The organism is Bacillus sp. ISL-46 (assembly GCF_018613205.1).
This window is the reverse complement of the sequence record NZ_JAGGQR010000001.1, coordinates 1-57671: the sequence shown is the minus strand read 5'-3', so window position 1 is coordinate 57671 and position 57671 is coordinate 1. Positions and strand designations below refer to the sequence as shown.

Genomic DNA, 57671 nt, shown 5'->3' with positions numbered 1-57671 from the left:
AATTCCCCGTGCTTCCGATCGTCCCTAATTCCCCTTCTATCGATACCCCAACTGCATGTGCGATTTCGGTTGCTTTCTTCGTTAGTGCAACGTTTTCTTCATATGGGAGCAGGGATCCATCAATCATTACCGACGTAAAGCCGCAGCGAATTGCTCTCAGGATTTCTTCAATTGAACCGCCATGATCCAAATGGATGACAAATGGTACTCTACTTTCATAAACCCGATGCTTCACATAAGAGAAAAATTCGTCTGTCAAAAACTCTAATTCCGATGGATGGATGGCAATGATAGCTGGAGAATTCACTTTTTCCGCCTCTTCGACTACTGCACGTAAAAATGAACTATCACAAACATTAAACGCTCCCACCGCAAATTTATTTTCTTTAGCCACAGTAAGTAATTCTTTCATTGTTATCAACATATAAGAACACATCTCCTTTTTATTTAAAAGCATAAGTTTTAAACCAAAAAATGTAGACGCTTACTTTTAGTAGAAAATTTGTGCAGACATATTTTTACATCTATGAATCTGGTAAAAAATTTTTTCCTCTAGTTGATTAATAATTCCCTCCCTTTCGTCAACCGGTTAATGATTTTCTTACTTTTTTTGAAAAGCAGGGTTTTCTAAACTTTTACAGAATTAATAATAAAAAATAGTTTCTTCAAATCATGAAATAAAATTTCCTGTAATTTATTTTGAAGAAATTAAATTTCTTAAATTCAATATAAAGCCCTGCGTTTAATAAATCAAGTATTTTTTAAATTTTTCAATTATTTTTATTTGACTGAAAATTGTTTCCGGAAAATTTCAAGGGATAATTAGGTAAATTTCTTTCTCAAAAAGCCCATTAATGGGGAGCTAGAAGTAGAATTCACGCTGTGGTAATAAACATGCGGACCATCAGAAGTAAAAAAAGTAACCGCCCAATCCAGATGGATGGGCGGTTACTTTATTGCTTTTTATCGTTGAAATTGATTGTTGTGGTTGTCGTTAGTTCCCCTATGGTAAGGTAGGATCAATTACTTTCCAGAACTGGTCGGCAACAACTTGATAGCCTGCTAGACTTAGATGAATGTCAAATGGATTTGGAAGATACAATGGATAGTTTGATGCAATCACATTGTAAGTCGGCACATACGTATCGTGATTGGCTTTGGATAGCGTGTCGATTTTACTATTAAACGCAAACAACAATGGCAGCAGCCCGGCCTGTTGCTCCGCAGGCAAATAAGGGAAGGTATTGTAATAACCCATGACATAGTTATACTAAATAATCAATCAGTTTTACTTTAGGCTGGCCAAAGATTTCCGCTTCTAGTCTACGTCCGGTCGGGGTAGCCGCTAGTCCGCCTTCGGCTGTTTCCCTTAAAGAAGCCGGCATTGACTGTCCAATTGCATACATGGCTCCAATGACTTCGTCACATGGAATCCTGCTGGTTATTCCGGCAAGGGCCATATCGGCTGCTGTCAAAGCATTCGATGCGCCCATTGCATTCCGTTTCACGCAAGGCACCTCAACGAGGCCGGCAACCGGGTCGCAAACAAGACCCAGCATATTTTTTAAGGTGATGGCCATCGCTTCTGCTGATTGCTTAGGCGTACCGCCGGCCATTTCAACGATTGCGGCTGCTGCCATACCTGAAGCCGAACCTACCTCTGCCTGGCAACCGCCTGCAGCCCCTGAGATGGACGCATTGTTTGCAACGACAAATCCAAACGCCGCTGCCGTAAATAAAAATTCAATCATTTCCTGCCTAGTTGGATTGAGTTTATTCTTAACCGCAAATAATGTACCCGGGACAACCCCGGCCGAACCAGCAGTTGGCGTGGCACAAATGATGCCCATTGCTGCATTGACTTCATTCGTGGCAACCGCCTTGCTCACCGCATCCAACAGCAATGTGCCCGAAAGGGACTTTCCGCTCTGAATATAGTTTTGCAGCAATACTGCATCTCCGCCTGTGAGTCCTGTGCGTGATTTTACTCCATTTAAGCCCCGTTCGATAGCCCGTTCCATTACCGTCAGGTTCTGATCCATTTTGGCAATCACATCTTCACGGGAAAGGCCAGTAACTTCTATTTCCTGCCTAATCATAATTTCGGCTATTTTAACCTGTCGTTGTTCCGCCAGCGAAACAAGTTCAGCTACATTACGAAACATAGGATTTCCCCCTGCTGTCTTCTATTAATTTATGTTCGTGCCCGAAAACACCTACCTATACAACCATACGGATTACACTTATAACATTATCCAGCTTTTGCACCCCGTTGATCACCTGGTCATCTATCTTTTCATCGAACTCAATTACCATGATTGCCATGTCGCCTTTATCTCTCCTAGACACTTCCATATGACTGATGTTTATTTTATTTTGCGAAAGAATGGATGTTACAGAGCTGATTACTCCAAAACGGTCATTATGAATGACCAGTATTGCAGGGTCACCCGATAATTTTAGTTTGAACGAATTGATTTCAGTTATTTCAATGGTTCCTCCGCCAATGGAGATGCCGATAATCTCCAACTCTTTATCTTCATCAAAAAGATTAATCTTTACTGTGTTTGGATGTTCTGTAATGGCCTCTTCCTCTTGAAAGATGACCTCCATACCCAATTGTTCCGCTATATCCAATGTGTCGGGTATCCGCTCGTCGAACGTATCAAATTCCAATAAGCCCGCCACAAGAGCCAAGTCTGTTCCATGTCCTTTATACGTTTTTGCAAATGAGCCGTATAGCGAGAGAACAGCCTTTTTCGGCTGGCCCTCGAATAGGGTTCGGGCAACGCGGCCAATCCGGACTGCACCAGCTGTATGTGAACTGGAAGGCCCAATCATAATCGGACCAATGATTTCAAATGCTGATCGATACTTCATTGTTTTCACCTGAGTTCTATAATTAAGATTCTCTACATAGATGTTCCGTTGGTTTTCTTAGCATGCAGCCAACAATAAATAGGGGCAATTTATGAAAACTGTCCCTATTTATTGCTTCTTATATTAACAGCTTCCTTATACCCTTCCGTTTCTCCCACAATCAAACAGTCAGGAGTTTAGATCGCTTTCCTATTTGTCAGATCCTCTTCTTGAAGATCCGCAGGTACACGCTTGTTTATTCCGAAAGCATAAAAGCTGATTACCACAATAGCCAGGAACACAATACCCGCAATCAGCGATACACGAGTGTCCTCATTGAACCACATACCAATAAGCACCGCTACCAGATAGCCAATTGTCAGATAGTTAGTGACAGGCGCAAAAGGCATTTTGAATGGATGGGCGGCCATTTTTGCAGCATGGACTTTCCTGAACTTGATTTGGCTGATCAGAATGACAAACCAAGGAACCATCCCAGGAAGAACACTTGAAGCATAGACGTACACAAACAGTTTTTCCGGTGCAATATAACTTAAAACAACGCCAAAGCCAAGGCCGATCAGTACGCCAATTGTACCGAATAAAGGCACCCCGTTACTTGAAACCTTCGCAAATGCTTTTGGAGCTTGTCCATTGACTCCAAGAGTATAAAGCATGCGCCCTGCGCTGTAGATACCGCTGTTGCAGCCAGACAATGCAGCAGTGATAACCACAAAGTTAATGATTCCAGCTGCAGCTGTAATACCGATTTTTGCAAAAGTTGCTACGAACGGGCTTCCGATAGAAGTCAATTGATCCCAAGGATAAACTGTGACAATAACAAAAATTGCGCCAATATAGAAAACGAGGATACGCCAAATTGTACTTTGAATCGCGTTCCTTATTGTTTTCTGAGGATCTTTCGCTTCACCAGCTGTAATACCGATAAGCTCTACACCTTGATAAGCACCCACAACGAGTGATAGGGCAAAGAGGAACCCTTTAACTCCGCCAGTAAAGAAGCCGCCATTTTTCCAGAGGTTTGATAGGCCGATCGATTCTCCTCCGTTGCCAATGCCGAAGAAAATCAGGCCGAAACCTGCAATAATCATCAATACAATCGTAACTACTTTAATCAAAGCAAACCAAAATTCGAATTCACCAAATGATTTAACAGAAATAAAGTTTGCTGCCCCAAGGATAACCATTGCGATAAGGCCTGGAATCCACCCAGGAAGATCTGGATACCAATAATGCATATATGTGCCGATCGCGATAACTTCCGCCATGCCGACAACTACCCACTGGAACCAGTTACTCCAGGCAGTCATATATCCCGCTATTGGATGGATATACTTATAGCCAAATGTTGCGAATGAACCTGTACTTGGTTCCAAATAGAGCATTTCGCCCATGGCGCGCATAATCAAATATAGAAATATTCCTGTAATTGCATAAGCAAGCATTACGGATGGCCCCGTCCAGCCTATCGTGCTGGAAGACCCCATAAATAGACCTACACCAATCGTTCCGCCCAACGCAATCATCTGAATATGGCGTGAACTTAAACCCCTATTCAATTCCTTGTTTGCCATTTAAATTTCCCCCTCTTTATTGTCAAATTTCAAATATACTTGAAATAGTCCATCTGGAAAATACATTTGTCTTTTTTTCACAGATGAATTATAATAGTTTTTATAGAAGAGAGCGCTTTCCTTTACCCCAGATTTCATAAAATAGTTTTGGGAAAGGAAGGTAATAATTAATAGGCTAGTGCAAGCTCCCTAAAGGGAATGCCTAATTTCTCTGATAGGTTTTCCAACATATCTTTTGTCATACGGTCCAGGTTATAGTGAGGATTGAAATCCCATTCCTCGCGTGCAGCAGATACATCAAGGCTATTTGGCCATGAGTCTGCAATGCCTTGGCGTACAGGGTCAACATTGTATGAGATTTCGAATTCAGGAATGAATTTTCTAATGGATGCAGCAATTTGTTCCGGCTCAAAGCTCATGGCTGTGATGTTAAATGCATTGCGGTGCTTCAATCTTGAAGGATCAGCCTCCATCAATTGAATGATAGCATCGATAGCATCAGGCATATACATCATATCCATATAGGTTCCTTTGCCAATGAATGATACATATTTCTTATTCTTAAGTGCTTCATAGTAAATATCTACTGCGTAGTCGGTTGTTCCCCCGCCTGGAAGAGTCTTGTATGAAATCAGTCCAGGGAACCTTACTCCGCGTACGTCTACACCGTATTTAGTAAAATAGTAGTCGCAAAGCAATTCTCCGGATACCTTTGTGACGCCATACATAGTAGCTGGCCTTTGTACCGTATCCTGTGGTGTCATTTCTGCCGGTGTTCCTGGTCCGAAAGCAGCGATGGAGCTCGGTATAAAGAGTTTCAGGTTTAGCTCACGTGAAACTTCAAGGGCGTTCATCAGGCCTCCCATATTCAGGTCCCATGCGAATTTTGGTTTTGCTTCTCCTACTGCCGACAAAAGGGCTGCAAGATGCATGAGGGTATCAACTTCATATTTTTTGCAAAGGCCTAGCATTGCTTCGTAATCCATAACATCAAGTATTTCAAATGTACCATCCTCGATGACTGGATTGCCTTCGATATGGCGAATATCTGTTGCAACAACGTTTTCTGTTCCGTACATTACTCTGAGACGGTGTGTCAATTCCGAACCGATTTGGCCGAGACAGCCAGTAATAAGAATTTTTTTCATTTGACGGGACCTCCTGAGGTTTCTTTTACCATTATTTAACTGAAGCAAGAACACTGTTATCCTTGGTGAAATTGTAAACGTTTAAATAATAGACAATTCTTTACCTATTTTTCCATAGACTTCTAGAACCTCATCAAGCATTTCCTTGGTATGCGCAGCAGTAGGCATATTCCTAACCCTGCCTGTACCTCTAGGAACTGTTGGGAAGGTGATTGATTTTGCATAAACGCCTTCCTCCATCAGCCTGCGCGAAAATAATTGGGTCAGATCTTCTTTTCCTATGATGCATGGGGTAATTGGTGTTTCGGAATGTCCAATTTCGAAACCAAGGTTCTTTAAGCCTTCTTTTAGGTATCTTCCGTTTTCCCAAAGCTTTTCAACTTTTTCTGTCGATTCGGTCATGATATTGATAGCTTCGATACAGGCGGCAGCATCTCCCGGAGTCAATGAGGTTGAAAATAGGAATGGACGTGCACGGACTTTCAGCCAGTCAATCAGCTGCTTTGTACCTGCTACATATCCGCCTACGACGCCAATCGCTTTTGAAAGGGTCCCAATCTGTAAGTCAATTCGGTCTGAGAGGCCAAAATGCTTAACCGTACCAGCACCGTTACCCATTACACCAGAACCATGGGCATCATCTACATACGTGATTAACCCAAACTCATCAGCAATTTCGACGATTTCCGGAAGCTTTGCTACATCACCGTCCATTGAAAAAACTCCGTCTGTGATGTACATGACTTTTTCGTATAAACCGCTTTCAATTGTCTCTTTCGCTACTCGACGCAAATCGTCCATGTCCTGGTGCTTGACGCGAATAATTTTCGCTCCTGACAATCTGCACCCATCAATAATCGATGCATGGTTTAATTCATCCGAGAGAATTGCATCCTTCTTTGTCATCAGGGCTGAAATAGCACCCATGTTGCAATTGAACCCAGATTGGAAGGCAATGGCAGCTTCAGTATGCTTGAACTTGGCAATTGTTTTCTCTAATTCATTATGAATGGTCAATGTGCCATTGATTGTACGGACCGCACCAGCCCCTAACCCATACTCTTCGATTGCTTCATGCGCTTTTTGCTTCATTCTTTCATTATTGGCAAGGCCAAGATAGTTATTGGATGACATATTGATTAATGATTTGCCATTGATGCTAACTATAGGGCCGTTTGGTCCTTCTACAGTATCAATGACATTGTAGAGGCCGTTTTCCCGCAATTCGTTCAGTTGGGGTGTTAAGAAATCCGCTAAAACCTTTTTTGCCAAAATAATTCCTCCTTTTAAATTACCCTTCAGTTTTTTCACATAACACCTATTCGTTTTGTTTCATCGTGAATTTATTATTAAAAATTTGGAAACGGTTTCAAATGAGTGCAAAAAAACAATTACATCACGAAAATTACTCCCGAAATTTTTCAATCCTACTTTTGAACGCAAGATGTTATGCTATGGAATGGGAAGTGTAATAATAAGCTGGTTTAGTTGATCCCTCGATCAACCGTATTAGAAAAGCCTAGATTCATATATTTCAGTGTAATTCTATAATTATGTTGAAAAACTGTCAATACTATTACAAAAAACTAATCATTCAGACTATATGTCCTGCTATTAAAGAGACCTAGATGAATAAAGGGTTTTATTTATTAGGTTAGAAATTACTGCTTTTATTTTCCAAAAGAATGTTTCCATGCTTTAATAATAGTCGAGTTATTCTAATCCATTTTTATCGATTTTTGTTCTGAAACTTAATCCAATTTATCGTCAATGCGATTTACTTGTTCATTTCGTTTCTTTGAGGATCATACAAAAACTACTATAGAATAATAATAATTGGATTTCACTTGTCCCCACTAATATTCGATGATTAGCTTTTTTACGAAAAAACCTAACTGTGCCCATAAATTTATATAGACAATTAACCCAATCCTTCTAACCCACATAAGTTACATTATTGAAGTGAAACAGGAGGAGAGGCAGATGGTGATACATGTGGTCCGGAGCGGTGAAACGCTTTGGCAAATTGCTGCTCGCTACAAAGTAAATATGAATGGAATTGTTCAATCAAATGGGCTCCAAAACCCGAACCAGCTGTTAGTTGGCCAATCGCTTGTAATCCCAGTCCCCGGGACATCACACATCATTAGATCCGGTGATACATTGTGGTCAATTTCACAACAGTATGGGGTGGAAATTAACTCGATCATCCAGGCAAATCAACTCACAAATCCGTCTCTTTTATATCCAGGGACAAAACTAATTATCCCTCCACGGATACACGTGACTCAATCTGGGGAAACATTATGGCAAATCGCAAATCGTTACGGGGTGACAGTCCAAGCGATTATCGATGAAAATCAGATTCAAAATCCAAACCTCATTTATTCCGGTACAAGGTTAAGAATACCAATCAAGAAACCAACCATCGAAGTCAATGCCTATACCTATCAACCCGATCAAGCAGCGGCTGAAACGGTTAAGGAACTTAGCCATTTGCTCACGTATATCAGTCCATTTGCTTACCTAATCAATGAAAATGGGGATCTCACTCCAGTTCATGATGAGTTAACCCTACAAGCTGCAAAAACAAGTAATGTCACACCGATGATGTCGATTACAAACTTTACTTCAACTGCAGCTGGCTCAAACGTGGCTCATACCCTTTTATCCAGTCCAGAATTACGTGAAAAGGTACTGACAAATATGCTTCGGATTATGGATGAAAAGGGATATAAAGGAGTAAACATCGATTTTGAAAATGTGTTACCGGCCGATCGCGAAAATTACAATCTATTCCTCCAACTAACCGTGGACCGTCTTCATCCGCGAGGATATTTTGTCTCAACGGCGGTTGCACCCAAGCAAAGTGCGACACAAGCGGGTCTGCTATATGAAGCACATGATTATGAAGCACATGGTAGGATTGTAGACTTTGTCGTACTGATGACCTATGAATGGGGATACAGGCTTGGACCGCCACAGGCGATCTCTCCTATCAACCAAATGAGACGTGTCGTGGAATACGCGCGGACCGTTATGCCGGCAGAAAAAATATTCTTAGGGTTCCAAATTTATGCCCGTGATTGGCTCCTTCCACATGTTAAAGGACAAGAAGCAGAAACATTTAGTACACAAGAAGCGATTGCGCGTGCGGTAAAATACGGGGCATCGATTCAATATGATGACACCACCCAATCACCATTTTTCCGTTACGTCGATGAAAAGGGCCGTGGCCATGAAGTTTGGTTTGAAGATGCCCGCAGCGCCCAAGCCAAGTTCGACTTGGCTAAGGAATTTAATCTCCGCGGAATTAGTTACTGGGCATTAGGCTATCCATATCCGTCGAACTGGACATTGTTAGCTGATAATTTCAATATAAAAAAATGAGTTTTTTGAACAATCAGTTCTAGCAGGGACTGATTGTTCGTAAGTGAATATTTCCGAGTTAGGGCCGATTACTGAAATATTCTCCAAAAAAAAAACCACCGTAACTCCTGTTCGTTCCATTCTTTTCACAACTAAAAAAAAGAAACTAATTCAACACTCCACATAAAAAGGATGAAGTTTTTCGTTTAAACAATACTCGATTCTTTGCCTGAAATTATTCCAAGTGACCATTTCCAATGCTTCTTCAACTGAAAAGAAACCTACTTCCAAACTTTCTGAGGAAGTGGTCAGCTCTCCCCCAGTTGGTATCCCCAAAAATAATGTACTACATATCGATTGGCTCACATTTTGATATACACCACAAAATTTAATCACATCAATATCTATTCCGCTTTCTTCTTTTGTTTCCCGGATTGCCGCCTCCTTCAATGATTCTCCTTCTTCAACCTGACCACCAGGCATTTCCCATCCCCTTCGTGGACCTTTAATTAATAAAATTTCCCCTTGCTCATTAAGTACAATAGTTGCAGCTGAAACAATATGTTTTGGAGTGGACATATCAGACCTCACATTAATATAGAATACCTAATTAATTCGCTGCCTTTTTCGTTTCCCCTTCTTTCACATAACCGATCCATGAAATGACACACCTCGCCTATTTTCCCCAAATTCCCCTTTCAACCAATCGTTTGATTAAAAGTGTCTTCAACCCTTGATAAATAAGTATTCATACCTTCAAATTTATAAATTAATTGTTGAAAAACGGCCTAAAATTAGGAGATAAATAGCCTTTGAACAATTATTGTCTCTAAACGACAGCCAATCGACGTGATTCCACATCTGCTATACTAATCAAACGTTTGGTTGAAACAGCTGTAAGTACGGTTCTATAGGTATTTTCCCTGTAAAAGGTGAGTGGATATTGTCGAGATTCGCAAAATCATTCCGCAGGAAATAACCCACCTTCCCACAAAATCTGATGGGTTTCTCTTAAACTTCCATCATTCTATTAATTTCCCGCCTTTTCTCTACTACACAAACGGTTAATTAAAAGTGGTGTCACCTCTCTCCAGTCCTGACCTTCCCCCTCAAAATACCTGAAAAGAATGTAGAAAAATGGCTTCAGCATTTACTCACTCTTTATTTCAAGGCGTCCAGCCATTCTTCGTTAAGACCGGGAATCTATGAAAAAAATAAAAAGCGTAAAAGGCGATGACCTATTACGCTTTTTTAGCATGGTTTAAGTTTACTGATCAAGTCCGGCTTCAAGTAACGCTCGATGGGCAAGCAGAAAGGACCCCGTGATCCCGGCATTATCCCCTAGACCAGGACTCACAATATAGGTAGAAAGCTCCGGTAAGGTGATATAATCGTTCAATAATTCCGGCAGGTACTTATAGATAGACGTGAATACCTGCTTTTGGTTCATGACGCCGCCGCCAAGAATAATTTTTTTAGGAGAGAGAACCAGTATATATTGCATAAGTGCCTGTGCAATATAGTACCCTTCCATTTCCCATACTTCGGAACGCTCCACCAGATGGATTCCTTTTGCACCCCATCGTTCTTCAATGGCAGGTCCTGCCGCCAGACCTTCCAGGCAATCAGCGTGGTATGGGCATTTGCCTTTGTATTCATCATTCGGATGACGCCTTACAAGAATGTGACCCATTTCAGGATGTGACCAACCCTGCAAGAGTTCCCCCTGTACAATCGCACCTGCTCCAATGCCAGTCCCAACAGTGATGTAAAGGCAGCTATCCAGACCTTTTGCAGCACCCAGAACAGACTCACCCAATGCAGCAGCATTTACATCCGTATTGAATCCGACTGGAACGGAAAAAGCCTCTTTGAACGTGTCAACAAATGGGAAGTCCCTCCATGCTGTTTTCGGTGTCGTGGTAATCATTCCATAAGTTGGACTTTCCTGGTTCACATCAATCGGCCCGAACGAGCCAATTCCGATGGCTTGGATAGGATATTTTTTAAAAAATTCGATCACCCTAGGAATGGTCTCCTCAGGTACGGTAGTAGGAACCTGAAAACGCTCCAGAATCTTACCCGATTCATCCCCTACTGCACAAACAAATTTTGTTCCTCCTGCTTCAATGGCACCTAACATGTAAACTTCCTCCAATTGGCATTATTTAAAATGTCTTTTTGATATATTTAAAAATAGCACAAAATCGAAGAATGGAGAAACCCGCTAGAACAAAATTTATTCACCGCATAAGCTCATTTTATCGGCGAAAAAGCTCAAAAAACTATATTACTAAAATGAAATGAGCACCACACTAGCTGATAGTGTTTAGAACCTCTCTCTCTATGTTACCGGACTCTCCTTTTTTCTTCCTTCACGGTCACATAGAACCTCTCTTAACGACCAACCTCTCTCTTTTTTCGCCTTCACGGTCGGTTACAGCCTCTTGAGTACTAGTTCTCGCTCTCCTTAAAACTCCTCTCCATTTCCGCCCGCCCGTTGATTATTTACTCCAAATCCATCCAATGAAATGACAAATCTCACCCATTTCCCCCAAGTTTCCCTTTCAATCAAACGTTTGATTAAAACTGTGACATCCCTTGATAAATATGCGTTTGTCTCTCCAAATACGTAAATTAATTGTTGAAAAATGGACTGGAAATAGGAAATAAATAGCACCATAGCCATTATTGCCATTAAACGACGGCCATTCGACTAAATACCATATATGCTATACTAATCAAACGTTTGGTTGAAACAGCTGCAAGTATTGACCTATAAGGATTTCCCCTGCTAATGCAGGCGGGAAATTGTCGGTTTACCCGGGATCATTCCGCAGGAAATAACCATTATTTCCACAATAACAGACGGGTTTTGCTTGAACTTACACCATTCTATTAATTCCGCCCCTTTTCCCTACTACATAAACGTTTGATTAAAAGAGGGCTCAGCACGTGCCATTCCTGGATTTATTCCTCTAAATGGCTGAAAAGTTTGTCGAGAACTGTCTTTAAAACACCTCTTTTCTGGAGCTTACTAATGGACATCTTGCACTCCACGTAATAAATAGCCGGTTTTATTTGTGGAAAAATTGATTCGCTGATAAAACGCTAGATTCGCTGATAAAATGGTCCAGTTTGCCGATATCCTTCAAAAATACGCTGATAAACTGCTCATCGAGACGAGTTTTCCAACTTTTTGCCTCCTCAAACGCTGCGTAATCGAAAAATGACATTGTTTATTTGCGGATTATCAGCTTTTATTTGCGCATTAACACCTTTTATTTGCGCATCCATAAAATCAGATAGATCCCTACCTCTTTAACGGAGATTGAGCCGAACTTTAATCTTTTATTCTATTAAGGTATCGTGGAACAATCCTATGAAACAAGATTAATCGAGTCAAGACATCAGAATATACACAAATTCGACACAAACAACACGCAATACTCCTTGCATTCGACGAATATCTTTGATTATATTATTGTGGGAATATTTTTTCTTCATGGAATTTTTGAACTCTTTCTATTTGTTATATATTCTGGCATAGGTAGGTATCAGCTGATGGTATTTGACGGCATCATTATTTCGTTTATCGTAGGTTTTCTTCGCAAAGGGAACTTAAGAGCACTGGCACAACTAAAGCTAAAGTGGGGATGGATCTTTCCGCTATTATTGGTCGTTGAATTAGCCGTTTTTATTCTCCAAAACGATAGCAAATTTCTCGGACAGGTAAGCGGATACATATACATTGTGGTATATGTACTCGGTTTACTATTTTTATTTATAAACCGCAAAAACGCAGGTTTTAATCTGATTTTACTAGGTGTATTTCTCAATTTCTTGGTTATGGTGACGAACGGCGGTAGAATGCCGGTATCATTAGATGCTGCATCTATTTTACCAGCTGGTTATCTCGATGTTTTTAAAGAGCAATTATATGCGAAGCATACAGCGCTAACAGAATCTACAAAACTAGGCATCTTAGGCGATATTATCCCAATTACAGACCCATATCCTAGAACACAAATTATTAGCATCGGTGATATAATTATGAATATCGGTGCCTTCCTCTTTATTCAATACTTAATGCTAAAACACCCTGCAGCAAAGAATAGGCATGAAAGGTCACTCTCCATTAAAGGAGGTGAAACCAAATGAAACCACAAAAGCCAGAAGGCCTTAAATTAACAAGTGTTATCGTAAATGCTATTATTCTTGCTTCAATGATTATTGCTTTAACATCTGGAATGAAACTAATATAATAAGAAGAATGGAGGAGTAAAATTATCTTACTTCTCCATTCTAATATTTTTAGATATGAGTGATTAAAAATGGACAGAATCAAACAACCGGCTAATCTCTATTTATTGATGGTTTCATTTCTCGGAAGTATAGGATTTTTACTGTTAAAACCCTTTAATTTCCTCGATACTTCAAAATTAGTAATTACCCTTACCTTAGTAGGAGCGATATTACTCCTAAATCATTACACGATCCCCATTCCACCTGACGGAAATTCCATTTCGATGGACTCTGCAATTTATCTAGCCAGCATTTTTTTATTTGGCTTAAATTTTACATTAGAAGTTTTACTAATCAATTCGGTGATCTATGCCATATATAAACGAAAGATTGTCTGGTGGAAACATCTATTCAATTTTTCAATCTATAGTATTATGATGATTCTTTCCTATTTTCTCTTTACTTCGACCAATGGAGTCGTAGGTGACATTAATACAGGCAACTTATTACCTTACATTCTTTCACTTAGTGCTTATTTTATTCTAAACACGATTTTAATCAGTTTATACTTCCTTCTGCTGCAAACAGAAAGCTCGATTAAATTAATGACCGGAATTGTAAGGGATAAAACCTTTCTAGTAAGCTACCTTTGTACATTATTACTCTCACTTGTACTTGGAATTCTTATTCAGGTAAATCCAATCTTGGGCCTCGTTATGTTTGTGTGCATTTCGATCCTTTTGTCGGTAGCATTTAATGAACATTTCCGCTTGTTTCAAGAAACCCTGGATAAAGCCAACAAAGACACCCTTACTGGTCTCAATAACCATGGTTACTTTAAAGAAATTTTGGAAAAAGAAGTAGCGATCGCAAAGGAAACGGATCAGCCATTAAGTGTGGTCATCCTTGATATAGATGATTTTAAAAAATTCAACGATCTGTACGGGCATATTCAAGGGGATCATCTGCTCCAAGAATTTGGTGCCATTTTAAAAACCGAGTCCGACGCTGCAAATTTTATCGTTGCACGCTATGGCGGCGAAGAATTTTCGATTATCATGCCTAACACCGATCGTAAAACAGCTTATTCGTTCATGAATGAATTACGGAAGAAAGTAAATGACACCTACTATAAAGGGGTGGAACGTCTCCCTTACGGCTGCTTGTCCTTTTCATCTGGGATTGCCGAATGTGAAAAAGAGACCTACAATATTTCTGAACTTCTGAACAAAGCGGATCAAGCGATGTATGCGGCGAAAAACCAAGGGAAAAATCTTGTTCAAATTTATAATGGGCATTCCGAATATTCCGTTCATCACTCGCTTTCACTTGAAAAGGAGCTGGAGGAAGCGGAGTTTCAATTAAAGATCTTCCTCTCAAAAGATGTCTATACCTATCGCCACAGTAAACGGGTCTACCAATATGCGGTTGATTTTTCACGAATGCTTAACTTAAGTATTCATGAACGCAAAACGCTGATTCTTGGAGCTCTTGTTCATGACATTGGAAAAATAGAAATCCCGCGGGAGATTTTAAATAAAAAAGGAAAGCTTGAGCCTCATGAATGGGAATTGATGAAGAAGCACGTAACCTACGGAAAAGAGATCATTTCAACGAATAAGAAATTAGAAGACTTGATTCCGCTAGTTGAACTCCACCATGAACGCTATGATGGGAACGGCTATCCATATGGCTTAGCAGGAAAATCGATTCCAAAGCTGGCGCGAATTCTCTGTGTGATCGATTCCTTTGACGCAATGACAACCGAGCGTCCTTATCAAAAAACAAAAACCTTCCATGAAGCGATCGCTGAATTGCGCGACTGCTCTGGAAAACAATTTGATCCTCAATTCATTGAACCGTTTATAGCGATGATCAAGGAGTTTGATAACTCCGGGGATGAACGAAAAGAAGAGCTTGCCGCAGTGAATGGCTAATACTTTCCGCACAGTTGGCAGAAGAAAAAAATCAATAGTAGAAAAAGAAAAACCTCATTTAGACCCGGTTCACCAGAACGTGTCTAAATGAGGTTTTCTTTTTCAAATGATAAATTTAAGCTCTTTGATCTGACCCCTGCATCAAAGTTATACAAAAAAGAGGAGAAGCAGAAAGGTTTCCTCATTTTTCTAGGGCAATATATTTTGATTGGATCTTAGGTAATTTACAAATCCTATCAAATGAAATCAATGCAAATCGGAACGAAATCATCGAAACAGGAACAAAAATGACAAAAATAGCTAATGGAGCATAAAAAAGTACAATGCCTGCTGCAATCCACATAAGTATAATGGCAAAGGTTGTCTTTACATCAATCAATGAAAATGTAAATGCTTGTTTGATAAGTCCAATTCCTTTTGTTTCATAATGAACCAGAATAGAAAACAATAGGGCACTAGTCAAAAGATAGATGATGAGAGCCGTTATGGTTATGACAATCAGCACTACTTTTACGTTGCTTGGAATTTGCAGGAAATAGACTACATCTAACACAAGTAAAAAACCAAGGAAGATCCAAAGAGTACCGACCATAGATCCTTGTTTGAAAAATAACCGATATTCATGAATAAAACTTCGAATAACACTAGGATCCTTATATAAATGCCACTTTCTTATTACCCCATACATCGCAGCAGTTGAGGGTCCAATCGTAAATACGGGCATAGAACAGATAACCCATAAGAGATTTAGGATCATGATGTTCGTTACAGTTCTCATGAATAATGCGGTTTTTCCATCCCAAGGATTCATGTCTATCGTCCTTTCTTATTTCCAAGTAGATTCAAGGCTGTGTATAGTTACATTGGATAAAACAACTTCCCCTTCGGTTGCCATAAACTCTAGCTTATAATCTGATTCACAAGGGTAGAATAACTCTGTCATGACACGACTACCCTGATTGACAAACAATTCAATCGAGGTTTTATCTAGAATGAAGGTAAAATCATTAACTTCAGCTAATGGCATCGTATCCACACTCGCAAAATGCTCTGAAAATGAAACTTGACCACTATTTCTTCGATCAATCCTCACTTCATGTTTTACACGATCAAAGATAATTTGCAGTTTCTCCTGCTCTCCGTAAAGCGTGATGGAAAAAGAAGAAGCCGTATTTTTTACCACATTTGCTTCTGCAATAAATTGGAGATTATCCAATACAATTGGACCAGATTGACTGGATTGTAAGGTTATAGTTTCTTTAGATAGAATCGGATTTTTATATAAAGATGATAGGTCAAATGGTGTTTGAACTAAGGTCAAATCACCTTTTTGCCTGCGCAGACTCAACTTCCTCGGAATAGACATCACGCTTCTAAAAGGATTTGTCGGGACTTGATTGGCATACTGCCAATTGCTCATCCATCCAATCCAAGTAGGTTCAGAGAGATTACTCCATGTAACGGCTGCATAAAAATCACGCCCAAAATCGGCCCATTTCACTACCTCTTTTTCATCATCACAGCAAAAAGTCGTCCCATCAAAATCACCAATGAAATACTGGACAACGGATCCTCCATTCGGACCGCCTGGGTTAATACTAACAATCAATACCCATTTCCTTTCGTTCTCACCTTTCACCGCCAATGGAATTAAGTCCGGGCACTCCCAAACGCCTCCATGTGCACCGTATTCACTGCCGAATGTGGACAGAAGATTCCAATCAATTAGATTTGGTGACCCATAAAAATGAATACAATCACCACATGCTAGAGACATCACCCATTTTTGTGACTCCTCATGCCAAAATACCTTTGGGTCTCGGAAATCTTTTATTCCCGGATTATCAATAACGGGATTCCCAGCATATTTAGTCCATGATCGCCCTCGATCATTGGAATAAGCAATGCTCTGCTTTTCATTATCCTTACCATGATGGGTAAAGATTGCTACCATCACATCTTCATCAGAAGATTTTAATCCACTGGTGTTTTGTTTATCAATAACCGCACTGCCTGAAAAAATCTGTCCCAATTCATCCGGGTAAAGAGCAATCGGCAATTCCTCCCAGTGTAACAGGTCTTTACTTACCGCGTGGCCCCAGTGCATAGGCCCCCATACGGTATCATGTGGATGATATTGATAAAAAAGATGGTACTCTTCCTTGTAATATACCAACCCATTTGGATCATTCAACCATTTTTCTTTTGGGCTAAAGTGAAGCTGCGGTCGAAATTGTTCATCGTACATGAGGAACACCTCCAGTTATAGTTTCCAAATGATCCAAGGCAGGTACGACGCTAAACCCGCCTTTTACTGTAGTAGTTTGTGCCGCCACACCATTTGCAAATTGAAGCATATCACTTAAGTCTGTTTTCGTTAATTCTTGAATCGGTTTGCTTTTAACTAAAAACTGATGAAGCACAGAGGCCATGAAGGCGTCCCCTGCTCCTGTTGTATCAACTGGCTGTACCTCAATCCCCTTTTCTTCAAGTAGGTGCCCGTTGCAAATGACCATGGCACCTTCTTTTCCTTTTGTCATAAACAACAATGGAATATGGTAATTTTCGGCAAGCAGTTGAGAGGCTTTTAGTGGATCAGCTTCATTCATAATAAACTGTACTTCCTCATCGGAAATTTTTACAATATCTGCCCATTTTAACCCGTCTATCATCATCCTTTTGGCATCTTCTTGATTTTCCCATAATAATGGACGATAATTCGGGTCGAAACTGATGATTTTATTTTCCTTTTCTGCATATTTCAATGCTTCTAGCGTTGATTCCCTCGAAGGATGATGGGTTAAGGAAAGAGAACCAAAGTGAAAAATCTTCGCCTCCCGAATCAGATGGTATTCAATCTCATCGTTCGTTAAAAGTTGGTCAGCACCAGGATTACGAATAAAATCGAAGGTCCGATTCCGATTTTCATCGAGAGAAACAATGGCCACAGTAGTAGGTGCCGCTTCTTCCATGAGCACGTAATCAACATTGATCCCTTCACTTTGGACACTTTTCTTCAAATAGGTTCCAAATGCATCGTTTCCTACCTTTGAAATATAAGCAGTGGAGTGTCCCCACTTCGCTAATCCAGACAACACATTGATTGGTGCCCCACCTACTTTTGCCTCATAGGAAGGGTTATCGGGTGTATAGTCATTATGGGGGATTAAATCAATCAATAATTCGCCTAAAGATACAATTTCGAACATATTGCTTTCTCCTTAATCAACCTTTTACGCCGCTTGAAGTGATCCCTTGGACATAATAGCGTTGGAAAAATATGAATATCAAGATAACAGGAATCGTTGTTAACGTAAGTGCAGCCATGATTTGACCATATTGAATGTTATTATCTGTAAAGAGATATTGAATCCCAATTTGTACAGTTTGAATAGACTGATCTGTTGCAACAATAAGTGGCCACATAAAATCACTCCAATGGGTGACAAATGTTAAAATGGCAGCTGTCGCAAACACAGGTTTTGAATTAGGAACAACAATCCGGACAAAGGTTTGCCATGGGGATGCTCCATCGATTTGTGCTGCTTCTTCCAATTCCTTTGGAAAACCCATGAAGAATTGTCTGAATAAGAAGATATTAAATGCACTAGCAATAAACGGAATAATGAGTGCCGGAAATTCATTAATCCACCCAAATTTATTGACAACAATATAAAGGGGAATTAATACACTTTCAAATGGAACAACATATAAAGCAATGATGATAATTAAAATGAGATCACTGCCGGGGAATTTCAATTTTACAAGTGCATAGGCACATATGGAGTTGACGACTGTACCTAAGATGACAATCATTCCAACTGTAAATAAACTGTTCCCCATATAATGAAAGAAGTTAATATTTTCGTTGAATAAAATTTTTGCATAGTTATCAAAGGTCGTTTCTTTCGGAATAAACGCTTCAAATCCCATATCTTTAAAAATCAATGTTTCAGGTTTGACGGATGCAATGATCATCCAAAGGAGTGGGGAGATAAACAAAAACCCAAGCACGAGGATGCTAATTGTAATACCCATTTTTCCTATACGTTTTTTTGTACGGTTTGTCATCATCAATCCACCCCTTTATTGTTTTAATAGTTTTTTAAGTAACAATGACGTAATGATAACTACTAGGAAAAAGACTACGGCGATCGCAGAAGAATAACCTACATCACGAAATTGGAAGCCATTTTCATAAAGCATAAAAACAAGCGTTTTTGTTGAATCACTCGGTCCACCATTCGTCATAACATAAGGCTGGATAAATAATCGAAAGGCTTGAATCGTTGTGATAATCAGGACAAAACCAGTCACATGTTGGATAGACGGCAGGGTTACATTCCTAAATTTCTGCCATACATTTGCACCGTCTATTTCAGCCGCTTCGTATAATTCCTCAGGGACATCCTTTAATCCTGCCAGGAAGATCATCATTTGAAATCCAGCAGCTTGCCAGATAGACATAAAGATGATGGAGTTCATCGCTTGGTCCGGACTTAACAAAAACGGCTGGTTTTCAAATCCAAAAAAGTTCAATGCATTATTGATCAATCCATTATCCACGTTGTATAAAAATGTCCAAAGAATAGCGACAACCACCATGGAGGTGACTACCGGGCTAAAGAAAAATACGCGTCCTAGGGAAGCCGCCTTCACCTTTTTATTCACAAGAATAGCTAACAAAAGCGCCACGCAACATTGAAGCGGGACAACAAGAACGGTAAAATACAATGTATTTTTTAATGCGGTAAAAAAGATTTTATCTTGAAAAAGTCTTATATAATTATCGAAGCCGGTAAACACTTTTGCATCTGGGTTTAACATATTGTAATTCATAAAGCTATAGAAGAACGCCAATATAACCGGCAAGATCAAAAATGTAAACAATAATGCTAAGGCTGGAAGAGAGAACAACACCCCTAGCACTTTTTGTTGACGTTTGTAGGTCATTGGACTTTCACGTTTGTATGCCAAGTGACTATCACCGCTTTTAACAATTTCCGCCATGTTTACACCTCCACATTGTAGTATCAAAAAAGGCAATCATACGATTGCCTTTATCTAGTTTTTATTTTTTACGTGCAATATCTTCATCAGTTTCTTTCGCTACTTTATCTAATTCTTCCTGAACGTCACCGCCAAGGAAAATATTTTGAACGGCCTGCCCGTACTTAGTAGACAATACAGGGTATGAAGTTGTAGCAGGTCTAGGATGAGCTGTATTTAACACTTGATCTTTTAAGATGTTAAGAGGTGCTTCATTCCATTCTGTCATTTCTTCAAATGAAGACATACGTGCTGCTGGCTTATTATCAGCTTTTGCTAATTTAATGATATTTTCTTTATTCATAATATAGTTCAGAAGAGTGGCTGATTCTTTTTTATGCTTTGTATCCGTAGAAATTCCCCAGTTCCAGTCACCTGATGGTGAAACTTGCTCTCCAGAATTGCTTCTTGGATAATAAGTAATCCCCCACTTAGTCTTAGGATAATCTTGTAACTTTCTCCATTCCCAAGAACCCATTAACATCATTGCAGCTTTTCCATCTTCAAATTCAGTTGGTTTAGGTTGTAGATTAACTAGACCTTCCTTTGTAAACTTTTGAAGGTATTTTAACGCTTCCACTGTTTTTGGACCATTTACAAAACCATCAGCTTTTGTACCATCTTCAGCAATAAAGCTTCCACCATTACTCCATACGGTAGGACCTGAGAAATAGATAATCCATTCACCGTAATCGAGGGTCCAGTTTACACCATAAATACCTTTCTTTTTATCTGTTAATTTTTTAGCAGCTTCATAGAATTGATCCCATGTCCATGCATCTTCTAGCTTTGTAGGAGGTGTGATACCCGCATCTTTTAACATTTTAACGTTATAAAACAAGGCAACTGTTGATTCTGTGGCTCCAACGGTATATAACTTACCATCAAACGTACCCTGTGTAATGATCGAATGTACAAAATCATCTTGATTTTCGACAAGACCGTCAATAGGCTGGATAATCCCAGAATCAGCGTAGTTGGCCACGTTCGGACCATCCATAGCTACCAAATCAGGAAGTGTATCGCTTGTTGCTGCAGCAGAAACTTTATCTTCATAGGCATATTTATTACCTCGAGGAATTAATGTAAGTTCTGCTTCAATTTTCCCTTTGTGTTCCTTGTTGAATTCTTTAATAATTTCTTTATACGCTTCTGATGTATCCCCTTTTGGATGCCATAATGTTAATTTAACGGCTCCACTTTCACTCTTTGATGCGCTATCACTACTACATGCGCTCAAGATTCCTAATAATAAGACAATAGACATACTAATTGCGAACAGTTTTTTCACTACTTTTCCCCCTCTGTCTTGTTTTTTCCATAAAGCGTTTTCACATATTAAGCATAAAATAATTGAAACGCTTTCAAAATGAGGTATTCCTCTTATGATTGTTTAAATTTTTACTATTTTCGAAATGGAAAAAGCCTCCCAAAAAAATATTGAGAGGCTTAAAGCTAATCTTTCTTAAATAGTTTTCGATATTCACTTGGTGTTTTCTTCATTTTCCTCTTAAAGACCTGGCTAAAGTATCGTTGATCCGTATAGCCCACTTTTTGAGCTATTTCATACGTCTTTAAATCTAGATTTTCTAAAAGCAGGCATGCGTAATTGACTCTCACATCCGTCAAATATTCAAGGAAGGTTACTCCAGTTTTTTGTTTAAAAAGATTACTAAAATAACTTACACTCAAACCAACCTGTTCTGCCACTTGCTCTATACCCAAATCTTGTTCAAAATGATTCTTTATAAAAGATATTGCATCATTCATCAAGTCTGCTGATGTTTGTTTTCGTTTATACTCCTCTTTGATCAGTCCGTCAGTAATAATAGCACTCTTTATAAAGGCATCAAACTTGATTAATTCCCTTGTATGATCTACTGATTTTCGTATATCCAATAAACATTCTACGGATGGACCAATGGATACTATACATTTTTGTGAAGCTTCCTGGACGATTTGTTGGGCAAAACCCTTCACACATCCATCAATTGGAACAGGTAAATTGTTAGAGAATTCTAGCACGACAATGACATCCACATCCGAGATTCGATAAATAAATAGCTTCGTATTCCCTTTCATACAGGAATCATGGATCTGGTGAATGATCGATTCTATATTTTGCTCAGGGGATTTCACTGCCATCGCAATATAGGGCTGATATTTATTGATCACTTCCGGTTTTATATTTTCCATTGTAATCAATTCATAAATCAGGAATTTTTCATACTCATGTTCCTTTATTTTTTGATTTTTCAATTCCCCAATAGCACGTTCAACGCATTCTTGTAATTCATCATAATCAATCGGTTTTAGGATATAATCAAGGGCATTATTTTTTAAACCTTCTCTAGCATATTCAAAATCATCATAACCGCTTATTAATAATGTAATCGGTTGATAAGGTAATTTTTGTATCTGCTTTAATAAGTCAATACCAGAAATCCCCGGCATCGATATATCCGTTAATAGGAGGTCAATTCGTTCCTTTTCTAGTATCTCTAATGCTTCCTGGCCATTTTGGGCGGTACCTATAATCAGACAATCTAATGCGTGCCAATCAATAATTTGTGTAAGATTCTTTAATATTAGTGGTTCATCATCTGCAATTAATACTTTAAAGCCCATGTTTTTCACCTTTTATTGGAAATGAAATTTTTATTATCGTTCCATTCTTTTCATCTGAACAAATGATTAACCCATAATTTTCACCATAATAAAGTCCTAATCGTTCCTGAACATTACGAATCCCATGACCTCTGCCGTTACATTTCTCTGGTTCCCAGCCATTTAATTTCAACAAGGCTTTTTTATCAATTCCCTTGCCATTATCCTCAACCCAAAATTGACCTTGCCCATTGGTCATGGCAGCTCTAATTTTGATGATTCCGACGTGTTCCTGATCAAACGCATGGATTAAGATATTTTCAACGAGCGGCTGGAGAATGAGTTTTAAAACAGGTTCGTTTTTCAACCCTTCGTCTACTTCAACCATGAATGAAAATCGATTATCATATCTGATTTTTTGAATTTCTAAGTAGCTAATGACATGACGGATCTCATCTTGAACCTTAACTTCATAGCCTCCATTAATACTAATCCGTAATAATTTTCCGAGATTAATCGTCATTTTACTAATTTCTTTTTGGCCATTTAATGCAGCAAGCGCATTGATTGATTCAAGCGTATTATATAAAAAATGAGGGTTAATTTGTTGTTGCAGCACTTTGAATTGCGCTTCCCGCTTACGTTCCTGTTCGGTTTCCACTTCTTTCAATAATTGTTGAATCCGAGAAATCATGTTATTAAATCCTAACGAAATTTTCTCTAATTCTTTTAATTTGAAACTTTCCATTCGACTACTTAACATACCTACTTCAGCTAGTTTCATATGTTTTAGTAGCTCTTGAATGAAACGCGAAATATTTTTTAAGAATAAAACATTAAAAAGGACGGCAATGATTACAGCAAAAGCGACAATTAACAACGTTGTATTTCGAATATGTTGAATATCGTTGGAAATATCCTTCCAAGGTTTAATAGAAATCAAAATGGCAGATGAATTCGTTCCAGTAGTAAAACTTGACGGCATATACGTAATTAAGCTTTTCTCACGATTCCAATAATCAATGAGATATCCATTTTCCTGTGATTGAATCTCAGAGAATTGGTCGATATCAAACTGCTTACCAATTAAATCCCTGTCTAATGAATATAATATCGTCCCATTTTGATTGACTAACATTCCATATGCTGTATCTTCTTGGACGTCCTTAAAGATATTATCAAATAGGTCTAGTTTGACGTCTAAAATCAAGTAACCTAAGTCAGTAAGAGTATCAATATCCTTTACCACTCTTCCTTGAGTTAGCACAAACCTTTTTTCATGATTAAATGGATGAATTTCAGACGGGGTTAACCAAACGGATCTTCCTTTTTCTTGCAGTATTTGATGATTAAAAAGGCTTGCTTGGAATGTTTTAAATGATGGAATCTGTGTATTTTTTAAATGGGTAGCACTCCCGCTTTTACTATATAAAATAAAATCATCTATTTGCGAGTTTCCATGCATAATGCCCGCAATCGCCTGCTTCTTATTGTAAAATTCGATAATGGATGTCCTATCATTTGTTCTTAAAAACGAGTGAATTTCACCTGATGAAATAACATAGTCTGAAAAAGCATTTACTTCTGATACAGAAGCCACTATATTTCGATTAACAGCCCTTAATGTCTGAACCGTTTGATTGCTTATCTTTTGTTGTAAGGTTGTTGATGAAATTTTGTATGATACAAACCCTAATATGATGATAGGCAGTAAAATAAAAAGTAAAAAGGCTATGATCATTTTTTGTTGAAATCTAAGCATACAGACACCTATTTCTTCTATTTTAAATCCTTATAATAATTAAACATGTCTTCGAGATTGTTAAGAAAGGTATCGATATTCTTATCATAATAAAACTGTAAGGTATATTTCCGAAAATCGGATTCTGCAGCTGTTCCTCCTGCCCAATAATGGTTTGGCCAGTTTACGGTTTTACCTTCATGTATTTTTTCATTTAATAATTCTAATTGAGGTGTATTAATATTAACTCCCTTGACCGTACTAATCGATCCCTCGTAATCCGAAAGTCTTTGAGCAATTTCCTTATTGGTTAAAAAGGCTAAAAACTGCTTGGCCTCCTTTGGATGTTTCGTATTAGAAGAAATAGCAAGTCCTATATCAACACCACCCAAAACCTTATTTTGTTTTGGTTGATTTGTTGCCGGAAATGGAAAAATTCCATAATGTAAATTGGGATTATGTTTTTCAATCTCAGTTAAAGCCCATGTCCCCATAACGTACATAGACCCTTGTCCATTTGCAAATTTGCGATTCACTTCAAAGAAATCATCCTGAAAGGAATTTAATTGTACATACGATAGAGCAGTTATCGTCTTTTCTGAAATTTCCCTCCACTCTTTATTTTTCGAGATAGAAAATGTTTCTTTCTCCCAATAATGAGTGTTAATGTCGTTTGCTACAAAGTTTAAATTAAAAATACTTGATCGGTTAGCATCTTTATTTGGCATTAACAAAGGTGTTTTTCCTGCAGCTTTTAATTTTTCCATAACCTCAATAAACTCATCCCAGGTTTGTGGAATGGAAAGATTCAATTCTTGAAAATGATCTATATTATATAGCACGCCTACAGCATTCTGGGTTAATGCGGCACCATACATTTTACCATTGACAAGATAGCGATTTTGTATGCTTGGTTCGATATTCTGTATAAAATCTTCATGAGTCAAATCTAGTAAATAACCTTTATCTGCCCTGATGAGGTAATCTTGCTCAATAGGATAGGTAATGAAAATATCTGGTATATCCCCTCTCGCTATTCTAGTTTTTAATACCCTCATCCCTTCTGGTATAACTTCTTGACTAATATCAATGGTAGGATGTTGTTTTTCAAATTCATGAATTAACTCCTCAAAGATTGGCTCTGTTTCAATTTTGGGTGTAAAAAACTCAAGGTGTACCTTTTCTTTATTGGTGGTTAACTCGACTACCTTATTACCATTACACGCTGTCAATAATAAAATAGATAAACAAATGCAACGAAAAAGAGACTTCATAGAACCCCCGTTATTTCCGGTTTAAATTTAGTTTTAATTAACACATCTGTTCACTCAAAAATCTTATTTTTATACTACTATAATTCAGAATACATTGATATTAAAAAAATCTGACAATAAAGGCGTATAGAGACAAAAGTTTCCTGCACAAAAAGCCAAGTTCCCTAAGAAACTTGGCATTCAACATATTCAGGCTCGAACCAAGATATTAATATACCTTCACAACTTTCACCTTACTCTGGTTCCCAGCCTTATCTAATACAGAAACCTCTAATGATTTCCCCTTTTTCTGTACCTTAATCACTGCTTTAAACTTTCCGTATTTATCTGTGAGCGTTTTACCAATCAAAGTTACACCGTTATAAATATATACAGTTGATCCTGCTTCAGCTTTTCCTGTAACCGATTTTGATAGATGCGTTACTTTGTTGACAACCGGGATGGCAGGTGCAGTTTTATCAACTACCGTAACAGTGGTTTGACTTTGGTTCCCCGCTTTATCACTAGAATAAACTGTTAATCGGGTGCCTGCTTTTTTTGCTGTTCGGATTTTTATTAGGAAGGATCCAGTACTATTCGCATAACTCTGACCTAAAACAGAACTCCCCGCCTTAATGACTACTTTTGCACCCGCTTCCGTTCTCCCCAAAATAATCGTTTGATTATCACCTACGGAATAAATCGAAGGCTTAACAGGCGCTGTTTTATCTGAAACGATGACCGCAACTTCTCCACTTTTGTTACCTCCACCATCTTGTACAAAAACAGTTAATCGGGTCCCTGCTTTTTTGACAGCAATTTTAACAGAAAAAGTACCAGAAGAACTTACCAAGGTTTGACCGATGATGGTTGAACCAGATTTCACAACTGCCTTCGTTCCAGCTTCTGCTTTCCCTGTAACAGCTGTTTGATTGTCTCCCACCGGATTGACAATCGGGTTTGCAGGAGGGATGGTATCCTTTACCGTTACTGAAATGGTTTTACTCCTATTTCCAGCTAAATCCTCAGCATATACTTGCAGGAGGGTTCCGCCCTTTTGTTTATCAATCGTGACATTGAAATTTCCTGCAGGATCAGCTACACCACTGCCAAGCAGCGTTGTCCCTTTCATTACATAAACCACAGCATCAGCCTCTGTCATTCCAGTTAGGGTTGTATCAAAATCACTCACAGGGTTAATCGAACCGATGACTGGCGGAGTGTAATCGCCTTCTAGATCTTTCGGTATAAATGTATATGTCACATCAGCACCTTTATCCGCTGGTGCTGTATATTCTGTTTGGGAATCCAGCTGCTTAACGACAGCCCCACCGCCATGTAGCTCCGTTCCTGAACCGTTGTATAATTTTGGCGTGACTGCTTCAAAGCCTGGTTCCCCTTTAAAACCATATAACCCAGTCCCCTGTTTTAATAAAAGGGCAGCACGGAAAGATGTCATAAATTTCCCAAAGGAAAGGGTAGGGCTGATATGTTTTTGTACAGCAGCTTCCACCGCACGATAATCATTGTTTGGATCATTTAATAGTTCTTTAAAAATACTATCTCCTTGGTTCGCTTGAATCTTTAAATATTGAGCGAATAAGTAGGAGAGAGAATAATTAGCTAATACATCCCCGTAATCATCCCAATATAATAAAGAATGGCCATTGGTTATGGAGTCCGAATAATTATAATAATCGATTCGATCATCTAATGCCTGCCCAGTATACATTTGCTCAGCAGCCATGGCCATCGCTTCATCCAACCAAGTATCCATAGATTCCGTACTGCCTTCGATTAACACATTCCGGTTAAAGTTCACCATGTGCTGAAATTCATGCGCTAACGTGCTATATGCTTCCGTCACATCCTTCGTGGTTCCAGTACCCATGGATGGATAGGTATCCATATAGAATATTTCGGATTGATTGGAGTGAGGGTCAGCATATAAGTCACCTGCCCAAAAATAGCCCCCAATATATGCACCGCTACCATCAAAACCATCCTCGATATCATAGCATAGGATATTGACCTTCCCATTTCCATCCACATCAGACGCTCCGCCAAAGCTGTTCGTAATAAGTGGTTGAATTTTACTATCAAACTCTTTTCCTAACTTTTGTGCATCTAAACTAGTAATTTGATTATTATAGACCCAGACATTTGCCGTGGTCCCGCTATATAATAATTTGGCCGTTATTTGCGTATCAAAATTGTTGACAAAGTCTGTCACCCAGAACGGTTTACTATCACCAACTACGGGGACCGACTGAGCAGAAAAATATTTCTTCACCAGCTTGCTGCTGTTTTTTGCACTATTAAAAGGTTTGTTAACATCCATTTGGTAGGCAGTTGGTTTTAAATCGTTGTTAAATGAAAAGTTTTGTTTTTTTACATTAAATGTGCCCGTATATGCCGTTCCATCGCCATTGGTTGCTTCGTTACCAATGATGACGTAATTCCCTTCTACAGCCAAATTTCCTGCAACACCAGGTTCTTGACCATAAGCGATTGTAGGTACGCAAAGCAGCAAAATTGATAGAAGCGAACAAAGGGTCCTTTTGAGATTGTTCATATAATACTCTCCAATCATTAGTTAACTTCATTTGTGGATACTAATAATCTTTTTTTGGATCTAGGGATGGAAAATTGTAAATTTTATATTAATATACTTTTGAAAAAGTTGACTTACTCTGATTACGAGCCTTATCCAATGAAATCACTTCTAATGTGGAGCCCTTCTTTTGTGCGTTAATGGGTGCTGTAAAGCTTCCACTACTATTGCTGGAAGCTATTCCAACCAAAGTCGAACCGTTAAAAATATACACCATCGCGCCTCTTTCTGCTTTTCCTGTCACCTTCGTTGAGGTATAGGTTACCTTATTAACAGTTGGCACATTAGGAGCTATTTTATCAACCACTATAACTGTGGTACCTTGGCTCCGGTTACCTACCCGGTCCGTTGCAAATGTAGTAAAGATCGTCCCAGCTTTCCTAATCGATGTAAGTTTAATAGTGAAAGAGCCTGAACTAGATGCAGCCGTTTGGCCTACAACAGTCGAGCCTTGTTTCATGACCACTTTCGAGCCGGCTTCTGCTTTACCTCTGATAATGTTTTGATTGTCGCCAACAGAGTAAACAGTTGGTTTGCCTGGAGCAGTTTTATCAATCACAGTGACCGTTGCTCCACTGCTCAGATTCCCCGCTCTATCTCTAGCATAAACGGTTAATTTTGTCCCTGCTTTTTGTTTAGGAATCGTGACACTGTAAGTTCCATTTGACAATGCCGTCCCTCTTCCAATCGTGGTGCTTCCTCTGTTCACACTAACTGTCGAATAAGCTTCAGCTTTCCCTTTCACAGCCGTGGTCAAATCACTAACTGTTGTAACGGTTGGCTTTGACGGTGGAGTTTTATCCACAGGAGCGGTGTAAAAAGGATTTTTCACTTTAAACTGCGTAACATCTGAGTAGTATTCATCATCACTATATTCTGATACACCAACTCTTAAATAGATATATGGCTGGCCTTGATAGATTGATTTCGGAACAAGAGAATTTAGTCTAATGGTTGTATAACCAATCGTATCAAATTCAAGTGAATTCAAATACACTAGTGTGCCTCCGTTACTTTTTAGAAACTCAATCGTAACAATAGAGTCCTTCAAATATGCATAATCTGTAATATCAAAAATCTGAACGTTCATAGTTGAGTCCGAATAATTCGACACTGCTTCAAAATAAATATCATGGGTTGTATCATAACTATCCCACAAGCTATCTACATAATTACCGTTTGCTTTTAATGGATAATCCGCAGGGTTGTACGATTGTTTAATAGATAGGGACTTTTTTGGCAAGTTCCCTGGAGTAATACTTTGACCTAGTTTGCTAGTCAGACTTTTTTCAACCTCTTTCATTTCCTGTCCATCCGCATGAATGGGTATAGCAAGAATCATTAGTACGATTAGGAAAAAAAACATCCGTACACTCTTCATTATTTATCATCCCCCTGCTACCATATTACTAGATACTCCAGCCTAAATCTAGGTGTTTTTGGAAAAGATATCCTGCCCTTTATTATCATTAGTATAATGTGAATAACTGTTTCTATGATCTTTAGAGATAAATAGGTTATTGATCAGCAAAAAAAAAAGCCAAGCTCCCCTAAGAAAACTTGGCTTCACCTATTACCTATTATTTTCTAGAAAAAACCACTCGATCTAAACCACTAATCTGAATTCGATCTCCGGATTTTAGAGTCACAGTCACACTAGTAACCTCATAATAATCTGCTCTACTTGAAAGAATTTCATTTACAAGTAAATGATTTCCTCTGTAAATAATTAAATTCCCAGCGCCACTAGAAGTTGTGATTCTATACTTCCCAGCACTAATATCTTTACCGACCGTCCAATAACCAGAATGCAAAATATTCGATTTCACATTTGAGACACGAGTAAACTGTACACTATTTAACCCTAAAATCTGAATACTATCACCAGCTTTAATATCCGTTGTCACTACCGTTACACCAAATCCATCATTACTACTCGATAAGATCTCATTTACAGAATGATTGGTGCCCGAGCCAATAAATAAATTGCCACTACCCGAACTTGTAGTAATCTTATAACGACCAGCCGGTAAATCTTTACCTGCCTTCCATGTACCTGCACTTAAACTCTTAATATAGGGAACTCTAATCGTTGCCGTAGTTTTTTTACCATTGGTAGTTGTCGATGTAATGGTAGCTGTCCCCGCACCAACTGCAGTGACTTTCCCTTTACTATCTACTTTTGCCACTTTCGTATTAGAAGATTTCCATTTCACTGTTTTATTCGTTACATTACTTGGGCTTACAGTTGCAGATAAGGTTATTGTTTTACCTTTAATGAGCGTGACGGAGGTCTTATTTAATTTAACAGACTTGGCCAAAACAGGTGGAGTAACCTTAACTTGTACCTTTACTACCTTAGCACCGTTAACTGTAGCGGTAATTATCGCCGTACCTTTGGCTACAGCGTATATTTTCCCTTTACTATCAACGGTTACAATTCTTTTATTAGAAGTTTTCCACTTTACCGTCTTATCAGTGCTATCCGATGGTGAAACTGTGGCTGAAAGTACCGCTGTCTTACCAACCGTTACGGATAAACTTGTTTTATTTACTTTCACTGTTTTTGTAGAAACTCTAACGGCAACAGTCTTAAATACTTTAACATTATCACTAGCAGTCGCCGTAATCGTCGCAGATCCGTTGGCAATTCCTTTAATATTACCAGTCGCATCCACTGTGGCCACTTTCGTGTTTGAACTTTTCCATAAGATCGTCTTATTTTCCGCATCAGTCGGGGCTATTGTCCCGTATACTTTTACCATTTGATTATTGGTGATGTTTAAAGAGGATCGACTTAACTTCAAACTAGTGGGTACAACTTTCATTACGGTCACATTAATACTTTTTTTGATAGTAGGATCACCATTTGCGCTAGCCGTAATGGTGGTACTTCCAGCTTTAAGCGCTTTTACATTTCCTCTTATATCCACTGTTGCAATATCTGGATGACTGGTAGTCCAACTAACCGTTTTATTAACAGCAGTAGATGGTTTTACGGTCGCTGTTAACTGTGCCGTACGGTTTACCAGGAGTGACAAACTTGATTTGTTTAACGTGATACTTTGCGGAACAAGAATTTTTTCCTTCAAGCTCATTGTTCCTGTCATCATCGAGATATAGATTTTATCCCCTGATGAAACTGTGTATTCAATCGGATTATCATCAGCATATAAACTAAGAAATCCAATTTCATGATATTGTGGATCATAAATAGTAACATAAGCAAAATCATTGTAAACTTCTGAATCATTAATTTCTAAAGTGTATGTCCCAGCTGGAATATCAGTACCCACTTCGTAAAAACCAACTGACATATGGTTTAAGTCCACGCTAGAGATTGGCTGTACCTCTATGTTAGACGCACCATAGTCTAATTCAACCTCGATTTCATCTCCATCTTTCAAACTCGCAGTAAATCGATCAGAGTAGTAATACTTATCACTATCCAGCGATTCATTTAGATAAATGTCCGTTCCGCTACTAATTCGAATAGTAGCTGTACCTTCTGAAATATGAAATTCCTTTAATCCTGCAGAAATTTCTTCCCCTACCGTATATGTACCATTACTTAATGAGCTATTACTTGCTGCCTGTACCGAACTGCCTACTGAAACCGAGAGTAACAGCATCATCATGAAAAATACTTTCATCAATACCTTCTTGTTCATAAACAAACCTTCTTTCATATTTAGGAAATACCTTTTATAAAAGAGAAAGGTTGTAGCACATCTCCCCCGCTACTATACTACTAGATACTTTGACCTAAATCTAGATAGTTTGGAAAAAATAACCTCTATTCTATAGTCATTACTATCATATTTATAGATAAAGGAACCACTGGTAGCTGCTGAACTAGAATGGTGCCCATACCTATTATTGTGAGTGGTTGTAAATTTCCAACTTCCATCCAGCAAATGTCGTAAGTTTCGGAAAATATGTAGTAAGTGACCACAATTTCGTCGTAAGTCTCAATAAATTTGTAGTAAGTGTCCGTAATTTTGTAGTAAGTGCCAATAAAGGTGTAGTAAGTTGGTCCTTTGTCAATAAAGTGGGCACTTGTAAATCACTTGGAAACTAAAAAGTGAGTCATAGGTGCAATTTTTAACACACCAAAACAATCATCTATTTGTGTTATGATGAAAATAAATTTATTTAGGGGGGATGACTGCGATGATCCAATACAAAGAGCTCCACCATGTTAGTCTAACGGTTACTAATTTAGAACGCGCCAAGCATTTTTATAGTATCATTTTATGTTTAAAAGAAATACAACGTCCTAATTTTGATTTTCCTGGTGCCTGGTACGAAGTTGAGGGACAACAGCTCCATCTAATCGTTCTTCCTACATCACAAACGATTCGCCAAGATAAACGCCTGAGCAGCAGAGAAGGTCATTTTGCACTAAGAGTGCAGGATTACACAGAGACGCTGAATTGGCTGAAGAGTAAGGATGTTGAACTGTTAGAGAAACCCAATGGCATGAGCGGTTTTGCGCAAATATTCTGTGCGGACCCTGATGGGAATCTAATTGAACTAAACGTCGATCAAAAAGACCTTTAGGAAACCAAAGTAAAAAGGAGAAGTGCGCGAACACTTCTCCCCTCTAACAGCCTATCAACTTCCCCATTCATCCAATAAAAATCATAATCCCCAATACAACAATTACCAAAGAAAGTAAATAGACCAAGTCTTTCGGTAATATTTTAGTTGTTTGATAATAAGTTCTGTCTCTTGTACCCGTAAATCCACGCGCTTCCATTGCGATCGCAATACGTTCTGATTTTCTAATTCCTTGAGTAAACAGTGGTAAAGCGTACCTCATAAAAGCTTTCCAACTATTTTTTTGCTTGTAACCTCTGACTTTATGAGCCGTCTTCATTTGGTTTAGTTCAGATTGGAAGAGTGGGACAAAGCGGAACCCCGCTAATAGCCCATACGCCCATTTAGGTGAAAGTTTACATTGGTGAATTAAACTCATGATGAACAAAGTTAAGTCTGTTGTAGAGGTGAATAATAATCCATACGTGACAAACGCTAACATCCTTAATCCAATCGTTAAGCCATGATTCATACTCTCATGAGTGACATGAAACCAAGCCCATTTCCAAATCGTTTCTTCTCCTTCTCCAAAAGCCGCCATCATCCAAAATACAAGAATAAAAAAACCTAAATAAGGCAATAGCCTTTTCAAAAGGTAAGTCATTCTCCATCCGCCTAAAAAAGTACCGATCAATACAGCAAGTAACCAGATCAAAAAAGTCACCTTTGGATTGGAGATCGCCATTAAAAGAAACATCACAATCAAATGGGAGAGCAGTTTACAGGCAGGATTGAGAGTCGCTAGGAATGAATCGTTAGCCTTCATACCAAAACCCCCTCTTTTCTTGCATGCATCAACTGGTAATGGAGTGGTGGAATTAACGCACTTTCACGGAAATTACTCGGATTTGAGAATAACTCATAGGGGGTCCCTTGAAAGGTTACACTTCCCTTGTTGAAGAGAATGACCTGATCAGAATAACCATCCACCAAATCCATATCGTGGGTGACCATGACAATCGTTGTTCCCTGGTCCTGCCGCTCCTTTAAGCGTTGAATCAGTTCGTTTGCTGTTTTTTCATCCTGACCGAATGTTGGTTCATCAAGCAATAATAAATCTTGATCAAACAATAACATCGTCGCCACACTTAACCGCCGTTTTTGTCCTAGACTTAGGGTAAACGGATGAGCATTTTGATGCGATTCCAATCCAAACTCCTCTAACAATTGGCTGGTTTTGGTATGAACCAGCTCTTCGGGCCAATTTCGTTGCCGGCCGCCAAAGGCAACTTCCTCAAAGACAGTATCCGTAATGAATTGAAGTTCTGGATTTTGAAAAACAAAGCCAGCTTTTTCATATAATTCCCGTTCTGACCACTTTTTTAGTTCCGTATCTTGAAAGTAAATTTCCCCTTTTTTAATCGGCTCCAAACGGATCAGACTTTTTAAAAAGGTACTTTTCCCGCTTCCATTTTCTCCGACGATGGAAATCCATTCCCCTTTATGAATTTTTATATCAATATCGCTCACGATGGTCTTCTTCCCATAGCCAATTTCAACATGTTCGGTGCGGAGTAAAATCTCGCCATCCTTGAGCGGTTTGGTTCTTTTCAGATTAGCAAGTTTAATAGATAGAGGATGCGCGTCATTTCGAACTACTTCCTCCCACTTGTCTGGAAACAACTTAGGGCCCCAAATACCCGCTTCTTTCATTTCATCTTTAAAATTCAGGAGCATTTCCTTCGGCTGACCATCCCCGATAATACTTCCATTCTCATTTAGGATAATGACTCGATCCATCCATTCGATGCAGCCGTCTAGGACATGTTCAACAAATACCATCGTATGGTTTGTCTTTTGGGCTAATTGATTCAATAAAACAAATATCTCATTCCGGCCTGCAGGATCTAGTTGGGCTGTTGGTTCATCAAAGAAGATGACTTCTGGTTCTAATGCCAGCAAACAAGCTAACGCCAATCGTTGTTTCATCCCACCTGAAAGAGTTTCAATGGGTGTTTTCTTATCGACCATCAGCCCTACTTTATCCATTAACTCAGCAATGATGGGGTCCATTTCGTTGCGCGGAATCGATCGATTTTCGAGACTAAACGCAATTTCTTCATCGACATGGAGCATGCAAAATTGCGAATCAGGATCTTGAAACATCACTCCGGCATCTTTCCTGCAGAATACTTCACCACTTACCTCTGCCTCCAAATGCTCAGGGATAATACCTGAAAGAGCGGAAATCAACGTCGATTTCCCGCTCCCACTAGGCCCTAGTATTAATACCTTCTCGCCTTTATTGATGGACAAAGTAATATGACTGAGTATTTTTTCAGAGCGATTATAAAAACGAATCGAGAGATCCTTACATCCCAGAAACATTTCCATTTACGTTTTCCCTTTTCCTTTTTTCCTTCATCAATTCATATTGTTCTAACACACCTGTTTTTGCGAGTGCGTCCACAACTACCTTCGCTAACAATCCACCGAGAATCATTCCGCTGATGATATGAATTCCTAATGTTGTAAAAAATACTTCCTTCGAGTAATAACCCAAACCGTTGGCGATTAAGTTATAAACCATGCTGCCAACCGCTGCAAAAGCTCCAGATAGCATTAAAGTAAATAGGTTGTAGCGTTTATATCCGAATATGGCGAATGCGATTTCTGAACCGATCCCTTGAAAGACACCTACTAAAAGGGCCGACAAACCAAAATGACTTCCTGTTAATAACTCTACTGCGGCCGCTGCAACCTCTGCAATAAGCGCTGCTCCCGGTTTACGGATAATATACGCGACGATTGGACTAGCAATCACCCAAATCCCAAACATAAAACCTGCACCCACCGGCCCGACAAGAGCGGAAATGGGAATCCACAGCGTCGACCATCCTAAATAGATCACTCCACATGCCACCGCTAGTATCACAGCAAGAACGACTTCTTTCATCTTCCAAGTCATCATTTCACTACCTCCATTTTCACAGGCCATTCTTCGAGTTTATAGGCCATATCCCAAAACATATATTCCAGCTGACAACTGATTAAGAAATGCTCCTTCATCTTTTCCTTTTCTCTCTCGGTTGCTAGCTTTGCCCACTCATCAAGACGGGCACAAAATTTAGTTGTAATCGAATCGGTACGATTTCCATAAAAACTGATCCAATCATAAAAGGGATGAGAGCGATCAGGATTAACCTCCGTTAATAATCTTTTCCCAATTTCCCAATACGTCCACGGACATGGTAATAACACAGCTAAAATTTCCCCTAATGTTCCTTCGTGCGCAACGGTAAGCATATGACGCGTGTAATGAAGGGACGAGGGAGATAACGGATATCCATGTAATACCTCGTAAGGAACACCTGCTACTTGACAAAAGTTATTATGCGGATGGATTTCACTGTTTAAGATAAAAGAAATCTGCGTATTAAACATATCCATATCTTCACGATTCTCACACTTCGAAACCGCAATTCCATAGATGCGAATAAACGAATTCAAATATTCAAAGTCCTGTTTAACATAATGAATCAATTGTTCTTTCTCTAGCTCACCTTTGGCGATTCCTTGCACAAAAGGATGTTCAAAAATCGCCTCGAAAATAGGATCTGCTTCTTTTCTTAATTCTGCTGAAAAACTCATAAATTTCTCCCCCTTATTGGTTTTAATGGAAAGTCTCTAGAAGGGGCGGCTGAATTTTCAAGCACGAAAAAACCGCCCCAAAAATGGAGCGGCTGAATAATTGTATCTATCCATACACGAACTCCACTTTCCTACGCTAGTATGAACTAGATCAGGTTCAAAGGGTCCAAGATAACTCCTGTCTCAGCCATAAAACGGCTCCCCTAGTGGTCTTCCTATTAATTTATCTTTCACTCTACACTCGCTGGTTAAAGTTGTCAATCAATTAATATCCAGCAAATGTCGTAAGTTTCCGGAAAATTATATAGATTCGCTGATAACTAGTGAAATTAGTTTACGGCAAAAAAAGGAGAAGTGCGCTAACACTTTCTCCCCTCTAACAACCTACCAATCTACGACAAATTTCGGGGCGTGACAGGCACATTACGCTTCCACCGTCTTCGCAATAATGGCTCCAACAACCAGCCCCCATACAGGTGCACTAATATGGAAAAATGATACTTGCGATAACGCGATGAGGAACGCAAATAGGGCACTTAAGCGATATTTATTTTCGGAGAAACCCAGCTGCAAACTAGAAAGAAGGACGCCGATTAGCGCAAACCCTGCTAGCATGGACACAAAAGCGTGGGGTAATGATTGAATAAACGGTACAATTTTCCAGGCGAATACTCCAAACAATAATGTCAAAACCCCTGATACCACCGCTGCCATATACCGCTTTGATTTTACCCCTGCATCCGAACTAGAACAGATGGCGGTCATCATGCCAGCAATATTTGCACTTTGCCCCCCGAAAAAACTGGCAATAATCGAAAACACTCCACTAAAAGAAACAATTTTTCGAATGGGGGGTTCAAAATCCGAGCTTTCTAGTGCGCCGATTCCAGGTGCCACATCATTACTTAGGATTAACATGGCCAGAGGCAGACCTAATGTGACCATCCCCATCCATGTAAATTCCGGCATTTGTATGGATGGTAGGAAAAAAGCAATCTCCTTAGATGAGCTATGTAGATCTTGGGTTAAAAACAAAGTAATAAAAGCGACAACCACTGCGACCATAACGGCCGGGATCCGTTTTGAGATTTTCGTACTGATAAAAAAACTAAGCAAGGCGAATCCGCCTACTAAGGGTAACGCCTTAACGTCTTGGACAAGCTGAGCAACATAATTGGTGACCAGGCCTGCCAGCATGGCTGCAATGACTTCTTTCGGAACCCATTTAATAATTTTAGTAAAAAGTCCTGACAACCCAATCAGCAAAATCAGCAGCCCTGACATCACATACCCGCCAATTAGCTGGGGATAAGTAAAATGTGCTGTCACTGTCGCTAAAAAAGCAACCCCTGAAATCGAGTGAGCTCCGGTAATGGGAATTCTAAATAACAGAGGCATTACAATCCCTAACACCCCTCCAAAAAAATAGACGGCAAACATCCAATTGATGGTTTGCTGATTAGAGAAATGCCCTGCTGTTGCTGCCTGCAGAATGATTAACGCTGGACCTGTCATGACTAAAGTACTAGAAATTAATCCAGAAGATACGTTTTGAGTCGTTAGATCTTGAAAAATTGATTTCCTTTTATTTTCACGTAATGATTCAATTGGTTGCTCTCTAACTAATCTATTTGGCTGCCCCATTTTTTCTCCTCATACCCTTCTTCATATAAACGACTTTTATTGTTAGTTTAGACAACCTTCTACAAAATGTATAGGACAAAGGCAATCTTCGACAACCGTTAATATAATTAAAAAACTCACTGGCAGCCCTTATCATAACAAAAGGGATGTGGAATAAACTAGAGGAAAAAATAGCTTAAAAAAGGAAAAAGGAGCGAAAATAATGTGATTCCTAATGGAGCTTGAGGTCCAAATAAATCATGATCCGGGTTTGATAAAAAAAAGGGAATCCCAAAGATAACTAGATTCATTCCTCCGTAAATCAAACCTTTACGAACCTACCCTGATGGTAAAAACATGAACAAAAGTATAGATGATACTGTTAGCCAATGAAAAACCGATCCCGAGTAATATTAACAAAAATGTCCCTTATACACTTCCTATGGTTACCGCTCATCTAATTTTTCAACCTCCGTGGGCACCATACACTTCCTATGGTTACCGTTCATCTAATTTTTCAGCCTCCGTGGGCATCATACGCTTCCTATGGTTACCGTTAGTCTAATTTTTCAGCCTCCACGGGCATCATACGCCTCCTATGGTTACCGTTCATCTAATTTTTCAACCTCCGTGGGCACCATACGCTTCAACTAAACTAAAAAAGGAGAAGTGCGCTAACACACTTCTCCCCTCCAACCTCTATCAATCTCCGAAAAAAAATTACTTTTTAATTAATTCTAACGATACTGGAACAAACTTCTCTACAGATTCTTTCTTAAATACTTTCATCGCTGTTTGTACACCTTTTTGGCCAATTTCAGCTGGCTTTTGCGCTACAGTTGCTGCCATTTTACCATCATTAACTGCTTTCACTGCATCATCCGTTGCATCAAAACCGACAACAATGACATCTTTCATTCCAGCTGCTTCAAGCGCTTGAAGAGCTCCTAACGCCATTTCATCGTTGTGTGCAAACACGGCTTGGATATCTTTATTGCCTTGAAGAATATTTTCCATTACTGTTAATCCTTTAGCCCGGTCAAAATCTGCTGCTTGCTTGGCAACCACTTGGATATCAGCCACAGCATCAATGGCTTTGTGGAACCCTTCGCCGCGTTCACGTGCTGCAGAAGAACCTGGGATTCCTTCTAATTCTACGACTTTACCTTTTTTGCCTAACTTTTCAAGAATAAAGTCACCAGCCATTTGACCACCGGCCACATTGTCAGAAGCGATATGGGATACAACTGTTCCGCCATTTGCACTACGGTCAACCGTGATCACTGGAATGTTTGCATTATTTGCAGATTCGATCGCAGCTTTAATCGCATCAGAATCAGCTGGATTCACGATTAAAACGTTTACACCTTTTTGAATTAAATCTTCGATATCACTTACTTGCTTCGCTGAATCGTTTTGCGCATCCACCGTAATAATCTCAGTATCTTGTGATTTTGCTTCTTTCTCAGCACCTTCTTTTAACGAAACAAAGAAGGGATTATTTAACGTTGAAATCGAAAGACCGATTTTTAATTGATCGTCTTTTTTCTCTTTCGCAGAATCCTTTTCAGAAGAAGAGGAAGGTGCTTTTGTGGAACAACCAGCTAAAACAACCATAAGTAATGTTAAAAACAGAAACCCTTTTAATAGTTTTTTCATCTTTATGATTCCCCCATAATTTTATTAGGCAGTTTTTTTACGATCAAGCAAGACGGCTAGTAAGATGACACCTCCTTTAACTACCTGCTGGTAGAAGGAGCTTACATTCATTAAATTCAAACCATTATTTAAAACTCCAATAATGAGTGCCCCAACCAATGTTCCAAAAATCCACCCTTTACCGCCTGAAAGACTTGTCCCGCCTAAAACAACGGATGCAATCGCATCCAGTTCATAAGAAGCACCGGCAGTAGGCTGAGCAGAGTCCAATCGAGAGGCAAGGATAATCCCTGCAAGTGCAGAAAGCGTCCCTGTAATCGAGTAAATCCAAACTTTCACATTTGTAACCTTGATTCCTGATAAAATCGATGCCTCTTCATTGCCGCCAATCGCGTAAACTCTGCGGCCAAACGTGGTTTTTTTCAGGATAAAATAAAGAATCAGATAACAAGCGAGCATCCAAATGACGGGAACGGGAATCCAGCCAAAATAACCTCTTCCCATGATTTCAAAAAATGAACTCGTCGATAGACCTGTAATCGGGCGGCCATCGGTGTAAACCAAGGTAAGCCCGCGGAAAATTGTCATCGTCGCCAGCGTTGCGATAAACGGAGCCACTTTTCCTTTGGTGATAAATAGACCATTAATGGCCCCCATCACCGCACCTGCTCCTAAACCGATTAACATCGCAAGCGTAGGATCCATTCCATTCGCTAACATCCCAGCGGTTATCGCGGAGGATAACGCTAAAATCGACCCAACCGATAAATCAATCCCACCGGTTAAGATGACGAAGGTCATTCCGAAGGCAATTAACGCATTAATCGATACTTGGCGCAAAACATTAAAGATATTATCTAAGGTTAAAAAGCTAGAGCTGACGATGGATAGAATGACTGTAATCACAATTAGCCCAATTAGCGGACCTAGCTTTTGTAAGATTTGGAACTTCGAGGACTTCATTCGTTACTCCCTCCAGTGGCGGATTGCATAATATTTTCTTGGGTTGCTTCTGACTTCTTAAGCTCGGCGGCTAATTTTCCTTCATGAATGACGAGAACCCGGTCACTCATCCCTAAGATCTCAGGAAGCTCCGACGAAACCATAATGATGGAAACCCCTTGTTTCGTTAAATCGTTCATTAATTGATAGATTTCTTTCTTCGCCCCCACATCGACCCCGCGCGTTGGCTCATCAAGAATTAAGATTTTCGGATTAATTCCTAACCATTTTCCAATGACAATTTTCTGTTGATTCCCACCACTTAAGGATTTGACACTGATTTCACGGCCCGATGTTTTGACATGGAGCTTTTCAATCATTTCATCGACCAGGTTCATTTCTGTTTTCGTGGAAATCACACTTTTAGTAGAAATTTTATCGAGCGTCGTGATCGAAAAATTCTCGCGAACGGACAGTTCGAGAATTAATCCTTGGCTTTTTCGGTCTTCCGTTACAAACGCAATTCCAGCTTTAATCGCCTCATACGGAGACTTGATCGACACTTCCTTGCCATCAATGAACATCTTACCGCCATCAACGGAGCGATAACCGAAGATCGCTTGCATGATTTCACTGCGGCCAGCACCCATCAGGCCCGCTACGCCAACTATTTCACCTTGATGAACGGAAAAACTAATCTTTTCGAAGGAACCTTTGCTCGTTAAATTTTCGACCTTGAATCGTTCCTGGCCAACGACCGTATCTCGTTCCGGAAAACGCTCACCCAGCTGTCTTCCAACCATTAATTTGACAATTTCATCAAAGTTGGTCTTAGCCACTTCTTTGCTATCAATGAATTGCCCGTCCCGAAGAACTGAAATCCGGTCACAGATCTGAAAAATCTCTTCCATCCGATGGGAGATATAGACGATCCCGACACCTTGTTCCTTTAAGGCGGAAATCACTTTAAAAAGGGCCTCAATTTCCCGATCTGTCAGCGCGGCTGTTGGCTCATCCATGATCAGGACTTCGGTATTGGCAGCTACCGCGCGGGCAATTTCAATCATTTGCTGTTGACCAACGGATAAATTTCCTGCTTCCGTATTCGGATCAATTTCAATTCCTAAGCGGTTCAGATATTCTTTCGTCTTCCGCTTCATTTCTTTATCTTTCGTAATCCCAAACCTGCCGACCGTCAGCTCTTTGCCGAGAAACATATTTTCATAGACCGTGAGATAAGGGATAATATTTAACTCCTGATGAATCACAGCAATTCCCGTTTGCTCTGCTTCCTTCGGATTTTTAAAATGAACTTCTTTTCCTCTGATAAAAACCTTCCCAGCATCCCGTTCGTAAATACCGGTTAATATCTTAATTAACGTCGATTTCCCTGCGCCATTTTCCCCCATCAGGGCATGGATTTCACCTCGTAAAAGCTGAAAATCGACTTGATCCAAAACCCTGTTTCCAGAAAACGATTTGCTGATGCCCTTCATTTCGATGATAGGTGTGAGGCTCATATTAGAAAATCACTCCTGCGTGTAAAATGATATTGGCATAGGGAGTTGCTTCACCGGTACGAATCACCGCTTTCGCTTTCTTCGTTAACGCCTTTAGTTCTTCATGGGTAAGATAGTCAGTTGGAATACCATTTACTAGATTCGTAACCTGCGCCTCTACTTTCGGATTCTGCCCTTTGATTTCATGCGCAAGGGTTACTTTTTCGACCGCCATATCCGCTAATACCACTTGCAGTGTTTCCATAAACGATGGGGTCCCCAGGCTAAGAGCAAGGTCAATTCGGATTGTTTCTTCCGGGATTGGCAGTCCGCAATCCGCAATCACGATTGTATCCGTATGACCAAGCCTTGAAAGGACCTCGGAAATGTGACTATTTAATATGCCGTTTTTCTTCATAATTCTTCCTTCCTTTCCTGTAAAAACGTCCGAACCTCTTCCATCGTTGGCATGCCGCCTTGGGCTCCAAGCTTGGTAACCGAAAGGGCCGCAACCGCCGTCGCAAACTGGCAGGCCTCCGCCAAAGACGCCCCTTGACTGATCGAATACGCGAATCCACCATTAAAGGAATCCCCTGCACCCGTCGTATCCACAACATCTACTTTAAAACTAGGAATCTCCACTTTTTCCTCTTGAAAAAAAGTAATCCCTTTTGAACCTCTGGTAATAATACATTTCTTTAACATTGCTCGCCGCTCTTGCTCCGTCCATTTGACCGAATCAAAGAGTAATTGTTGTTCATACTCATTCGGAGTAAGATAATCGACCTTTTCTAGCAATTCCTTCGAAAGCGGCTGAATCGGTGCAGGATTCAAGACAACCTTTACCCGATGCTTGTGGGCAAGCTCGACTGCTTTTTCGACACTTTCAAGTGGTATTTCGAGTTGAAGCAACAAGATATCACTTTTTGCAATCACGTCCTCAAACGATGCAACAAACGCAGGCGTCACATGATAATTCGCACCTGGAATCACAATAATCTGATTCTCTCCATTCGAGATGGTAATCGCGGCGATCCCCGTCGAGGTATCTGTAACCGGTTCCACATTGTCCACATTGACACCCTGTTCTTTCAAATGCTTCAATAAGTCCTGGCCAAATAAATCCTGGCCGACACAGCCAATCATCGTCACATCCGCGCCTAATCTTGCAGCGGCAACAGCCTGATTGGCGCCTTTTCCTCCAGGAATCGTATGAAAGGATTCCCCCATCAACGTTTCCCCTAGAATCGGTACTCGATTGGTACTCGTTACTAAATCCATATTAATACTGCCGATGACAGTTATTTTTCTATTTTTCAAATGTTATCACTCCTAAGCCCTTGTAGATTGGCCTTTCATTAATGAAACCTCAAACAGATGATCAAGCTTCGGAACGGTCTTTCCTTCAATCAGTTTTAGCAACAGCTCACCGGCTGTAGAACCCAGTTCATAAATCGGCTGAGCCATGGTCGTGATTTCAGGACTGGTTAATTGGCTCAGCTGGATCCCATCAAAACCGATTAACGATAGATCGTCTGGTACCCGAATCCCCAACTTTCTAGCCGCCTTTAAGACGCCAACTGCCATATAGTCGTTCCCTGCAAAGATCCCATCAATATCAGGATTCGTAATCAGTAACCTCGTGGCCGCCTCTGTTGTCTGCTCCACATGATAATTTCCATCCACCACTAAATCCGGGTGAAACCACGGTTCGTGCTCCACCTCAGCTAAGTAGCCTTTATACCGTTCATCCGCATTACTAATGTCGTGCGGACCGCGAATATGGGCAATTTTTTTGCAGCCAATCGTCTTCAAATACTGAACCGCTTGCCTTGCCCCTTCCATATTATTAACGGAAACAGAGGGCAAATCGCTACTGATTGGCCTGTCTAACGCCACGATTGGGATATCTTTATTTTTAATATGCTTAGGCGTCAATGTACTCGTGACAATAATAATTCCATCCACATATTTCTGCTTCATGACATCCAAATACATGATTTCCTTTTCCACTTGCCCATCCGAATTACAGAGGATCAATGTATATTCCTGACTGCTCATCACATCTTCGATCGCTCTTGCCACTTCAGGAAAGAACGGGTTCTTAATATCCGGAACAATCAGGGCAATCGTCTTCGACTGTTTCTTAAAAAGACTTCTTGCCACCTCATTCGGCACGTAATTTAATTCGGAAATGGCGAGCAGAACCTTTTTTCTAGTTTCCTCGTTGATATATCCTTTATTATTTAAAACTCTAGAAACAGTGGCAACAGACACGTTTGCTGCAGCTGCTACATCCTTAATCGTGCTCATGCTGTTCACTCACTTCCCTTAATGAAAAATTTCTCATTTATTTTATGTAACCCGTTACATATTCTTGTAAAAAAAAGAGTTGGTAACCATACTGAGAGCTTCCTATGTAACCCGTTACACATACTCTTAAAAAAAGAGTTGGTAACCATACCGGGAGCCTCCTATGTAACCCGTTACATACTCTTGTAAAAAAAAAGTGTTACCATTTTATGTAACCCGTTACACATACTTTAAAAAAAGGTTGGTAACCATACTGAAATCTAAATTTGTGTAACCCGTTACATACTGGTCAAAAAAATATCGATCCATTTCTTTTTGTAATCGCTTGCATTTACAAGTTTATTTTAGGGGCTATTATATTTGAAGTCAATACTTTTCTTATTAATTATTTTACAATAATTTAATTGTTACGTTTTTCTTCACATTTCGGACAAATTGGTTTTCTTCAAGTTCACCTTCCTTTTACCGTTGAATCGTTTTTCTACTCCCGACGGGCACCAAAATACCCCTCAATTACCACTTAAAAAGTAAAAGAACTTTTTCGGCCTACCCCCAAAAAACCGTCCCCATGGTCTTATATTTATGTTTTACGCCACAATTTGATAAAAAAAAGAGCCCTCGGGCTCAATGTTAATAAAAACTATTTCTACTTCTCTTTCCACATAAGATGCATTTGCTGGTGTAATAACTATACTTATGTCGTCTCCGAAAGAAACATAGGATGGATTTAAACTTCAAATAGAACAACTTCCCTTTGAATGATTAATTCCGGCAGTCCTGCTATCATAGCTCAACTTTAGATTTGGACTTTGCGTCCCTACTTTACAGTCTCTCTTTTATAAGCCTTCGGATTACCTCACTATCTTAGGCTCTGACAGTTGCAACTCTTTCTCTTTCACTAGTAAACTTTGGCAGAAAGTCTCCGTGTGCCTCAATTAAGTCGTCACACAAGGAGATGATATCATCCATTGATAACTCAGCAGCCGTATGTGGGTCAAGCATGGCTGCCTGATAAATATATTCCTTTTTCAAGGTAATCGCCGCTTCTATTGTCAGCAATTGAGTATTGATATTGGTGCGGTTTAACGCAGCAAGCTGTTCCGGAAGGTCACCTACATATGTTGGTGTGATTCCACTGCGGTCCGCAATACAAGGCACCTCTACACAAGCTTTCTCTGGAAGATTACTAATGAGTCTACCCGTATTGAGAACATTGCCGCCAAATTTAAATGGAACGTCTGTCTCAATCGCTTCAATAATCCGCGAGCCGTATTCACGAGAACGAACATGGTTCAGGGATTTATCGTTCACCAAATCTTCCCTCATCGCTGCCCAATCATTGATTTGCTTCTCACAACGGCGAGGATACTCATCAAGCGGAATATTAAAACGCTCAATTAATTCAGGGTACCTCGACTTAATAAAATAAGGATGATACTCAGCATTATGCTCAGATGATTCTGTTATATAATAGCCGAACTTATCCATCAGCTCGAACCGGACCATATCACTATGCTTTGTTTTTCGCTTTTCACGAGCCCTTCTCTTAATCTCAGGATACAAATCTACGCCATCCTTACTAACCTCCAAGAGCCAGGCCATGTGATTGATGCCGGCAATTTTCTCCTTCACACCCGTCCGGTCCATTCCTAAAGCTTCGAACAATTCTTTCGTACACACCTGAACACTATGACATAATCCAATAGTTTTAATAGAAGTATATCGGTTCATCACTCCTGTCAAAACGGCCATTGGATTGGTATAGTTCATAAACAATGCATCAGGACAAACCTCTTCCATGTCCTTGGCGAAATCAAGCATGACCGGGATGGTACGCAGGTTACGGAAAATCCCGCCGATTCCTAATGTATCCGCAATCGTTTGCCGTAAACCATACTTCTTCGGAATTTCAAAATCGATGACTGTACTTGGCTTATAGCCCCCAACCTGGATCGCATTAATCACATATTTCGCGCCTCGTAATGACTCCTTCCGATCCAAATAAGCTTTAATTGTAATATTTTTTCCAAGACTTTCTCTTAAATTTTTCAGCATTTGCTCAGAATCCCGTAAACGCTGTTCATCAATATCAAATAACGCGAATTCAAATCCGTCCAACGCATCAACAAACATGCAATCTCCTAATACATTTTTTGCAAACACCGTACTACCTGCACCAAGAAAAGTAATTTTAGACATAAGTAAACCTCCATACGTAAATTTTTCGATAAAAATTATCCTTTAACCGATCCAGATGCTAATCCTTTAACAAAGTGCTTTTGCAATAGTAGGAACAATACGACCATCGGAAGCACGGCCATGATGGCGGCAGCCGCAACTAGATTCATCCGGTTGGCATTTTCCCCAAAGAATCCGGCTAACGCAACAGTGATCGTTTTGACTTCTTCTGCCTGAAGGAAGAAAATCGCAAATTGGTAATCGTTCCAAATGAATACACATGAAATGATGAGGATCGATGCTGTCACAGGCTTCAATAGCGGGAACACAATCCGGAAAAAGATACCGAGTGTAGTGGCCCCATCAATTTTCGCTGCTTCTTCCAGTTCTTTCGGTATCGTTGAGCGAATAAAACCTGAATACAAGAAAATCGTTAGCGGCAAGAATGATGCCACGTTATTAAGAATGGCGATTTCGTGCGTATTCATCATCCCTAGATCGACCACCAGCTTATACAATGGAACTAATGCCGTTAAAGGCGGAATCACCATAACCGCGATAAATAACATGAAAACAAACTTATTCAACTTCGATTGCCTTCTGGCCAGCGGATAAGCGGCCATCGATCCAAAAACAATCAACAGCAAAGCACTCACAAACGTAATAATCGCTGTATTTGAAAGCGCATTGCTCAAATTTGCCGTTTCCCAAGCCTCCGCAAAGTTTTCAAACGCTAACACTTCTGGAAAAACCCACTTCGAACTAAAGTCTCCTCTTGCTTTTAGTGCGGTCGTAATCAAGATATAGAAAGGGATTAAGTGAAAGGCCGCAATCAAAAGGGCTAACCCGGAAAGAAGCCACTTTTTCTTTTTATTCATATAGTCCATTACGCTTCAATCTCCTTTCGTTTGAAGTACACAAGCGCTGCCAAGCTGAGGATCAAAATAATAATGGCCATAAACACTCCCTGTGTCGCGGCATATCCAGCATCCTGCCTGTTAAAATACAGGTCATACATAAAGGTGGACATCGATTGGGAGGCATAGCCCGGACCTCCGCCAGTAAGCGAGATAATCACATCGAACAACTTTAATCCGCCGATGATATTAATTACGATGTTGATCGTAATTGAAGGCATTAACATCGGCAAGGTAATGCTTTTAAACTGCTGAAAAGCAGAAGCGCCATCCATTTGGGCTGCTTCATAGAAATCCTTTGAAATGCTTTGCAATCCAGCCAGATAAATAATCATCGCAATCCCAACAAACTGAAATGTATTAGCAAACACAATCAACCAAATATTAGTCGAGGGATCCCCTAAGGCATTGATTTTTTCCTGACCGAAAAACACAAGCAGATCATTCAGTGCCCCTCCTTGAAAGGCGAAGAAGAAATACCAAATGTACCCCATGATCAGCGGGCTGATAATGACCGGCAGGTACACAACCGTCCTCGTAAAAGATCTCATTCGAATACTCTGATTTAATAAAAGTGCATATCCTAGGCCGATCACATTCTGCAAAATCGTACTGCCGACCCCGTAAAGCAGGGTGTTTTTTACCACAAGCCAGGTATCAGGATCCTTCAACATCCTTGTATACTGATTAAACCCAATGTAGTCGTACGTTTGCGAAAAACCGTTCCAGTTTGTAAACGAAATTTTTATACCGTTAAGAAAAGGATAAAGGATAAAAAAACAGACGGCAGCGAGAGCTGGAAGATACATCCACCAAAGCGAGGATTCCTGCTGCTTTTTACGTTTCCTTTTCACTTCTACTGATGAGTCAGCAATCGACTGCTTTCTAGCTTCCACTCCTATCAAAGTCACCAACTCCTAGAATGTTAGTTTGGGAGGAGGGCAGAATATGTCCTCCCTCCTATCGCTAAACTATTTCTTCTGGTCTAGCAATCTTTTATATTCCTTACCCATTTTTTCCGAAACTTCTTCAGGTTTCATCGTCCCAGATAGCAATTCCTGACCGGTTGCACCCATTGGATCCCACATTCCGCTTGGCAAGTAAACGCGGTCAAAGTAAGGCTCAACTTTTACATCCTTATACTTTTCGTAGTATTCAGAGTAATAGTTTTTCGATTCGGTATTAGTCAGACCAGCTGGGAGTGAGGTACCCTCGGCGATTTCTTTCACAATCTCCGGCTGTGAGATATATTCGAGAAACTTTTTCGCTTCTTCTTTCACTTTCGAATTCTTCCAAACCGCTAACGTATGACGCTCGCCGCCAATCCAGCTCGGCTCATCCCCTTCATGGATGACAGGCATTGGAATCACCCCAAGCTTAACGCTCGGGTTCAGTTCCTCAACTGAAGGACCAAGCATTCCCCCGCCAACAATAAACCCAATTTTACTCTGTGCCATTAAGTCAACCATCTGATGATTTTGAGCGGTCAAGACATCCTCATTAAGGAGCTTCTTGTCATGCATTTCCTTCAGTTTTTCTGGTAAAAACGTATAGTTGGACCAGTCAAACGTTCCGTTTACCAGTTCCTTTTGGAAATTTTTATCACCTGTAACTAATAATGGTGTCGCAAACTGATCAAAATATTGGCCGAACGCTGACTTATCGGAACCAGCGAACCAAAGCGGTGTTACTTCTCCTTTTCCTTTTTTCTTAATGGTTTCGAGAGCTGTCATGAATTCATCGAACGTAGCCGGCGGCTCAATTCCATATTCCTCTAGAAGTGATGCGTTATATGTAAGTCCGTCCTTCGCCTGATTAAGAGGATAGGCGTAGACTTTTCCGGATTCGTCCTTTAATATCTGTTCCAGCGCCGGATCAAGATCCTTAACCCAGTCCATATCTTTTAAATCTTCAACATATTCCCCGTAACGGTGAATCGCCCATCCGTGAGTATCAAATAAGTCCGGCATATCATTGGCCGCCATTTTGACCCGCAGCATTCCTTCATAACCATCTGCAGGATAATTTTCCTTAATATCAATATCCGGATTTTCTTTTTCATACTTTTCAACAACATTTTGAAGTGTGATCTTATCTGCTTCATTGGTTACAGTTGAATACAAGGTTATTACCGTCTTGCCATCTTTTGCTTCCTTACTGCCAGCAGCTTTATTACATCCTGTTACAATCGTCGTCAATGCGGCAGCAATGGCCACTGTTTTTAAAAGCTTTTTCATCAAAACGCCCCCTCAGTATTTTTGGAATAACACTGGGTACTTTTACCCAATAAGTGAGTTCGTTCTCTTGATAGTAGTTGGGAGCATCTATATAATAGAAAGTAGCTCCCTTTCGAAGATGGAGTTAACTGTTTATGGCCCTTGTTGAAGTGATTGCAGTCACTTTTTCAAACCTGGCACTAGCTTATTTGCTATGCCAGGAGGCCTATTAATATGTGAGAAATCCATAATCCCCTCTTCCAAAAACCACCTCCTAAAAGACTATAAGTCTATCAACTACTTCTTTTTGCAGCTTTCCCTGACCACTAATTCTGTCGGCACTTTCACGGTTAATGGAAGCTCCCTGCCATTAAGACGCTCTAGTAAAAGTTTTACCCCAATTCTCCCCATCTCCCTGGTATGCACTCTGATTGTCGTCAAAGGTGTACTTGCAAATTTCGCTGCTTCAATATCGTCAAATCCGATGATAGCTACATCATCAGGAACCTTGATTTTAGCTTCCTGTAAAGCTCTTAAGGCACCAATCGCCAACGGATCACTGGCAATGAAAAAAGCCTCCGGAAGTTTCCCAGCACTAATCGCCTGTTTCATTAATTCGTAACCCTGGGCCATTGAATACTCACCAATATATACACTCTCGGAATCGTACAACTTTTGTTCTTTCATGATTCGCTCAAAAGTGGTTTGACGTTTATCTTCCGAAATGAATTTCTTATTTTTGATATGCTCCTTCTCAATCCCCCCGATATAGCCAATGCTTTTGCAGCCAGTATCTAAAAGGTACTGTAAAACCTTTTCTGTTGCTCTTTCAAAATCAATAATGACCGCATCATAAAGGTCCTCGTTTGGCGAGTGATTGATATAAACAACATTTTCCACCTTGCTGATGGCCTTTAACGCCGTCTCTTTAATTCTCCCGACGACAATCAATCCATCAAGTCCATCAATCATTTGATTAGCCTCTGTTTCATGTAATCGAAACGTGGCCGTATTGATTCCATATCTTGCAAGCTCTAGTTCAATACCTTGGCGGATGGATAAAAAATATGGATCACTGATCTCTTCATCCAGCGATTGGCAAAGCATAATCCCAACACTTAATTCTTTTCCTAAAGCTTGTTGTTTTTGCTTCATTCGTCTTTCCACAATCGTCTGATATCCAAGCTCTTTCGCAACCTGGAGAATACGTTCTCTAGTTTCTGGCTGAACAGAAATCGTATCATCGTTATTTAAAACCCTTGAAACGGTAGATGCAGATACTTGAGATTTGTCTGCGATATCCTTAATTGTAGCCATCTGTTAACCCTCTTTACCTTTCATTTGGTAGCCTCAATAAAAATTTGCCTTAAAGTTACAAAATTATTTACTGAATATAACGAAAGAATAGCATCTTTTGAAAGTGCTTACAAGTAAATATTTTATTTTTTCTGATAATTTTTTTTAAAATACCCCTATTCTAATAACCTCTTTAGTAGAACATACTATAAAAACCTTAATATTGATTTATTTCTCCTCCAAAATATTTAGTAATATATTTACTAACCTTCATTAAATTAAGTAAATAGAACGATAGATCCCCTTCCTTATTGTCTTGCCAATCTGAACACCAATTACTTTCGACAAATATCGGGCGGTGGTGCCTGTGTCACCGAAAAAAAGCGCTTGCATTAATAAAATGTTATATTATAATGCTTGTATACAAGTATACTCCTTAAGAGAAGGTGAATTTATGGCTGAATCAAAGGAATTTCTTTATCCTGAAAAATGGCTTTCAAAAGCTTCAGCTGGTGATCGTGTAACATCCGAGCTTAGAATGCGTATTATTTCGGGCATGATTGTAAGCGGTGCTATCCTATCTGAAAATAAATTAGCTGCCGATTTTGGTGTGAGCCGCTCACCCATTCGTGAAGCGTTAAGAATACTTGCATCTGAAAATATCATCCGATTAGAAAGAATGGGTGCGGTTGTCATAGGTTTAACAGAAAAAGAATATGCAGAAATTTATGATGTACGTTTACTCATTGAAACGTTTGTGTTTGAACGGCTAGTAAGGATGGACACGAATGAATTAGTAATGGAACTTAATAAAATACTAGAAATGATGAAAATTGCCATAAAATACCGAGATGCTGATGAGTTTTCCTATCAGGATGTCCTATTCCACGAAACAATTATTCGGTCAATCAATCATTCCTACATCCTGATGATCTGGGAAAATTTAAAGCCTGTGATGGAAAGCTTGATTGTTCTATCCATGCGCAGTCGTTTTAAAGAAAAGTATGAAGACTTTACACGGATCATCAATAATCATCAAATGTATATTGATGCGATCAAAGCAAAAGATCGAGAGCTCATGATTAAGTCGTTACATGAAAACTTTGATGATGTTCAAGAGAAAGTTGAAGACTTATATATGTCCCAACAGATGCTTTCAAAAGGATGAAAAAATCTGATAAACTCAAAAAAATCAGAAAAAAAATATAATAATTTCTTAATTAATTTAAGCTGAAATATATATAGCCAATTCAATGGCTTAGTATATTTCAGCTTTTCTTTACAACATAAAAACCTCGTTTTTAGCCTCGCCCTGTCCGAATGGGACCTGGATTCAAGCTTTAACTTTTAAATGAAATGGTTCAGGGAAATTAATGAAAAAACTGCACCTATTAATGATACGTTCTCCGCAACATATCTAAATGAGGTTTTTACATTTACACAAAATCCTCCTCAATTGCCATTTAAAATTAAAAAAACTTTATCCGCCTACCCCCAAAATCTTTAAATGATTATCTAAATTTTTGGAGATGGTCATTTTTTGTCGAAAAAATCTGCCCGCGAGATTATAGGATAACTTTCAGTTAACATTTTTTACAAATTCAACAGTATAAAATCAATCTATTACAATAGAATGATACATTTTTCAACACTACACCTATAGGAGGAGTCAAAGTGAATCGAATTTTTAGGTGGATTGTTAGATCATTATTTGCACCTGTCACTGGTAATGCAGGAGCGGTTGCAAGTACACTTGGTTTTTTCATGGGGTTTTTCCCTTTAGATAGTTTTAGAATTCCATTATTGCTTGTTCTTTCACTTTTGTTGCGTCTTAATATCATTGCCTTATTTCTTGGAACGTTGATTCCCCTTTTTATACCAAAGATGAATCATTTACCCTTCCTTGATATGCGTTTATTGGAGGATTACTGGTTATTTTCTACCCTGCAGTCTAAAATACAGCTTTCGCAAACTTTTGTCTCAGGGGTCCTAGGTGGCTTGATTGGTCTTGTCTGCTACTTTATTTTCCATTGGTTTTACAATTTAGGGCTGAAAAAGAGGGAGAGAAATCAAGAACATGTTTTTCTTGATCCAGCCAAAAGACGCTGGTCCATTATCAAACGAATGAGTGCAGGCTTTACGGTTTTAATTATTTTAGTATCGACTATTTTTATTGAAAGTCTTAATACGAACCCTGAATTTCCTGAACTACAATTGAATAAAAGCGCAGCAAAGAGCGGAATCGAGCCGATTAATAAAAGTTTCAGTGCAGAACAGCTTGCCACTCAGTTTCAAAAAACGAATCCATCCCCTCTTATGCAAATAAATACGGGGCAATCGAACAAAAAACAGAAGTGTATGGTTTTTACGTCGATTGGGACAAAAACAGCCATACTTCTTTTAAAAAGAATAGCGATTCGATTACAACATTAGTACCGGGGTGGATGCAGCTTACTCCTGGCCTTACCCTAAAAACCAGCACGGACAAGTCCATTATTGCAGAGGCCAAAGCCCATAATATAAAGATTCTCCCATTAGTGAATAATTTTAGTAATAATAAATGGGATGGCGAAACTCTTCACCACTTATTTATTACTCCCGGTGCTGAAGATCTTTTTATTAAAAAGATGTTGGAATATGTGAGAACAAATGACTTTGACGGAATCAATATAGACTTTGAAAATATCAATCCAAAGGACAAAGATGATTTCACTCATTTTATCGATAAAGTGTATGAGGCCTTTCATCCACATGGTCTCATGGTCACACTGGATGTTCCGCCGAATAACAACAGTTTTAACTATACTTCTTTAGCAACGAATGTTGACCGGATGATTGTCATGCTCTATGACCAGCACCACTCGATGAGTAAACCTGGACCTGTGGCTCCATCTGATTGGGTAAAAGAGAACTTAAACCAGCTCCATATTCCTTCTGAAAAATTGATTGTGAGTTTGGGAAGCTTCGGCTACGACTGGGAAGAAAACTCCCATCAGCCCGCAGATACGATGACGTTCGGCGATATCATGGATTTAGGAATTGGAACTAACCTCCAAATCCAATGGAATAAACAAATAGGCAACCCTTATGTACGCTACAAACGAAACGGGAAAAACCATGTTGTTTGGTTTTTAGATGCGGCTACATTTTATAATCAAATGAAGTTAGCGATGAATCGCGGTTCAAAAGGAATAGCGGTTTGGCGGCTCGGTTCTGAAGATCCTTCGATCTGGAATTACATGAATAAACCAAAAGAAATAAACGATCCATCAAATGCTCTCAAAACCATGGTCAACCCTAAGCCTGTTCACTATACAGGTGCTGGAGAGATTTTAAAAGTTGCCTCTCAATCAGAAAAAGGAAAAAGAACGATTCAATTGGATTCACATGGGTTGATACAAACCGAAACCTATACTAAATTACCAAAGCCTTCTGAGATAGTACGGTATGGCAAACCGAAACATAAGGAAGTCGTCCTTTCCTTTGATGACGGTCCAGATCCAACCTATACACCACAAATATTGGACATTTTGGACAAGAATCATATAAAAGGGAGCTTCTTTATCATTGGAGAGAACGCGCGGCAGCATCCAGAACTGGTTAACAAGATGTATAAAGAAGGGCACGAAATTGGTAACCATACCTTTACCCATCCGGATGTTGCATCGATCACACCATTTCAAACGAAAATGGAGCTAAATGCAAATCAGCGATTATTTCAAGAAATTACCGGTCATTCGATGACTCTTTTCCGTCCGCCGTTTGTGGCCAATGCGGAACCGAGCACAAGGAACGAGCTGGAGCCAATAGTTCGAGCACAGGATATGGGGTATACCATGGTCGGTGAATTAATTGACTCAGATGATTGGCAAAGACTTTCTAGTCATGAGATTGTGAAGCGGGTGTTGGATCAGCTTCCAGAAGGAAATGTGATTTTGATGCACGATGCTGGCGGTGACCGCTCCAACACGGTAAAAGCCTTGCCTATTATAATTAAAGAACTCAAACAGCGCGGCTACACTTTTACCACCATCGCTGATCTAACTGGAAAAAGTAATAGTCAGATAATGCCCCCTGTTAAGGACAGCCCTTATTTGGTCTATGACAAGGCTGTATTCATGGTGTTACAAGGCTGGCACTTAGGATTAAGCTTCCTGTTCTACTCAGCGATCCTGTTAGGAATCTTACGACTGGCTATCTTCGTTTTCCTTTCAAGGAAGCAAGTAAAAAGGTATAAAGAGACCGTGATCGATCCTAGCTTCACCCCTTTTGTCAGCGTCGTGATTGCCGCCTATAACGAGGAAAAAGTAATTTGTAAAACAGTAGATTCTATTTTATCGAGCGACTACCCTGCTTTTGAGATACTGATTATCGATGACGGATCAAAGGATGATACGGCTGTTGTCGTTCAAGAAACTTATGCAAACTCATCCTTAGTCAGATTAATTAAAAAAACCAATGGAGGAAAATCTTCTGCTGTTAATCTTGGTTTTAAAGAGGCAAACGGGGAAATCGTGGTGGCTCTTGATGCAGATACACTCATCGCGGAAAATGCCATTTCATTGCTTGTTAACCATTTTAAAAATGAACATGTTGCTGCGGTTTCAGGGAATGTAAAGGTCGGCAATAAGGGGAACCTTCTTACAAACTGGCAGCATATCGAATATGTGACAGGCTTTAACCTAGAGAGAAGGGCTTTTGCAGCACTCAATTGCATTACGGTTGTACCAGGTGCCATCGGTGCATGGAGAAAGACGGCGGTAGAAGAAGCTGGATACTTTCAAGAGGATACACTGGCAGAGGATACCGATATCACACTTACCCTTTTACGCCAGGGGAAAAGGATTGAATTTGAAGAAAAGGCCTATGCCTTTACAGAAGTGCCAGAAGATATTAAAAGTCTGGCAAAACAGCGTTACCGATGGGTTTACGGTACGTTACAATGCTTATGGAAACATCGGGAGGCTTTATTCAATAAAAAACATAACTCATTAGGATTTATCGCTCTACCAAATATGTGGCTTTTCCAATATATTTATCAAACCATATCGCCTATTGCAGATATCTTGTTTATTTTAGCTCTGTTTAACCCGCACCCTGAAAGAGCAGCGATTGGATTTATTCTTTTTTACTTGCTGGATTTCTGTACTTCTCTCTATGCGTTTCGCTTGGAGAAAGAAAGTCCCAAACCCCTAGTCTCATTGTTCCTGCAACGAATCTTGTACAAGCAGCTGATGACCTATGTGGTGATAAAATCAATCTTCTCGGCAATAAAAGGAGTAACCGTTGGCTGGGGTAAACTAAAACGCAAAGGTAATGTAACACAGGAAACCTCGATGGTGAAGGTTAAGGAAAATATGTAATGGAAACTTCGCACAGGTCTTTCCCATTCGGGGAAGACCTTTTTTATATAGAAAAGCGGAAGAGCCCGTTTAGCGGCGTATGGACTCCTCGAAAAAGCTATCGCTTTTCCTTTGTGCGATGTTTATGCTGCCTAAGCCTTCCTTGTGGAGCGCTTCGACTGAGAAAAAGGAAACACGAAGAGCGCCAGCGATTCGATGTTGACTTATCGTAGGAAGAAGAGCGAAGTACACTAGCCGCTGGGAGCTGGAGCTAGACAATTCATAAATTTTAATGCTATATCATTTATTGTTTCTAAAAAAAGGATCACCAGCATTTTAACGGGTTCGTTCCCTATCGCAAACATTAAAAATGTTACCCAAAATGACTATCAAAATGTATATTAATTTGATAGTCATTTTTATTGATATATCAAGCTTTTTATAGAATTAGTGCTCAAATTTGTAATATACATTTTGATTGAATTTATTAGAACATTTAAGTGAACGTGAGTTGATTTACTGAAGAGTTATTGGATATTTATGTGAAAATGAAAATATAAATTGTGAAAAGTTGCACTTAAAGTAACGGGGCAGTTTAGTGGAACAAGGGCTGGTTATGAATGTCGTATTTAACCCAAAGTGCGAAGTAAATAAAAAAATAGACCAAATAGGGGTCAAGATGATTTTTTTAGAAATTCTTTAATTTCATCAACAGAAATTCCTAAATTACGAGCCTTAATAATGAGGTCAATCCATTCTTTGTCTAGTTCTTTTTCACAAGCAATTGCAGTAGTCAACATATTACCCTCCTAAAATATGTACTATTTTAGGCAACGCAGCCGTCATTGCTGTTTATAACCTTAGACCTGTAGCTGCGTCCCAATTTTTCAAATGGTTTGCCTTTTTCTAAAAATTGTTAATAATATGAAACAATTGTACTACAAACGTTCACTATATTGAACAAAATAAAAAACAAAAAGTTCAACAATATCTGCAAGTTATGTCGCACTTCGAAGAAAATGTGCAACAAATGAGAAAGCTCTTGTTAAACTAAAGGGGCAGTTTAGTTGTGCGAA

General features: G+C 39.5%; 46 protein-coding genes and 2 riboswitches (1 of these 48 running past the window's edge). Of the genes, 7 read left to right on the top strand and 39 right to left on the bottom strand.

Annotated elements, in window-relative coordinates:
- From J7E67_RS00230 to J7E67_RS00200, 7 genes are all read right to left on the bottom strand, one after another.
- Positions 1-424, bottom strand: the start of a protein-coding gene (locus J7E67_RS00230) for a ketose-bisphosphate aldolase (RefSeq protein ID WP_214717741.1). Its footprint begins 491 nt before the window's first position; 424 of the gene's 915 nt are visible here — the first part of the coding sequence; it begins with the start codon at positions 422-424; its stop codon lies off the left edge, out of view.
- Positions 425-1003: 579 nt separating this feature from the next.
- Positions 1004-1258, bottom strand: coding sequence for an SGNH/GDSL hydrolase family protein (locus J7E67_RS00225; protein WP_214730545.1), 255 nt, complete (start codon positions 1256-1258; stop codon positions 1004-1006).
- A gap of 7 nt (positions 1259-1265) precedes the next feature.
- Entirely contained in the window at positions 1266-2165 is a 900-nt protein-coding gene (sdaAA, locus tag J7E67_RS00220; protein WP_214717737.1) for an L-serine ammonia-lyase, iron-sulfur-dependent, subunit alpha, read from the bottom strand.
- Between the two features lie 55 nt (positions 2166-2220).
- Positions 2221-2880: an L-serine ammonia-lyase, iron-sulfur-dependent subunit beta gene (gene sdaAB, locus J7E67_RS00215; protein WP_214730543.1), complete on the bottom strand. Its 660-nt coding sequence runs from the start codon at positions 2878-2880 to the stop codon at positions 2221-2223.
- Positions 2881-3056: 176 nt separating this feature from the next.
- On the bottom strand, positions 3057-4454 hold the full coding sequence (locus tag J7E67_RS00210) for an amino acid permease (RefSeq protein WP_214730541.1): 1398 nt from the start codon (positions 4452-4454) through the stop codon (positions 3057-3059).
- A gap of 167 nt (positions 4455-4621) precedes the next feature.
- On the bottom strand, positions 4622-5602 hold the full coding sequence (locus J7E67_RS00205; protein ID WP_214717732.1) for an L-threonine 3-dehydrogenase: 981 nt from the start codon (positions 5600-5602) through the stop codon (positions 4622-4624).
- Between the two features lie 81 nt (positions 5603-5683).
- Positions 5684-6874 carry a glycine C-acetyltransferase gene (locus tag J7E67_RS00200; protein WP_214730539.1) on the bottom strand — a complete coding sequence of 397 codons (1191 nt, stop codon included), beginning with the start codon at positions 6872-6874 and terminating at the stop codon, positions 5684-5686.
- A gap of 711 nt (positions 6875-7585) precedes the next feature.
- On the opposite strand from J7E67_RS00200, the gene J7E67_RS00195 reads away from it, so the two are divergent.
- Positions 7586-8992, top strand: coding sequence for a LysM peptidoglycan-binding domain-containing protein (locus J7E67_RS00195; protein ID WP_214717728.1), 1407 nt, complete (start codon positions 7586-7588; stop codon positions 8990-8992).
- A gap of 150 nt (positions 8993-9142) precedes the next feature.
- Here J7E67_RS00195 and J7E67_RS00190 read toward each other — a convergent pair whose 3' ends face one another.
- The 3 genes from J7E67_RS00190 to J7E67_RS00180 all read right to left on the bottom strand — a co-directional run bounded on the left by J7E67_RS00190 (position 9143) and on the right by J7E67_RS00180 (position 11669).
- Entirely contained in the window at positions 9143-9550 is a 408-nt protein-coding gene (locus J7E67_RS00190) for an NUDIX hydrolase (protein ID WP_214717726.1), read from the bottom strand.
- Positions 9551-10238: 688 nt separating this feature from the next.
- On the bottom strand, positions 10239-11114 hold the full coding sequence (locus J7E67_RS00185) for an ROK family protein (RefSeq protein ID WP_214730537.1): 876 nt from the start codon (positions 11112-11114) through the stop codon (positions 10239-10241).
- Positions 11115-11441: 327 nt separating this feature from the next.
- Complete coding sequence (locus J7E67_RS00180; RefSeq protein WP_214730535.1) at positions 11442-11669, bottom strand: hypothetical protein; 228 nt, start codon at positions 11667-11669, stop codon at positions 11442-11444.
- 866 nt (positions 11670-12535) lie between these two features.
- Between J7E67_RS00180 and J7E67_RS00175 the strand changes: the two genes are divergently transcribed.
- Together J7E67_RS00175 and J7E67_RS00170 are read left to right on the top strand one after the other, a co-directional pair.
- On the top strand, positions 12536-13132 hold the full coding sequence (locus tag J7E67_RS00175) for a DUF5317 domain-containing protein (RefSeq protein WP_214712240.1): 597 nt from the start codon (positions 12536-12538) through the stop codon (positions 13130-13132).
- A gap of 173 nt (positions 13133-13305) precedes the next feature.
- Positions 13306-15153, top strand: coding sequence for a bifunctional diguanylate cyclase/phosphohydrolase (locus J7E67_RS00170; RefSeq protein ID WP_214730533.1), 1848 nt, complete (start codon positions 13306-13308; stop codon positions 15151-15153).
- A 181-nt stretch (positions 15154-15334) separates the two neighbouring features.
- Here the strand turns inward: J7E67_RS00170 and J7E67_RS00165 are convergent, their stop codons facing one another.
- From J7E67_RS00165 to J7E67_RS00110, 12 genes are all read right to left on the bottom strand, one after another.
- Positions 15335-15964 (bottom strand): YesL family protein, encoded by a 630-nt coding sequence (locus J7E67_RS00165; protein WP_214730532.1) that lies wholly within the window; start codon positions 15962-15964, stop codon positions 15335-15337.
- A gap of 15 nt (positions 15965-15979) precedes the next feature.
- A complete protein-coding gene (locus tag J7E67_RS00160) occupies positions 15980-17401 on the bottom strand; it encodes a glycoside hydrolase family 32 protein (RefSeq protein WP_214730530.1) in 1422 nt (473 codons plus the stop codon).
- Positions 17391-18362, bottom strand: a complete 972-nt coding sequence (locus tag J7E67_RS00155) for a carbohydrate kinase family protein (protein WP_214730528.1) — start codon at positions 18360-18362, stop codon at positions 17391-17393. The genes J7E67_RS00160 and J7E67_RS00155 overlap by 11 nt, the downstream gene beginning before the upstream one ends.
- A gap of 16 nt (positions 18363-18378) precedes the next feature.
- Positions 18379-19227 carry a carbohydrate ABC transporter permease gene (locus J7E67_RS00150; RefSeq protein ID WP_251026470.1) on the bottom strand — a complete coding sequence of 283 codons (849 nt, stop codon included), beginning with the start codon at positions 19225-19227 and terminating at the stop codon, positions 18379-18381.
- 12 nt (positions 19228-19239) lie between these two features.
- Positions 19240-20163, bottom strand: a complete 924-nt coding sequence (locus J7E67_RS00145) for a carbohydrate ABC transporter permease (protein WP_251026469.1) — start codon at positions 20161-20163, stop codon at positions 19240-19242.
- 61 nt (positions 20164-20224) lie between these two features.
- Positions 20225-21493, bottom strand: a complete 1269-nt coding sequence (locus J7E67_RS00140; protein ID WP_214730526.1) for an ABC transporter substrate-binding protein — start codon at positions 21491-21493, stop codon at positions 20225-20227.
- Between the two features lie 164 nt (positions 21494-21657).
- Positions 21658-22830, bottom strand: a complete 1173-nt coding sequence (locus J7E67_RS00135; protein WP_214730524.1) for a response regulator transcription factor — start codon at positions 22828-22830, stop codon at positions 21658-21660.
- Positions 22820-24571 (bottom strand): cache domain-containing sensor histidine kinase, encoded by a 1752-nt coding sequence (locus J7E67_RS00130; RefSeq protein WP_214712255.1) that lies wholly within the window; start codon positions 24569-24571, stop codon positions 22820-22822. Before J7E67_RS00130 ends, J7E67_RS00135 begins: the two co-directional genes overlap by 11 nt.
- Positions 24572-24588: 17 nt before the next feature.
- A complete protein-coding gene (locus tag J7E67_RS00125) occupies positions 24589-25824 on the bottom strand; it encodes an ABC transporter substrate-binding protein (protein WP_214712256.1) in 1236 nt (411 codons plus the stop codon).
- Between the two features lie 208 nt (positions 25825-26032).
- Positions 26033-28378: an Ig-like domain-containing protein gene (locus J7E67_RS00120; RefSeq protein ID WP_214730522.1), complete on the bottom strand. Its 2346-nt coding sequence runs from the start codon at positions 28376-28378 to the stop codon at positions 26033-26035.
- Positions 28379-28466: 88 nt separating this feature from the next.
- On the bottom strand, positions 28467-29798 hold the full coding sequence (locus J7E67_RS00115; RefSeq protein ID WP_214730520.1) for an Ig-like domain-containing protein: 1332 nt from the start codon (positions 29796-29798) through the stop codon (positions 28467-28469).
- A 199-nt stretch (positions 29799-29997) separates the two neighbouring features.
- Positions 29998-32088 carry an Ig-like domain-containing protein gene (locus J7E67_RS00110; RefSeq protein WP_214730518.1) on the bottom strand — a complete coding sequence of 697 codons (2091 nt, stop codon included), beginning with the start codon at positions 32086-32088 and terminating at the stop codon, positions 29998-30000.
- A 502-nt stretch (positions 32089-32590) separates the two neighbouring features.
- On the opposite strand from J7E67_RS00110, the gene J7E67_RS00105 reads away from it, so the two are divergent.
- A complete protein-coding gene (locus tag J7E67_RS00105; RefSeq protein ID WP_214730516.1) occupies positions 32591-32980 on the top strand; it encodes a VOC family protein in 390 nt (129 codons plus the stop codon).
- A gap of 67 nt (positions 32981-33047) precedes the next feature.
- Here J7E67_RS00105 and J7E67_RS00100 read toward each other — a convergent pair whose 3' ends face one another.
- The 16 genes from J7E67_RS00100 to J7E67_RS00025 form a co-directional block, all read right to left on the bottom strand.
- Complete coding sequence (locus J7E67_RS00100; RefSeq protein ID WP_214730514.1) at positions 33048-33785, bottom strand: energy-coupling factor transporter transmembrane component T family protein; 738 nt, start codon at positions 33783-33785, stop codon at positions 33048-33050.
- Positions 33782-35353 (bottom strand): ABC transporter ATP-binding protein, encoded by a 1572-nt coding sequence (locus J7E67_RS00095; RefSeq protein WP_214730512.1) that lies wholly within the window; start codon positions 35351-35353, stop codon positions 33782-33784. The genes J7E67_RS00100 and J7E67_RS00095 overlap by 4 nt, the downstream gene beginning before the upstream one ends.
- Positions 35331-35927 carry an ECF transporter S component gene (locus tag J7E67_RS00090; RefSeq protein WP_214730700.1) on the bottom strand — a complete coding sequence of 199 codons (597 nt, stop codon included), beginning with the start codon at positions 35925-35927 and terminating at the stop codon, positions 35331-35333. The genes J7E67_RS00095 and J7E67_RS00090 overlap by 23 nt, the downstream gene beginning before the upstream one ends.
- Positions 35927-36610, bottom strand: coding sequence for a thiaminase II (gene tenA / locus J7E67_RS00085; RefSeq protein WP_214730510.1), 684 nt, complete (start codon positions 36608-36610; stop codon positions 35927-35929). Before tenA ends, J7E67_RS00090 begins: the two co-directional genes overlap by 1 nt.
- Positions 36611-36721: 111 nt before the next feature.
- A riboswitch (TPP riboswitch) is annotated at positions 36722-36825 on the bottom strand.
- A 208-nt stretch (positions 36826-37033) separates the two neighbouring features.
- A complete protein-coding gene (locus J7E67_RS00080; RefSeq protein ID WP_214730509.1) occupies positions 37034-38254 on the bottom strand; it encodes a benzoate/H(+) symporter BenE family transporter in 1221 nt (406 codons plus the stop codon).
- Positions 38255-38953: 699 nt separating this feature from the next.
- On the bottom strand, positions 38954-39892 hold the full coding sequence (gene rbsB / locus J7E67_RS00075) for a ribose ABC transporter substrate-binding protein RbsB (protein WP_214730508.1): 939 nt from the start codon (positions 39890-39892) through the stop codon (positions 38954-38956).
- A gap of 24 nt (positions 39893-39916) precedes the next feature.
- Entirely contained in the window at positions 39917-40855 is a 939-nt protein-coding gene (locus J7E67_RS00070; RefSeq protein ID WP_214730507.1) for an ABC transporter permease, read from the bottom strand.
- A complete protein-coding gene (locus J7E67_RS00065; protein ID WP_214730506.1) occupies positions 40852-42354 on the bottom strand; it encodes a sugar ABC transporter ATP-binding protein in 1503 nt (500 codons plus the stop codon). The genes J7E67_RS00070 and J7E67_RS00065 overlap by 4 nt, the downstream gene beginning before the upstream one ends.
- A 1-nt stretch (position 42355) precedes the next feature.
- A complete protein-coding gene (rbsD, locus tag J7E67_RS00060; RefSeq protein WP_214730505.1) occupies positions 42356-42751 on the bottom strand; it encodes a D-ribose pyranase in 396 nt (131 codons plus the stop codon).
- On the bottom strand, positions 42748-43653 hold the full coding sequence (rbsK, locus tag J7E67_RS00055) for a ribokinase (RefSeq protein ID WP_214730504.1): 906 nt from the start codon (positions 43651-43653) through the stop codon (positions 42748-42750). The genes rbsD and rbsK overlap by 4 nt, the downstream gene beginning before the upstream one ends.
- 12 nt (positions 43654-43665) lie before the next feature.
- Positions 43666-44646: a LacI family DNA-binding transcriptional regulator gene (locus J7E67_RS00050; RefSeq protein WP_214712281.1), complete on the bottom strand. Its 981-nt coding sequence runs from the start codon at positions 44644-44646 to the stop codon at positions 43666-43668.
- A gap of 864 nt (positions 44647-45510) precedes the next feature.
- On the bottom strand, positions 45511-46845 hold the full coding sequence (gene melA, locus J7E67_RS00045; RefSeq protein ID WP_214730503.1) for an alpha-glucosidase/alpha-galactosidase: 1335 nt from the start codon (positions 46843-46845) through the stop codon (positions 45511-45513).
- Positions 46846-46880: 35 nt separating this feature from the next.
- Positions 46881-47711 carry a carbohydrate ABC transporter permease gene (locus tag J7E67_RS00040; protein WP_214712284.1) on the bottom strand — a complete coding sequence of 277 codons (831 nt, stop codon included), beginning with the start codon at positions 47709-47711 and terminating at the stop codon, positions 46881-46883.
- Positions 47711-48550, bottom strand: coding sequence for a carbohydrate ABC transporter permease (locus J7E67_RS00035; protein ID WP_251026486.1), 840 nt, complete (start codon positions 48548-48550; stop codon positions 47711-47713). Before J7E67_RS00035 ends, J7E67_RS00040 begins: the two co-directional genes overlap by 1 nt.
- A 162-nt stretch (positions 48551-48712) precedes the next feature.
- A complete protein-coding gene (locus J7E67_RS00030) occupies positions 48713-49978 on the bottom strand; it encodes an ABC transporter substrate-binding protein (RefSeq protein WP_214712286.1) in 1266 nt (421 codons plus the stop codon).
- Positions 49979-50254: 276 nt separating this feature from the next.
- Positions 50255-51274: a LacI family DNA-binding transcriptional regulator gene (locus J7E67_RS00025; protein ID WP_214712287.1), complete on the bottom strand. Its 1020-nt coding sequence runs from the start codon at positions 51272-51274 to the stop codon at positions 50255-50257.
- A 433-nt stretch (positions 51275-51707) separates the two neighbouring features.
- Between J7E67_RS00025 and J7E67_RS00020 the strand changes: the two genes are divergently transcribed.
- From J7E67_RS00020 to J7E67_RS00010, 3 genes are all read left to right on the top strand, one after another.
- Positions 51708-52421 (top strand): GntR family transcriptional regulator, encoded by a 714-nt coding sequence (locus J7E67_RS00020; RefSeq protein ID WP_214730502.1) that lies wholly within the window; start codon positions 51708-51710, stop codon positions 52419-52421.
- Between the two features lie 506 nt (positions 52422-52927).
- The gene (locus J7E67_RS00015) at positions 52928-53686 is read left to right on the top strand and encodes a DUF2062 domain-containing protein (RefSeq protein WP_214730500.1); all 759 of its coding nucleotides are present in this window, start codon (positions 52928-52930) and stop codon (positions 53684-53686) included.
- Positions 53608-56616, top strand: coding sequence for a trifunctional glycoside hydrolase family 18/polysaccharide deacetylase/glycosyltransferase family 2 protein (locus J7E67_RS00010; RefSeq protein WP_308161315.1), 3009 nt, complete (start codon positions 53608-53610; stop codon positions 56614-56616). The genes J7E67_RS00015 and J7E67_RS00010 overlap by 79 nt, the downstream gene beginning before the upstream one ends.
- A gap of 653 nt (positions 56617-57269) precedes the next feature.
- On the opposite strand, the gene J7E67_RS00005 is transcribed toward J7E67_RS00010, so the two are convergent.
- Entirely contained in the window at positions 57270-57395 is a 126-nt protein-coding gene (locus tag J7E67_RS00005) for an anti-repressor SinI family protein (protein WP_214712288.1), read from the bottom strand.
- A gap of 26 nt (positions 57396-57421) precedes the next feature.
- Positions 57422-57506, bottom strand: a riboswitch (cyclic di-GMP riboswitch).
- Positions 57507-57671: the final 165 nt, after the last annotated feature.

What these genes read in the sequence shown, in the direction of transcription:
- J7E67_RS00145 (WP_251026469.1), bottom strand. Translation starts at nt 20,163, where the DNA reads ATGGCGGAAATTGTTAAAAGCGGTGATAGTCACTTGGCATACAAACGT.
- J7E67_RS00105 (WP_214730516.1), top strand. Translation starts at nt 32,591, where the DNA reads ATGATCCAATACAAAGAGCTCCACCATGTTAGTCTAACGGTTACTAAT.
- J7E67_RS00180 (WP_214730535.1), bottom strand. Translation starts at nt 11,669, where the DNA reads ATGGCAATAATGGCTATGGTGCTATTTATTTCCTATTTCCAGTCCATT.
- J7E67_RS00115 (WP_214730520.1), bottom strand. Translation starts at nt 29,798, where the DNA reads ATGAAGAGTGTACGGATGTTTTTTTTCCTAATCGTACTAATGATTCTT.
- J7E67_RS00195 (WP_214717728.1), top strand. Translation starts at nt 7,586, where the DNA reads ATGGTGATACATGTGGTCCGGAGCGGTGAAACGCTTTGGCAAATTGCT.
- J7E67_RS00025 (WP_214712287.1), bottom strand. Translation starts at nt 51,274, where the DNA reads ATGGCTACAATTAAGGATATCGCAGACAAATCTCAAGTATCTGCATCT.
- J7E67_RS00030 (WP_214712286.1), bottom strand. Translation starts at nt 49,978, where the DNA reads ATGAAAAAGCTTTTAAAAACAGTGGCCATTGCTGCCGCATTGACGACG.
- J7E67_RS00080 (WP_214730509.1), bottom strand. Translation starts at nt 38,254, where the DNA reads ATGGGGCAGCCAAATAGATTAGTTAGAGAGCAACCAATTGAATCATTA.
- J7E67_RS00050 (WP_214712281.1), bottom strand. Translation starts at nt 44,646, where the DNA reads ATGAGCACGATTAAGGATGTAGCAGCTGCAGCAAACGTGTCTGTTGCC.
- J7E67_RS00130 (WP_214712255.1), bottom strand. Translation starts at nt 24,571, where the DNA reads ATGCTTAGATTTCAACAAAAAATGATCATAGCCTTTTTACTTTTTATT.
- J7E67_RS00160 (WP_214730530.1), bottom strand. Translation starts at nt 17,401, where the DNA reads ATGTACGATGAACAATTTCGACCGCAGCTTCACTTTAGCCCAAAAGAA.
- melA (WP_214730503.1), bottom strand. Translation starts at nt 46,845, where the DNA reads ATGTCTAAAATTACTTTTCTTGGTGCAGGTAGTACGGTGTTTGCAAAA.
- J7E67_RS00165 (WP_214730532.1), bottom strand. Translation starts at nt 15,964, where the DNA reads ATGAATCCTTGGGATGGAAAAACCGCATTATTCATGAGAACTGTAACG.
- J7E67_RS00040 (WP_214712284.1), bottom strand. Translation starts at nt 47,711, where the DNA reads ATGGACTATATGAATAAAAAGAAAAAGTGGCTTCTTTCCGGGTTAGCC.
- J7E67_RS00035 (WP_251026486.1), bottom strand. Translation starts at nt 48,550, where the DNA reads ATGTATCTTCCAGCTCTCGCTGCCGTCTGTTTTTTTATCCTTTATCCT.
- J7E67_RS00155 (WP_214730528.1), bottom strand. Translation starts at nt 18,362, where the DNA reads ATGTTCGAAATTGTATCTTTAGGCGAATTATTGATTGATTTAATCCCC.
- J7E67_RS00225 (WP_214730545.1), bottom strand. Translation starts at nt 1,258, where the DNA reads ATGGGTTATTACAATACCTTCCCTTATTTGCCTGCGGAGCAACAGGCC.
- tenA (WP_214730510.1), bottom strand. Translation starts at nt 36,610, where the DNA reads ATGAGTTTTTCAGCAGAATTAAGAAAAGAAGCAGATCCTATTTTCGAG.
- J7E67_RS00170 (WP_214730533.1), top strand. Translation starts at nt 13,306, where the DNA reads ATGGACAGAATCAAACAACCGGCTAATCTCTATTTATTGATGGTTTCA.
- J7E67_RS00135 (WP_214730524.1), bottom strand. Translation starts at nt 22,830, where the DNA reads ATGGGCTTTAAAGTATTAATTGCAGATGATGAACCACTAATATTAAAG.
- J7E67_RS00070 (WP_214730507.1), bottom strand. Translation starts at nt 40,855, where the DNA reads ATGAAGTCCTCGAAGTTCCAAATCTTACAAAAGCTAGGTCCGCTAATT.
- J7E67_RS00175 (WP_214712240.1), top strand. Translation starts at nt 12,536, where the DNA reads ATGGTATTTGACGGCATCATTATTTCGTTTATCGTAGGTTTTCTTCGC.
- J7E67_RS00100 (WP_214730514.1), bottom strand. Translation starts at nt 33,785, where the DNA reads ATGAAGGCTAACGATTCATTCCTAGCGACTCTCAATCCTGCCTGTAAA.
- J7E67_RS00095 (WP_214730512.1), bottom strand. Translation starts at nt 35,353, where the DNA reads ATGGAAATGTTTCTGGGATGTAAGGATCTCTCGATTCGTTTTTATAAT.
- J7E67_RS00185 (WP_214730537.1), bottom strand. Translation starts at nt 11,114, where the DNA reads ATGTTAGGTGCCATTGAAGCAGGAGGAACAAAATTTGTTTGTGCAGTA.
- J7E67_RS00020 (WP_214730502.1), top strand. Translation starts at nt 51,708, where the DNA reads ATGGCTGAATCAAAGGAATTTCTTTATCCTGAAAAATGGCTTTCAAAA.
- J7E67_RS00210 (WP_214730541.1), bottom strand. Translation starts at nt 4,454, where the DNA reads ATGGCAAACAAGGAATTGAATAGGGGTTTAAGTTCACGCCATATTCAG.
- rbsB (WP_214730508.1), bottom strand. Translation starts at nt 39,892, where the DNA reads ATGAAAAAACTATTAAAAGGGTTTCTGTTTTTAACATTACTTATGGTT.
- J7E67_RS00065 (WP_214730506.1), bottom strand. Translation starts at nt 42,354, where the DNA reads ATGAGCCTCACACCTATCATCGAAATGAAGGGCATCAGCAAATCGTTT.
- J7E67_RS00005 (WP_214712288.1), bottom strand. Translation starts at nt 57,395, where the DNA reads ATGTTGACTACTGCAATTGCTTGTGAAAAAGAACTAGACAAAGAATGG.
- J7E67_RS00090 (WP_214730700.1), bottom strand. Translation starts at nt 35,927, where the DNA reads ATGACTTGGAAGATGAAAGAAGTCGTTCTTGCTGTGATACTAGCGGTG.
- J7E67_RS00120 (WP_214730522.1), bottom strand. Translation starts at nt 28,378, where the DNA reads ATGAACAATCTCAAAAGGACCCTTTGTTCGCTTCTATCAATTTTGCTG.
- J7E67_RS00205 (WP_214717732.1), bottom strand. Translation starts at nt 5,602, where the DNA reads ATGAAAAAAATTCTTATTACTGGCTGTCTCGGCCAAATCGGTTCGGAA.
- sdaAA (WP_214717737.1), bottom strand. Translation starts at nt 2,165, where the DNA reads ATGTTTCGTAATGTAGCTGAACTTGTTTCGCTGGCGGAACAACGACAG.
- J7E67_RS00125 (WP_214712256.1), bottom strand. Translation starts at nt 25,824, where the DNA reads ATGAAGTCTCTTTTTCGTTGCATTTGTTTATCTATTTTATTATTGACA.
- J7E67_RS00110 (WP_214730518.1), bottom strand. Translation starts at nt 32,088, where the DNA reads ATGAACAAGAAGGTATTGATGAAAGTATTTTTCATGATGATGCTGTTA.
- J7E67_RS00190 (WP_214717726.1), bottom strand. Translation starts at nt 9,550, where the DNA reads ATGTCCACTCCAAAACATATTGTTTCAGCTGCAACTATTGTACTTAAT.
- sdaAB (WP_214730543.1), bottom strand. Translation starts at nt 2,880, where the DNA reads ATGAAGTATCGATCAGCATTTGAAATCATTGGTCCGATTATGATTGGG.
- rbsD (WP_214730505.1), bottom strand. Translation starts at nt 42,751, where the DNA reads ATGAAGAAAAACGGCATATTAAATAGTCACATTTCCGAGGTCCTTTCA.
- J7E67_RS00150 (WP_251026470.1), bottom strand. Translation starts at nt 19,227, where the DNA reads ATGATGACAAACCGTACAAAAAAACGTATAGGAAAAATGGGTATTACA.